The following is a 57,671-nucleotide window of genomic DNA, read 5'->3' as shown; positions in this document are numbered from 1 at the left end:
CGTGAACTGATCGACGGCTTCCTGACCCAGTTGGCAACGGAACTGATCCTCCTCAAAGGAGAGGGCCGAAAGATGCTGATCCACGGCCATGTGGGTTGCGGAAAATCGACGCTCCTCAACTGCCTGGAGGTGCGGCCGGACCTGAAAGAGCATTTTCTTATCGTGCCTCTCTTTATCAAGGAGGTATCCAACCCCGATGACATCGAGGCGATCGACATCATGATCGGGGCCATGACAGCCGCTATGGACAAGGCTTTCGCCCGAGGGATTCATTTGGACGAATCCGCCCTTGAAGGAGCGATTGGACTCTACAAGGAGCTGAGGGGGCTTCTAAAGACAGAAATCACCCGAGAGGAGGGTCGCGGAGGCGACATAAAGGCGGACGCCGGGATATCCCTCCCGTCCATGCTCCAATGGCTCAAGGCCGGGTTTCAAGCCAACTATCGTGTCAGCTTCGAGAACAGAAAAAAGGTTCGCGAGACCTTTGAACCAAAGATGGGCCAACTCATCGAACGAATCAATGAAACCATGACGGCCATTGAAACCCGGATCGGTCATGACGTACGCTTACTGTTCCTGGTCCATGACACGGATAAACCCCGAATCGATAAAGCCCTTCACCTCTTTGAAGACCAGGGATACCACCTGAGCCGGCTCAATGCCATGGCCCTTTTCGTAGTGGATAAGGCCGTCGCCTGTTCGGGCCGCTTTTCCGCCATTACCACGCGATTGGGCGCAGCCAGGCCCTTTCCTGCGTTCAAGCTCGTTGAACCGAATGGCAATTTCTCGGAGGCAACGAAGAGAAACCGCGAGCTGCTGACGGCGTTGATCAGGCGCAGGTTGCCGGAGCCATGCATTACGAAGGAAGCACTGGGCCGGGTCGTGGAACTGGGCAGCGGGCATTTCCGGGAAACCCTGCGCATCGCCCGCGAATCCGTGTTCAAAGCACTGCTGCGGGAAAGCTCCACCAGGGTGGAAGTCTCCGATGTGGACTATGCCGCCATCGAACGGGCCAACGAATTCAATCCCACACAGCAGCAGTGGGACGTCCTTAAGGAAGTGCTTCAGAATCCTTACTGGCGTCCGGCCGAGGCAAAAGACACCTACGACAGCCCCGACTCCCCGGTGCTGCAACTCCTCAACGGTGTTGCCCTGATGGAATATACCAACGCGGAGGACAAGTGGCTGAGACCTCACAGCGTGCTGATCGAGCGGATCACGAGAAGGAAATAGAGCTTTCACTTCGGACGATCCGTCGGCTCGATGAACTGGCGAAACGGCTGGAGCTCAGCGGCAACCGAGGCGGCATTTTCCTCGTTTCCCTTCCATCCTTGACCTATGCCGAGGATTTCTGGCGCGAAATCACCAATAGACTGAGCCCGGCCTGGCGCTCATTGTTGACTGACCTAGCCGCCGGTCCCGATGTGTTGAGCGGATTGCCGTGGCCGGAGTCCGAAAAGATCGAAGGACCGCGCCTCGTAGGAATCCTCCCGCCACCGCCCCGCGAAGAGGACCTCCGGCAGTCGCTGCTGACGGGACTGAACGTGAGGCGGGAGGCTGTGTTTGAGAAACGAATCTGTCTGATCCTCTTTCTCGACCCCGAGCTGGAGAGAGACCTTGGTGTTCGGGCCAAGGACTTCCACTCGATGCGAAGCGCACTCCTGCGCATGGAGATAAATCCGGAAGCCATAGACCGATCTCGTCCTTCCGCCGTGGAGCGCTTGAAGAAAGAGGTGTCGCGTCTGCAGCAGGAGGTGGAGAGCGCCAAGCGACACGGATCGAAGGAATTAGCGTCGGAGTTGATGTCGGCTCTTGGTGACAAACTCGTTTTGATCGGTGACCTCGATCAGGCCCTCGGCACCTACAATGACGCCCTCCGGGTCAGTAGGGAGATCGGCGACCGCAAGGGCGAAGCGGACGTACTAAACGATATTTCACAAGTTTGTAAAGTTAGGGGCGAATACGACTCGGCCCTGAGTTACCTTGAGGAGTCTTTGTCCATCCGAAAGAAGATTGGTGACCGCGAAGGCGAAGGGACCATCCTGAACAATATTTCTCAAATCTACAAAGTCCACGGCGAATACGACACGGCCCTGGATTACCTCCGACAATCTCTGGCCATTAGTAGGGAGATCGGCGACCGACAAGGCGAGGGCGCCACCCTGAACAATATTTCCCAAGTCTATGATGCGAGAGGCGAATACGACACGGCCGTGGAGTATCTCGAACAAGCTTTAGCCATACAACGGGCCATCGGCGACCGCAAGGGCGAAGGGACCACCCTGAACAATATGGCTACCACCTTCTTGTCGAGAGGCGAATACGACACGGCCCTGGATTACCTCCGACAATCTCTGACCATCAGTAGGGAGATCGGCGACCGACAAGGCGAGGGCGTCACCCTGAACAATATGGCTACCACCCTCTTGGCGAGAGGCGAATACGACACGGCCCAGGATTACCTCCGACAATCTCTGGCCATTAGAAGGGAGATCGGCGACCGCTCCGCCACGGAACCGCGTCAGCCGTAGTACTTTGAAAGAGGGTTTGCCCGGCCCCATCAAAGCCGGGTTTCAAGAGTTTCCCCCCGGCGAATGCGCTCTCACCAACAGAAGGAGTCCCGCACCATGAAACGTCTGCTGCAAATCATCCTGGTTCTCGCTATTGCATCGGTGATCGCCTGCGCGGCCGGCCGCCACATCAGACATGGAAACGAGCAGTTTGCGGCGAAAGATTATGAGGCGGCGGTAAAGGAGTATGAACAGGCCCTGGCGATAGAGTCCGAGCTTGCGAATGACGACGTGTTCCAGGAGCGGCTCAGGAAGGCCCGCGTCGAAGTTCTCTATAAGGAGGGAAAGGATCTAGGAAAGCGGCTACAATGGGATGAAGCCATCAGGCGGTACACCCGGTGTCTCGAACTGGACCGGAGTCATGCGCAGGCAAAGGAAGCACTCGCCGAGGCGCGTAAAGAATCTTCGAAAGTACACCTGCAGGCTGGGCTGAGCCTGGCGAGCAACGGGAAGCTCTATGAGGCCGTCGATGAATTGACCCTGTCGGTCGAGCTGGATCCTGACAATAGAGCCGCCCAGGACGCGTTGGACATCGCTCTGAAGGCAAAGGAGGAAAACGAGCGAAAAGCCGAAGAGCAATACAGGACGGGTATGTCCCACTTTCAGCAAAAGGACTGGAACAAATCCTTAGAGGAATTTCGAGCGTGCGTAGAAACCAACCCGGGCCATGTGCTTGCCAGATCCAAGGCCAGAGAGGCCCAGGACCGGATCGATTCCGCCAAGGTGTTGTACGACAGGGGGATGGAATTCTTCGGGCGGAAAGATTGGGATCCGGCAACGGATCAATTCGAAGCGGCGATCAGAGTCAGTCCATTTTTTCAGGAGCCCCGAAAGCGAATCGAGGAGGCCGCCGAAAGCAAAAAACAAGCGGAGTTGTTTTCCCTGAACGGAGACGCCTATTTCGAAGAGAAACGCTGGGATGAAGCCATTGGAGTCTACAGAAAGGCCCTGGACGTTGATCCCAACCACGCTCTTTCAAAGAACAGGCTGGCAAAAGCACTGGTCGAGGCGGCCGCGAAACACAGTTCCGACGGCCTGGCCTCTTTGAACGAGGGCGATGCGGGAAGAGCCGTGGCGGAATTCACTTCGGCCCTCGAGTGCGCGCCCGATTTTTCTGTTGCCAGAGAAGGATTAGCCGGCATTTTCTACCGGCAGGGCTCGGATTTCGAAACCGCCGGCAAACCGGGCAATGCGCTGATCGAATTCAGGAAAGCATTGCTCATGGACCCGGACTACGCCAATGCTCGACAAAAAGCAGCCGCCATCGAGCAACTGATAGCCAAGCGCACCGCTTACAAGGTGGCGCTGCTTCCCTTCTCGAACCGCTCGAAAGATTGCGCCGTCGCCGAGAATTTGAGCGATAGACTTCTGGACTCGCTCGTAAGGCGCGGCATGGAGCATATAGAAATTTTGGAAAGACGAACGTTGAATAACATCCTAGAAAAACAGCGTCTGAGTATGAATAATTTGGCGGATCCGGATGGGGCGCTACCCGCCGGCGGAATTCAAGCCGTGGGTGCGATCATCAGGGGGCAGGTCTCTTCCTTCCGGATATATTTCCAGGAATCGATCACCTCAACGTCGCAAAAATATCAATCCGGCGCCAGGCAAGTCAAAAACTACACCTACTACGATGCACAACAGGACGTCTGGGACCTGCAGGACAAGGTGAGTCGCGAAAGGGACTACGTCTCGCGCTACAGGGCTGAATACAATGACGCCCAAAGCAAAGCCTACAGCGCCCAAAAGACATACAATGATTTTAGCCGCTCATTTGACGTGGAGTGGTGCAGGAGTTACGCACATAGCAAAGAGTCTTCAAAATATAGAAACTGTGGTGACGTACTCGCTACATTGGGAACGCTTAAATCGGACATGGACGGCAGCAGGAGAGGCATTGACGATATAAAGAGCCGATTGAGCATGCGAGAAAGACAGTTGGAGGTTTTGGAACGCAAGTTGCGATCCGCTCAAAACAGATTTCTGTACACGGACGCATACATAGACGTGCCGGTATATAGCCTATGGCACTACCGCATTCACCAGGTTACGAAGCTTTGTTCCCTTTCCGTAACCTGCCAAGCCGTTGACGTCCCGACCGGAAGCATTCTGTTTTCAAATACGGCAGGCAGGACCGCGGAAGATGGAGATGATTACGTGGATAACCCTAATCCTTCGGCGGGAGTGCATGGCAACCCGCTGAACCTGAAGTCCGATACGGAATTAACCAACCAGGTCGTCGATGGCGTGGTTGGGGAGATTGCGGATCACATCGCTGTTTCGCTTGAAACCTACGGAGATACGTATTTCAGATTGGGCAACGAGGCTGCCGGAAACGGCCATACCCTAGACGCCGTCGAGCAATACGTGAACTTTCTCTACTGTTGTCCGAAATGCGACCCTTCCCGCAGAACGGAAGCCATGGACTTCATAAAGAAGGCCAGAAGCTATAGTTGTAATGACATCGAGGCGTCGGACTGCGAAGGATATTGGGGCTTCCATACAAAGGATGCAGAATCCCAAAAAGATTCGGCGGAGGAAATGTAACAGGCGATGAGGACGGAAAGTCCCCAGGCCCTCCAATGTCCGAGCTCGGACCATTGAATTTTACCGGATCCCTGTGCGTTGGTGCGGAATGACGCGGCTGAAATCGCGACGCAGTCTCATTCGACGAGACGAAGTGGGAATAACGGTTTCCAGGACCGCCTTGCAGAAGGGAGGGTGAGTGCGCCCCGCCGGCGATTTCAAAAGTTGTAAGTATTGACTGGGGGAAAACTTTTGAAAAAGTTTTCCCCCAGTACCCTCCTTTCAAAACGTTTAAGGCAGGCGCCGCCCTGCGGGAGGCGCCCAGGTGGTAATTGCTCTGTGGGGGAAGTCTCTGACACGGCGCTTTGGGTCGCCTTTTTCGTCCGTGGAGACTGCATCCGCCCTCCCGGGTCTTTCCGGCGTGAGCCGGAATGACCCTTGTTCAAGAGTCTTGGGAGGGGTTTGGTCCCGCCGCGGCGGGATTCTTGAGAAGGGTTCCCCAAGCACCCCCTGAACAGGTACCAAAAGTTTTCCCCCCGTAAATGATTACAATCTCTTGACCCGGTCTCAGCCTCCGACTATGTTCGGAACCGAGTTCATTGTCTGATCGGAGGAGTCGGAGATGCCGTTGGACCGGGAATTCCAGGGGTTTTCACCTCAAGCCGTTGATTTCTATGTCGAACTGACCCGTAACAACAACAAGGGTTGGTTTGAGAGTCACAAGGACACGTTCGAGACGCATGTTTTGGCGCCGGCCCGGGCGTTCGTCGTGGGAATGGGCGAACGTCTGAGGAACATCGCCCCGGGAATCCACGCCGATCCGAGAGTTAACCGCTCGTTGTTCCGGATCCAGCGCGACATCCGATTCAGCCCGGACAAATCGCCCTACAAGACCCATCTGGGCATCTGGATGTGGGAAGGCGAAGGACCCCGGATGGAGCGTCCCGGCTTCTATTTTCATCTCGAGCCGCCGTTCCTCATGCTTGCGGCCGGCATGCGTGAATTTTCGAAGCCGGTTCTGGAAGCCTATCGTTCCGCCGCAGTGGACCGTGAATGGGGCGCGGCCCTGAAAGACGCCATCGAGTCGGTTACTTCGAAGGGCTCGTATATAGTCGGCGAAAGGCATTACAAGAAAGTTCCCAGAGGATTCGATCCCCATCATGCCAATGCGGAATTGCTCCTGCACAACGGCCTTACGGTGCGCACCGAATCCCCCATTCCACCGGAGTTCTATTCGGAAGAGCTTCTGGACTATTGCTTTGTCCGATTTGTCGAAATGAAGCCCGTACACGAATGGCTTTTCCGGCTCCTCGAACGCATGGACGCATAACGCACGCAGCAAGCGGCATTGACCGTAGACGAGAAACCTGTTTGCCGATGGGAATGCCATGATCCGTAAGATCCGAAAACGCCTTACCGATGAGCCCTATCCCTACATCCTGGATTCGAAACCCGGTTTCTTTCTGGGATGGCTGCTCTACAAACTCTTCAGTCGGGTCAAGTATCGTCCGGAAATGCGCGAAAAACTCCGGAAGATCGGCAGAGAGGGCGTTATTGTATATACCATCAAGTATAGGGGCGCCCTCGACTATTTGCTTTACCACTATCGCTTTCTGGGGGATCGGATACCCACCCCAAGGATTGCTTTTGACCTGAACATGTTCCTGTGGTTGCCTTTACGGCGCGCTTTCGGCATCGCCAGGTATTACATCGGGAGTTTCCTGAGAGGTCGGAAACCGGATGATCCCTATACGTCGGGATTTTTTCGGGAAGAGGTCAAGCGGGGGACTACCTCTTTATTGTTCTTGGTGGATGAAAAAGGGTTTTCCAGGCGATTCATGCACTCCATGGAACATCCTATCGTGATGCTCATGGAAATCCAGAAAGAGCTGGACCGCCCGATTTTCCTCGTTCCGCTCACTTACGTATATGAACTCAAACCGGAAAAGCAGAAGCTCTCTCTCCTGGACCTTTTTTTCGGCAGCAAGGACAATCCCGGAACCCTTCGCAAGGTCGTCCTGTTTTTCCGATACTTCCGTCGAGCCTTTATTGACGTGGGGCCGTTTGTAAACCTCCGGGAGCATCTGCCTCGGGACTGGAGCCCGGAGACGGTTCGCGAGGCCGGCCGCGACCTGTGCGACAAACTGCTCGATCACATCGATCGGCAGAGGAGAGTGGTACTGGGACCTCAGCTCAAGACCCGCCAGCAGTTTCGCGAACTGGTGCTGGACGATTCGGAAATGAGACAGGACTTGGAAATTGCGGCGGCCGAACAAAGCAAATCCGTCAAGAACATCCACAAACAGGCTGCAGCCTATTTTGACGAAATCGCAGCCAACTACAACGCCGTATATGTACACCTGTGGGATTACGTGCTGACGTTCATTTTCGAACGTATCTTCGACGGCGTCGAGGTGGACACGGAAGGCCTTTCCAAGGTGCGTGAAGCGGCCCGCCGCGGCACCATGATCTATGTACCGTGCCACCGCAGCCACATCGATTACCTGGTGCTCAACTACATCTTGTTCAAACATCAATTGCACACTCCTCGAATCGCAGCGGGAAAGAATCTTTCCTTCTGGCCCATGGGCTACATCTTTCGCAATTCAGGCGCGTTCTTTCTGAGACGGACCTTTCGCAACATGCCTTTGTACGAAAAGGTGTTCACCAAGTATGTGCAGACGCTGATCGAATACCAATACCCCCTCGAATTCTTCATAGAAGGTGGCCGGAGCCGCAGCGGGAAGATGATCATGCCGAAATTCGGACTCCTTTCCATAGCACTGGACAGCCTTGCGAAAGAGCGGTGCGAAGATCTGATGTTCGTGCCGGCTCACATCGGGTATGACCAGATTATGGAAGAACAGTACTATGTCAAAGAGTTGGGAGGCACGGAAAAGAAGAAGGAGAGTCTGCTCCAGGTTATCAAGGCCCGCAAATTTCTGCGGAAAAGATACGGGACCGTGTACATCCGATTCGCCGAACCCATTTCGGCAAGAAATTATTTCTCGCAACAATCTCCGGAAGTCTTTGAAGATCCTGACTTGAAGCGGGAAGCTTACCGCCGATTCTCCTTTCACCTGATCCACTCGATCAACAACGTAACCACCGTGACGCCCCTCTCGTTGGTGGTCACTGTCATATTGGCTATCCCGTACCGCGGGTTCTCCTGTGTCGAGATTTCCGAGATCGCGCGTATGTACGTGGATTATCTGTCGCATATCGGCGCCCCGCTTCAGGAAAGCGTCCTCGATCCGGCCAAATGTGTTCGAACGGTTCTTTCGATGCTCGAGGAACGAGGCAAGATAAATTACCTCGAGGGAGAAGATCCGGGGGACGAGGAGTTCTACCTGATCGATGACGATAAACGCATTTCGTTGGAATACTACAAGAACAACGCGATACATCACTTCGTTCCCGCTGCCTTTCTTTCTCTCTCGTTGCTGTCCAAGGAATCTCTGACCGCGTCGAAGGCGGAACTGGACGCGGATGTGGCGTTTTTGGGAGAGACACTTCAATTCGAATTCATCCTGGACAAGAAAGGTCTCTCTCCCGACGCCATGGAGGATCTTGCCCATTTCTTCGAAAGCCGCGGGTTTGTGGAATTTAAGGACGGCGGGCTTTCGGTTACCCCCAAGGGACTGAGAAAACTGCCTCTGTTTTCGGACCTCGTGTGTAACGTTTTGGAATCGCTTTGGATCGCCCTTGGCGCCCTTTGGACATTCAAGGGATCGTCGTTCACCAAAAAGGACATCCTCGCCAGGATGAAATCCAAAGGCACCCGTTTTCTTAAACGGGGAGGGATACAACACGCCAGCGCCCTGTCCGCACTGGCTTTCGAGAATGCTCTGAAATTGTTCGAACACTGGGGCATCCTTGAAGTGGATCGGTCTTTCGGGGAAGACGTCTTGACGGTGACCGGCGAGCGAGGCGAATGGCAGGAAACGGAGAAGCGTGTCAAGGATTTTTGTCATGCGCGCTCCCTGATGCGCGGAGCGTAATCATTCAGGGGATTTCCCGGGAAACCCTATTGAAAAAGGTACCCCCACACCCCTTCTAAACCTATTTGGCGGGGTTGCGCCGCCTTCGCGTCGCAACGAGTGTTATGGATCCCCGAAGTCGCCGGAGTTCAACAGGAGCTGATGTATGTCCCGGAGCCTTGCGTATACTTCCGTGGTTTTCGCCGGCGGCGGCAACCGCTGCATCTGGCAGGCGGGATTCTGGGAAGTCGTTGCTCCGGCCCTTCAACTCGAACCCAAGGTCGTAGCCGGGGCCAGCGCCGGAGCACATACAGCCTGCGTGATATTCGCCGGCCGCTCCGAATTCAGCAAAGCGTATCTCAATCAGATCACGACGGACAATCGTTCGAACTTCCGGTTTTCTAATCTGACGAAGGGAAAACGGCCTTTCCCTCACTACGATATGTATCGCCGGTCCATTCTGACCATCTTCGACGAGGAGGCTTTCAGCAGGCTGAAAAGAGGACCCGAAATACGGGTGCTCCTGGCATGCCCGCCTCGTTGGGCCGGCAGCCTTGGAGGGGTCATGCTCGGTTTTCTCAGTTACGCTTTCGAGAAGCGGATCACCGCTCCTTTACATCCGAAGCTCCCCGCCGCCCTGGGATTTCGGCCTGAAATCGTTCCGGTGAGCACATGCCGCAATCCGGAAGAACTCGCCGATCTCATCCTGGCTTCGTCGTGTACGCCCCCTGTATTGCCGCCGATGCGAAGGAACGGTCGGCCGGTTCTCGACGGAGGGCTTGTGGACAACGTTCCGGTCGTGGCCATAAACCCATGGGAATTGCCGACATTGGTTCTACTGACCAGACGTTATGCTCCAGCCAAGTTACACGGATATCACGGACGAACCTACGTGCAACCCTCAGAACCCGTACCCGTTTCCAAATGGGATTACACCGATCCCGAAGGATTGGAAATCACCTACGACCTGGGCCGGAGGGACGGCGAACGTTTCCTTATCGATCCCCGGTATTCCTATCGATAGTATGCTGCACGGAAACGCGCTACCGGAGTTCTCGATCCGTGCGGGAGCCGCATGGATCCCGCGGAGGCATCAATACCCCATCGAGTCTGGACATTCTTCGGCCCATAGTTATATTTAAATTTTATCCGGTGATTCGGAGGATTTCAACGAGTTTTTGGCATCAAGCGACCGGTAAGGTTCGAGTCGACTCCGGACCGGTATTCATGCTGCAACCATCAGGATCGAGGCTATGTTGGGACTGGAAATGGGTTCAGTGAGGTCTCTGTTGACCTTGTTCGGTTATGGTCTGTTTCTTGGTTTTGAACTTCTAATTCCATACCGAAAACCCTCAGTGTCCAAAACCGGACGCTGGGTGAACAATCTGACGTTAACGCTTCTCAACAGTGTCGTGATGTACCTCCTGTTCGCCGCCCTCATCGTTCACACCGCTCAGTACGTCACCGACAACCGGCTTGGCGTGCTGAACCTGGCGGATATCCCTCGATGGACGAAGATAGTGATTACCGTCCTCATCATGGATTTCGTGATATACGTTTGGCACTTGTTGAACCATGAAGCGCCCTTTTTCTGGCGATTTCACAGAGTGCATCATTCCGACCTGAACATGGACGTATCCACATCCACGAGGTTCCACATCGGGGAATTAGCCATGTCCGCGGTTATCAAGATTTCGTTGATCCTTTTCTTGGGGGCCGAACTGATCGCCGTCATCGTTTTTGAAACTCTGCTCGTGTTCTGCGCGCAGTTCTGTCACAGCAGCCTTAGAGTCCCTCCCCGGCTCGACAGCCTGCTCTGGATACTGTTCGTGCCTCCTTCCATGCATCGGATCCATCACTCGGTCGTTATAAAGGAACGGAACACCAACTACGGCACCATCTTGTCAGTCTGGGACCGCTGGCTCGGCACATTGCGGAAAGACGTCGATCAGGCAGAGATCCGTATCGGAGTCGGCGCGTACAACAATCCCGAGGAAGTTGCATTGGGGCGGCTTTTGATCATGCCGTTTACCAGGTCCGTTTTGTAACCAACCGGACGCACATTTCACTGGAGGTGCATTTCCAAATGCGATTAAGAGACCTGCTCGAGCCCGTACGTACGATCGGACCCCACGAGGCAAAGGCCTACATGCAAGAACACAAAGAGGGAACCTACCTGCTGCTGGACGTGCGCGAAACAGGAGAATACGAGCAGGAACACCTGCCGGGAGCAAAGCTTGTACCGCTTTCCCAATTGTCGGATTCCCTCCATCAGTTGGATCCCGAAAAGCCCACGATCATCTACTGAGCTGTGGGAGGTCGCAGCCGGGTTGCTGCACAGACTCTCACCGGCCAGGGCTTCCGTGAAGTATACAACCTGAAAGGGGGTATCAAAGGCTGGAACGGAGAGAAGGCGCGGGGGGCTGAGGAGTTGGGTATGGATCTCCTGCAAGGTGATTTCTCACCGCAGGGCATCTTTCGGATCGCGGCCACCATGGAGAGGGGTCTACGGAGCTTCTACCTGCTTTTTGCGGAAGCTGCCGGGGATCGGGAACTGATCGGACTCTGTTCGATGCTTGCCGAAATCGAGACCAGGCATCTGGAATCACTGAAGAAGCTGGCCTCCGAAGTCGGCTCCTCCATCGACGTATCGGGCGAGAACGAGACACCCGAGGTATTGGAGGGCGGCTACAACATACGAGCGTTTTTGGAGGAGGTCAAACCTCGGATCGAGACGGTTCCGGATGCTCTGGGGGTTGCCATCATGTTGGAAGCTCAAGCGTTGGACCTGTATATGCGTTTTGCTTATGAAACCGAGAAGGACGGTTCAAAAGAAATCTTGTACTCCATAGCGGAGGAGGAAAAGAGCCATCTCAAGAGCTTGGGGCGGCTTATGGATGAAAAGGTTCGAACATGACGGATAAACTTACGTTGAACATCAGAGGAATGACTTGCGCCGCGTGCGTGCGACGCGTGGAACGCGGACTGCAGGACATGGAAGGCGTTGCCGAGGCTGTCGTGAATTTTGCCACGGAGCAGGCTACGGTCGAATACGATCCAAAGGTATTAGACACGGAAGCGATCAGCCGAAGAGTGCACGACCTGGGATACGACGTGGTGGACACGCCGGATACATCCGGTGACGTTGAGCCCACTACGGTGTCGGTCGGCGGTATGACTTGCGCCGCCTGTGTTCGAAGGGTTGAGCTGGCGTTGAAGGAAATCCCGGGTGTGGAAGACGTGGCCGTGAATCTGGCAACGGCCCGGGCCACTTTGATGCACCGTGCAAACTGGTCCGGAGTTGAAGCAGTAGCAAAAACGATTACCGACACGGGGTACGAGTTTCTGGGCGTGCTGGGAGAAACCCTCGAGGACCCCGTGGAAAAGGCCCGGGCCAAAGAGATCGGTGAACTCAAACGTAAGTTCATTGCCGGCGCGATTTTGAGCGTGATCATCCATGCGGGCTCCATGCAACACTGGTTCCCGTTTCTGAACTCGATCCCCCGTCAAATGATGCTGGTGATCCTCTTCGTGCTCAGCACTCCCGCAGTATTCTGGGTTGGAAGCCGATTCTTCCGGGGCGCTCTGAAAGCCGCCAAGCAAAAAACCACGGACATGAACACGCTGGTGGCCGTGGGGGCGCTTTCCGCCTATGTCTATTCAACCGTGGCCACGTTCTTTCCCGTTCTTTTCTCGAAAGCCGGCATCTTTCCTCATGTGTACTTCGACGGCGCCTCGATGATCGTCACCCTGATCCTCTTAGGACGCCTGCTCGAGGCCAGGGCCAAAGGGAAAACCTCGCGCGCCATCAAGCGTCTCATGGAGCTGAAACCAAGAACTGCCCGGGTCATTCGTGACGGGAAGGAGATGGATCTGCCCATCGAGGCCGTAGTCAAAGGCGACCGGATCGTGGTCCGTCCCGGAGAAAAAATCTCCACGGATGGAACCGTGGTGTCCGGTTCCTCGTCCGTGGACGAATCCATGCTTACGGGTGAAAGTATTCCGGTTTCCAAAAGATCGGGGGACACCGTATTTGCCGCCACTTTGAACAAGAGTGGAACCTTTGTTTTCGAGGCGACCCGGGTCGGAGCCGAGACCGCGCTGGCCCAGATCATCCGCCTGGTCGAGGAGGCTCAGGGATCCAAAGCCCCCATTCAACGGTTGGCGGACAAAGTGGCTTCCGTATTCGTACCGGTGGTGTTCGGTCTTGCCATAATCACCTTTGCTGTCTGGTTTTTGTCCGCTTCCGATTTCACCCTCGCTTTACTCAATTTTGTCTCGGTTCTGATCATCGCGTGTCCGTGCGCCATGGGACTGGCCACGCCCACGGCCGTCATGGTGGGAACCGGTCTGGGGGCGGAAAGCGGTATCCTGATCAAGGGCGGAGAAAGCCTGGAAAAAGCCTACAAATTGACTACCGTGGTTTTCGACAAGACGGGAACATTGACCCGGGGGGAACCCGTCGTGACGGACATAGCCGCCGTTGAAGGGGAAGACCCGCAGAATGTCCTGGCTATAGCAGGGTCGGTGGAAGCCGTGTCGGAACATCCCCTGGGGCAGGCCATTGTCGAGGAAAGCCGCAAGCGCGGAATTCCCACGGTTGCCATTGAGGATTTCGAAGCCATCTCCGGTCTGGGCGCAAAGGCCCTGGTGAACGGCAGATCCGTTCTGTTGGGCAATTTGAAGCTGATGCAGAGCAATGGTGTAGCCTTGAACGGCATGGAGAGCCGGAACCTCTCCTACGCGGACCAAGGGAAAACGTCGGTTTTTGTGGCCCGGGACGGCGAAGTGGTCGGTCTGATCGCCCTGTCCGACGTTCCGAAGGACACCGCGGCGGAAACGGCTTCCATGTTGAAAGACATGGGTCTGAAGATGGCCATGATCACGGGCGACCACCAGAAGACCGCGCTTGCGGTCGGCCGGGCATTGGGCATCGATCACGTTCTGGCCGAGGTCCTGCCCGCGGACAAAGCCGACAAGATTCGTGAACTTCAGGCCCAAGGTGAAATCGTGGCCATGGTCGGCGACGGTATCAACGACGCTCCGGCCCTGTCGGCCGCGGACATAGGTATCGCCATAGGAGCAGGCACCGACGTGGCCATCGAGGCCAGCGACATCACACTCATTCAGAACGATCTCCGCCTTGTTCCCAGGGCCATCGATCTGTCGCACCAGACCATACGTATCATCAGACAGAACCTGTTCTGGGCGTTTTTCTACAACAGTCTCGGCATTCCCATCGCTGCAGGAGCCCTGTACCCGAGGTTCGGCATCCTGTTGAATCCGGTATTCGCCGCAGCGGCCATGGCCATGAGTTCCGTCTGCGTGGTGAGCAATTCGCTCAGGCTGCGAAGGGTGTGGAAAAGAAAACTCGCATCGCACAACTAGGACCTGGTAGACTGTCGATGAAATTCCACGCCGGGGCGTTTTCATTCGGTCGCCGGCCTCGAGTGGGAAGGGCTCGTTTCAATTCCACGTTAAACGAACGGTCGGTATTCCGATGAGGATTTTGATTACCGGAGCCTGCGGTCAACTGGGAACGGACCTCTCTGAAGTCATCGGGAGAAGTGACCAGGTCTGGGCCTTGGGTCGCAACGAATTCGATCTGACAAGACCGGAACAGATCGGGGATGTGCTGGCGTCCATCAAACCCGACGTCGTCGTGAACTGCTCGGCGTACACCAATGTGGACGATTGTCAGAATCGGCCCGCCATTTGCCGGGACATAAACGAGCAGGGAACGGGCCGTCTGGCTCGGAGCGCGGAATCCCTCGGCTGCAGGCTCATTCACATCTCGACCGATTACGTGTTTGACGGCCGGAGAGCCGTTCCCGAGCCTTACACCGAAGACGACGTTCCGTCGCCGATCTCCGTGTATGGGGAGAGCAAGCTCAGGGGGGAGCAACTGGTGCAGGCCTATTGCACCCGATTTGCGATCCTGCGTACAGCCTGGTTGTACGGCATACACGGCCGTAACTTTCTGAAGACCATTTTAAGGCTTGCTCTGCAGCATTCCGAGAATTCCATCAAGGTCGTGGATGACCAACACGGGTCCCCAACCTGGAGCCGCACCCTGGCCCGGCAAATCCGGGCCGTCATCGAAAACGGCGCCGAGGGGGTGTTTCACGCTACGGCCGAGGGGCACTGTACATGGTACGAACTGACACGAGCGTTTCTCGATCGTATGGGTGTCCGCACTCGAGTCGCGCCGTGCACCACGGCCGAGTTTCCCCGACCCGCTCCGCGACCCGCCAATTCCATCCTCGAGAACCGGCGTCTGAAAGCGCTCGATATCCATATGATGAGATCGTGGGAAACGGATCTGGCGGATTTTGTGGAGCGTTATTCCGACCGGCTGCTGAGCGAAGCCCAAGCCGAACTCCAAAGGCAATGAATCACTGAGGAGACATGTGCTATGAAACGGCCGGAGCTGCCTATTTTGCCGGTTTCGTTGCTTATCCTATTCATGTTCTTATCTGTACCCGTATATGAGGCCAGGGGAGAAGTCTACAAGTACCTGGACGATGAAGGCCAGATTCATTTCACCGACGACCTCACCACCATACCCGAGAAGTATTGGGACGAAGTTCAAACCCTAAAGGTTTCTCGGAAGGAGCCGGCCGAGCGGACCCCTGCATCGGCGCCGGAGTTGCCAGGTCCACCTTCCACTGCCGTGGATATAGACGAATTCGGCCACGTGTATCTTCAGGTGGAGGCCCGATATCGTAGCCGATCCGAAACGTTCCGGTTTATGCTCGACACCGGCTCTTCCATGAGTTCACTTACCGCACATGCCGCCGATATGCTGGGAGTCATATACGCAGAAGGTGAAACGTCCACCGTGGTGGCGGATGGGAGGGTTGTTTCGAACGGATGGGTCACGCTCGATAAGATGCAAGTCGGTCCCTTCGTGCTCGAAAACAAACCGGTGCTGATTCATGGCTCCGATCCGCGACAGGAACTCCCGTACGAAGGTCTCTTGGGGCAGGATTTGTTGAGCAAGGTGGAGTATCGGTTGGATCGTGAGAACAAGCAGATCCAATGGTTGAAAACCGACTTTTGACGATTTCAGCTCCGGTTGGAACTTTCCAAAAGGCGGAAGTTCAGTCTACGACCACGGCCAGGAACGCTTCCAAACACTCCGGATCGAATTGCGATCCGGACACTCGCTCTATCTCTGCTATGGCCTCCCCCCGCTCCATAGCCTTGCGGTAGGTTCGATCCGTGGTCATCGCGTCATATGCGTCGGCTAACGCCATGATGCGGGCGCCCAGGCAGATTTCATCACCCTTTAGTCCGTCCGGATAGCCCGTCCCATCGATGCGCTCGTGGTGCTGACGAATGATACCCCTCGCCTCCGTAAGAAAGTCGGCTTCCCGGATCATCTTCTCGCCGATGACGGGGTGCTGACGAATTTGCTCGAACTCCTCGGCTGTCAACCGTCCGGGTTTGGTCAAAACGCTTCCGGGTACGCCGATTTTGCCCACGTCGTGCAACGCCCCTGCGAAACGTAAAATCCTCAGTTCATCCTCGGGTAGTCCCAAATGTTCCGCCACTCGAACGGAAAGCTCCGCCACACGCTCCGAATGGCCGCGCGTATACGGATCCTTGGCCTCGATCGCCATGGCCAGGGCCCGTATGGTTGCCAGGTAACTCTCTTCAAGACGGCGCTCGTACAATTGATTGTTGACGGCTACGGTGGCGGAATCGGCAATGTAGGATAAAATCTCCGCTTCTTTTTCCGTAAACGGCGCTCCGTCTTTTTTTTCGCAAATGTGTATGACACCCAGTCTGGATCGTGCGCCCATAAGCGCGGCCTGCATAAAGGGGGCGTTAACCAGGCCCTCGAAACTTTCTAGAATTTCCGAAGCCTCCTTGGAGCTTCCCTCGTTAATAATCCGGACCCCTCCAGTATGAAAGAGCCCTGAGCACGCTCCGTTGCCCGCCGGAATCCGGAGGTTTTTTACTTCATCAACGGCTATCCCCCGACTTGTTGCTATTTCAAAATGCGTCCCATCTTTATCCAGTAGCATCACGAGGACCCGATTCGACGGTATAAACTCTGAGATCGACTCCAAGATGCTCTCGAGAATCAGATTCATGGAATCCAGGCTGTTCAAGCGGTTGGCCAGGTCGAACATGGACCGGATGATTCGAGTCTGCTCCGCCACCATCTGCTTGAGTTCTTCGTGATACCGCTGTTTCTCTTCCTCGAGGAGCCTGTTGCGTATGAGCACGCGTTTATAATCAATCGCCTTTTCCACCGCCAAAAAAAGCGCGTCGCTATGAACCGGTTTAGTAAGGTAATCGAATGCGCCTCTTTTCATGACCTCAACGGCGGTTTCCAAGTCAATAAAACCGGTCAGCATGATCACAGGGGTGATCGGATCCGATTGACGGAGTTTTCCAATCATTTCAAGTCCATCCATTTCCGGCATCTTGATGTCGCACAGGACCGCGTCAAAGGGCTTTTCCCTCAAGATGTTTAGGGCCTTGGCGCCGTTCTCGGCTTCCGAAGTTTCATAACCCAGACTGCCGAGCCGTAGGTTCAGCACCTTACGGATGCCCGCCTCGTCGTCAACAATCAGTACCCTGCCAGTCATTCCGGTGTTACCTCTATCACGCGCAAATCGCTTCGCGCCTTATCGAGTATGTCTGCGTTTGAATTTGGTTCGAAGGCAGTCTTAAGGATAGTATCCTAAGACTATATTTCTGCATCGGCACACATCGCAAATAGTTTATGAATTATTTTGTAAACAACATGGAAATGAAAGAGACGCGTTGGTTGTGCGCCTTGTTCGACAAGGTAAGCCTCCGAATTAGGGAGTAAAAAAAGGTTTTCGCACATGTAAGCCCTACTGAAACCTTCCGGGTCTTTTTCGGCAAGGACGCCGGCGCTTCACTTCGTACGAGTTTGGTCAAGGAGGGGTCGCGGACATCCGCATTTCCACTAGACGTTACGAACGGGCATCAGGTTGCAGCGGCATCCGACATGCATTTTTAGCTGGTTCAGCAGGTCGTACTCGTGTCCGTAAAAAACCCGGCCGTCGTGCTTTGCACATTCGGAACACACTTTTTCATCATGAGACGCTTCCCACTTCAAGGCCGGCAGGTTGGAGCGCCCGGCGTCATAGATTACCCTTCTCCACACGGCGCGCTTCTCGATCTCGAGTTGTCGCGCCGCCTCCTTGGTCAAAGCGCCCCCGTAGGGAAGCTCGGAGAACCAGTTCCCGTTCCGAAGGATCAGGTCGTCGATTTCGGTCTCGGCGTTCCTCACGAAGGCCGAAAAAGGGATCGGTGCGTTTTCTCCTTCCTTCGTCTGCGTTCCCGGCCTTTATGGCCAGGCCCGTGCCATCAAAGGCAATGACTTTCTTCACCCGCTGCCTGAGAAGATCCAGAGAGGAGGGTATGTCCGGGTACACGCCTTTGCCGATGGCGACCGTGAAAGGAGGCAACTGTCCCAGGTTTGTAATGACCACGGTATCCTTGCCGCACTTTTTCGCAGCTCTGAGGGTTTCCGACGGCTCGAAACCCACAAGCGCGTCCGCCTCGCCGTCCGAAATGATCGTACTCTCGACGTCTCCGAAAAGAACGGCCGATTCCACAACGCCCCCCCTCTGAGCCATACCGTGAATCTCGCTCATCCGCACCGGAACGTTGGCGGCAAGAGCCGCTTCCCCCAGCACGCGGGAAGCCAATAGATTACCCTGGCCGCCCACGGCCACTATGATCAATCTGATTGGATCCATTCTAACCTCCTAGGCCGTCTTGACCGGCAATATGGCATTTTCCGGACATATCTGGGCGCATACCGCACAACCGATGCACACGTTCTCGTTTATCTTGACGCGGTCGTCTTCGAGATAGAACGCCGGGCACCCCAGGTCGTTAATGCAGACCCTGTGATTCGCGCACTTGGCCTCCGCCACGTGAAAAGACCGCGTTTTTTTCGCGTCCGGCAGCACTTTGGCGTAGAGAGGGCAGATTTCTCGAGAAATGATGACGGACACCCCTTTAAACTCGACGGCTTCCTTGACGGCTTCCTGAGTCTTCTTGAGTTTCAACGGTTCGACTACGGTTACGTGTTTTACGCCAAGGCCTCGGACCACGGTTTCAATATCCACGGTGGAGTACCCTTCGAAACCGAGCGGCCTCAAATCCACTCCGGGGTGGGGTTGGTGACCGGTCATGGCGGTTGTGCCGTTATCCAGTATGACCAGGGTAAAATTGTGGTTGTGGTGCACCGCGCTCACCAGACCGGGTAATCCCGAATGAAAAAACGTCGAGTCTCCGATGAAAGCCACCACCTTTCTCCCCGTGGCTCGGGCAAAGCCCGCCGCCGTGCCTACGCTGGATCCCATGCAGATGAGGAAATCGGCCATGGAGAGCGGGGGAAGGAGGCCCAATGTGTAGCATCCGATGTCCGTGGGATAGATGGCGTCGTCTCCCAGGACTTTTCGGACGGAGTAGAAAGTGGCCCGGTGGGGGCATCCCGCGCAAAGGTTCGGCGGCCGCTGGGGAATTTCGGGCAAACCGGCGGCGCTGATGGATTCGGACATGGGTTCGCTCAGACCGAAGAAACGAGCCACATTCCGACGCACGAGAGCCGGATCGAACTCAAACAGGCGGGAAAACAGTTCGTCGCCTTTGCCCCGGATCGAAATCGTGCAGCCGGCTTCTTGAGCCGCGGCTTTGACACTTTCCTCCATGTACGGCTCGCCTTCTTCCACCACGAGAACACGCTCGCACCCTTTGAGAAACTCCTGGACCAGGCCGTTGGGAAAAGGATGGGAAAACCCGACGCGCAATACTTTCGTTCTTTCTGAAATACCCAGTTCCTTCACCGCGTCTTGTACATAGTTATAACTGACACCGTTGCACGCAATGCCCCACTTGCCGTCCCCCGAAATCCGGTTCCATGGTGACCTGTTGGCGGTCGCCAATGCCTTGTCGTAGTTCTGCAAAAGCAGCTTATGGAGGTTTCTGGAAACCGCGGGCACGGTAACATAGCGAAACGGGTTCTTTTCAAAGTCGCCCCGGGTTTCCCGTCGGCGAATATTGCCCAGTTCCACGACAAACGACGAATGATTGATCCGCGTCGTGGTGCGCAGTATGACCGGCTCCTTCAGTTCTTCCGACAGATCGAAAGCGTACTTCACCATCTCCTTGGCTTCATCGCCCGTGGAAGGCTCGAGGATGGGCAGTCCGGAGAGCTTTCCGTAGTAGCGGTTGTCCTGTTCGTTCTGGCTGGAAAACATGAAGGGATCATCCGCGCAGACGATCACGAGACCCCCTCGAACTCCTACATAGGCGAGAGTCATCAGCGCATCGGCCGCTACGTTCATGCCCACATGTTTCATGACGGCCATGGAGCGAAGGCCGCAGACCGCCGCGCCCGCGGCGATTTCCAAGGCTACTTTTTCGTTGGTGGAATACTCGAAGTACAGATCCGTTTCGTGGGAAATCCGAAACAGATATTCGCTGATCTCGGAAGAAGGCGTGCCCGGATACGTTGCTCCGAAGGCCACGCCGGCTTCTATAGCTCCCCGGGCAATAGCCTCGTTGCCCAACATGAGCATCTTCTCCCCTGGAGAATCGGTCAAAAGCTTGTGCATACACTACCTCTCTTTGGCTGACCATTCCATGGTCCACACTCGGCCGCAAGCCCCTCCATGAGGGCGCCTCGAGCCCCTTTCATAAATCAAATCCGATGGGTCGCCCTCCCGGGGCATCATCGCTTGACAGGATCTACCTCTCGTCGATCACGCGTTTGGCTTTCCCCTCGCTCCGGGGGATGCTGTTCATCGGAACAATGGATATGGGCACCGTGATGCCAATGACTTGAAGTATTCGATCCGATATCAAGTCCGCTAATTTTTGCACGGATTCCTTGCCCGCTTCATAAACGACCCGTTTGGCTTCGGCTTCAACCAGCATGACGTCCAGGTAGCCCTTTTTCCGCACCCGAATCTGATAGTGGGGCTCCATGTCCTTGAACTCCATGATCACGCTCTCCACCTGGGAAGGGAATACATTGACCCCGCTGATGATGAGCATGTCGTCATCCCGGCCGGTTATTTTGTCCATGGTGATCAGGGTCCGACCGCAGTCGCATTTCGTACGAACCAGCCTGGTAATGTCTTTCGTCCGGTACCGTATCAGGGGCATGGCGCGTCTCTGGAGAGCCGTGAAAACCAGCTCGCCGGTTTCGCCCATCGGCAGCGGCTGGAGCGTTTCGGGGTCGATGACCTCCGGATAACAATGATCTTCGTTGATATGCAGGTTGCGGGCTTCGCATGAAAAGGCGACGCCGGGGCCCATCATTTCGGTCAACCCGTACGCTTCATGCGCAATGATTCCCATGCGTTTTTCGATTTCGTCGCGCATTTTCGGTGTCCAGGGTTCCGCGCCGAAACAACCCACTCGGAGCGGCAACGATTTCATGTCGACGCCCATCTTTTCCGCTTTCTCCGCAATAGTCAGCGCGTATGTCGGCGTAGAGAACAGCACGTTGCTCCCGAAATCCTGCATAATCACAATCTGTCGTTCCGTCAGACCGCTCGAAGTCGGAACAATCGCGCACCCGATTAATTCCGCGCCCAAATGAAACCCGAGCCCCCCGGTGAAAAGCCCATAGCCGTAAGCATTCTGGCACAGGTCATCTTCTCGGACGCCATGCGAATACAGTGTGCGCGCCATGCAGTTGGCCCACTGATTACGGTCTTCCCGACTGTACGGCCCTGTAATGGGTTTTCCGGTCGTTCCCGAAGAAGCGTGGATACGGACGAGATCCTTCATGGGTAGGGCGCATAGCCCAAACGGATAATTATCTCTCAAGTCATTCTTGATCGAAAAAGGAAATCGGGCAAGATCCTCGAGCTTTCCCACCGACGTGGGCTTCAATCCCGCATGATCAAAGGTTTTTCTGTAGAACGGCACCTTTTCGTAAACCCAGGCCAGCGTCTCTTTGAGCTTCGCCAGTTGAAACTTGGCCATTTCCTCGTAAGGCATGGTTTCGAACTTTTCATCCCAGAACTTGGACATGTCTAACCTCCTTGGAATGCGGGTGTTGTCTCTCCGGGTGACCCCAAGCAGTCCGCGTGGCTTTGCGGCGCACCTGCGCGTTCTCTAAAAATGCGGGCCGCGCGCAGGTCAAGACCCGTGGTTATCCTGTGCCGGCGAACAATATAGCCATATAATAGCCATAAATTAGCTATTTTTGAACCTACCGTAAGCCTAACCGCTTGTCAACGTTTATACTGTCAATTTACGCGCCGGCCAACATCTTTTCTAAACATGCAATGGTCGCTCCCGTATGTCGAAGAGTCACTTCGGAGCAGGCGAATGAGGTTGTGTCGCAATCTCGGAAACGTCATTCCGGACGAACGCAGTGAGATCCGGAATCCAGAAAAATTCAATTGGTCCAGTCGATTCCGGATTCCGCCCAGCTCCCCGTTGTACGGGGCTTGGCCGGGATGACGAATTTTGGCGCAGCATCGAGTGCCGGAGCCGTTTTCATATCGTTTTCACGGCGTCCGTCATTACAGCCAGCACCGGAAATCCCCCGTGATCCAGGAGAACCGTGCTGCGCGGGTTCAGATGGAGGGCCTGCGCGGCCCTCCATCCGGGGACGAGTATCAGCACACGCCATCCGCCATAATCGGCCCGGATCTTTCTCCCGATTTCCCTGTACAGTTTCGCCGGATCCGACCCCGTGGACACACGCTTACCATAAGGCGGATTTATCGCCAACACGCCGGAATCAAATGGAGCCTTGGTTTGAAAAAAATCGGCCGTCTCGAACGCAACCCGGTGTTCAATTCCGGTGCGCCGGAAGTTTTCCTCCGCCGCTCGAATGGCGTCAGGATCGCGATCCCGACCGAGTAACCGAAGCGGAGGCGCGTTCCGTTCGGATTTTGCCGCCTCTCTCAGCAGGTATTCCCACGATTTCGGGCGAAAACAGGGCCAACGCGTAAACGCAAAATCCCGACGGAGTCCGGGGGCCCGGTTGTGTCCCATGAGGGCCGCCTCGATGGGGAACGCTCCCGAACCGCACATGGGGTCCAACAGAGGCTCTTCACGGCGCCAACCCATCAGCAACAGTAAGCCGGCCGCCATGGTTTCACGAATCGGCGCATGATGGACATCCTTACGATACCCCCTGAAATGCAAAGGCGGTCCGGACATGTCCAGACTCAACAGGCACTGGTTCCCCTCCATCCTCACGTATACTTCCTGCACTTCGGGAAGCCGTTCGGAAGGGCCTTCAGGTTCCACGAGCATCGGTCTTTTCAGTCCTAGCTCGTTGAAGCGGGCTTGAATCCCGTCCAGGATCGCCTTCTCCACTCTTTCCGTGTGGCCGGCGCGGGAATATCGAACCACGGTTCTGAACGACAGCAGGGCGCCCGGCGCCAGGAGTGTTTCCCAGTACATCTTTCGGCTTTTCGAAAAAATCTCCTCGTACGCTCCGGCTCGAAAGCGGTCCACCCGCATAAGTACGCGACCGGCCGATCTAAGCCATAGATTCGCCGAATAGCCTGCTTCGAGCCGGCCGGCAAACGCCACTCCACCGCGTATGACGGTCAGAACTTTGGAATCCAGAGCGGACAGCTCCGCGCGGCAGGCGGCCTCGAGACCCGGCGCGCATACGGCCAGGAAGTCGTGGTCTCGACTCCAAACATGGCGTTTCGCCCTCCGCTCGATGGATAATTCGGTCATCTCGTTGTTCACGGGGGAAACCTTCCGCAGCCCCGTACTCCCTTTCAGAACTCTTGTAACCGGCGCCGACCGGCGGAAGACGCCTACCCCGATTCGTAGCGGCAGGGCATGCCGTGCCTCCATACCTCAATCTCGGTTGGCGGTAGCCTCTCAGACGGTCGCGGGAGGTCCGGAAACCGCTTCCAAACCACCTGTCTTCCGGCTTGATTTCCGTACCGTCGCTCCGGCGATCCGAACGTTAGCCGGTTTCCTCGGACGTCGAATGGTTCTCGGGAATCCACATCTTCACCGCGGGCAGAAAAGCGTACGCCGGAAACGCCAGCAAAAAAGTAAAGGCGAAATAGAGGCCGTATCCCATTTCCGTGGTGGCCCAGCCGCTCAATGCGCCCGAAAGAGATCTTGCCAGGCCGAATAACGCGCTTAATAGCGCGTATTGAGTGGCGGCCATCTCCTTACGGCAAATGCTCATCAGGAACGCCAGGAACGAGGCGGTACCGAGACCCCCGCAAAATGATTCTATGAGAGAAGCGGCGTACACGCCCCAATGCCCTGTAAACGGCATTTGGGCCACAACCGCATACCCCAAATTGCTCACAGCCTGCCAGAGCCCAAGGACCCAAAGACCCCGGAAAATTCCCTTCCGGGTCGTGTACACGCCTCCTGCCAGCGCCCCCAGAACCGCGGCCACAATGCCGAACGTTCCAGTGATCAAGCCGATCTCCGTACTTGACAGCCCCCTGTCCACCCAGAAAGGCCGGACCATGGGTCCCATGGCCATATCGCCCAGTTTGAAGCAGAGCACGAAGGCGAGCACGGCCAATGCCTTGGGCCGCGTAAGGAAATCCTTGAACGGCTTCTTGACCGCCTCTGTGATGGTTGACGCGGGGACGTCTCCCACGTAAGGCATTCTGAGCACGCATACGGCGCACAAAACCATGATCGCCGCGGAACCGGCAAACACCCAATTCCATCCGATCCATCCCCCCAACGCAACCATGGCTCCACCGGACAAAATGAGGGCCGCGCGATAGGACGACACCCGGACTCCGTTGGCGGCGCCCATCTCTCTTATGGAAAGCAGCCGAATCGTGTAGGCGTCCACTGCGATGTCCTGAGTGGCCGAAAACGCGGCCAGCATCATGATGCATGCCCACAACAGGAAGGACGGTTCCGACGATTTCACTAACGCGAGGCTTACCATCAGACCGGCGATCCCGAGTTCAGCCACCCAGATCCAGTTACGAACGCGTCCCCAATAGTCCACGAGCGGGGCCCACAAAAACTTCAAGGACCAGGGCAATGTGGCCAGACTCAACAATCCGATGTCTTTGAGCGATACGCCCGAGAACCGGAAATACACGGGCAGGATATCCATGACCGTGCCGAAAGGAAATCCCTCCGCAAAATACAATACTCCCACGAGCACGAGTTTAAAGCGCGAGGTCACGACTTGGGTCCTTTCAAGTGCGCCCGGCCTCCGCTCAGGAATCGTCTCAGATCATCACGCGTATTGATATTGAAGAAGGATTCCAGCGCCGGATCCGCTTCCTCCACCTCCTTGCGATCCACATAGCGAACCCGGACCTCGGGAAAAAAGCGAATGACCTGGCGAAATCCGCTCGTAATCACGGATTCGACGGCCTTCAGGCACCGCTTCGAATATACGGCATGGAGCGCTTCGAGCCAGCCATCGATTCGAGGCACCACCACGTCATATTCGTGACGTAAACCCACCAGGAGGCGAACCAATCGGGGATTCAATTCCGGCATGTCGCAAGCCACCACAAAGGCGTACGGCTCTTGAATGGTCTTCAAGGCCGTGTGAATTCCTCCAAGGGGCCCGAGGCCTTTTACCATATCCTCGACCGCGGGCAGACCCAGGAACGAAAAGACGTGTGGTTCATTGGTCACGATGAGACAGCTGTCAAACAACGTATCCAACGTCCGAACGACCCGTTCGATCAGTGTTTCACCCTTGACCACGGCCAGAGCCTTGTTCTCGCCGAACCGGCTGCTCCGCCCGCCGGCGAGGATCACGCCGGCGACATCGTGGTGCTTCTCATTCGGAATGCGTTCCTCGTTCGGCATTACCACCACCGGTATCATCGTTTAGAGTCAAGAGCACGAATACCACCTTCCGCAAAAGCTCATTCCGTGCCGCTTCCCATTCTTCCGGAAAGGATCCGGGTAGGCCGGCCACAAAGACACGCCTTTCTTCAGCTATCCGCCGGCTCCGTTGTGCGAATGCATTGCGTCAACACCAGAGACACCAGACTCAGCACTGCGCCGCCAATGAACGGAATCCTGTAATCCACCATCCAAAGAGCCCCGCCCACGGCGGGGATGACCACCGCAGCCACGTGATTGATCGTGAAACCGACAGCCATGGTTGGGGCCACGTCCCTTGGATCTCCGATCTTCTGAAAGTACGACCGGATGGCGATGGCAAAATTGAACAGGACGAAATCGAGGACGTACATAACGGCCGCCACAACCCTGCTTTCGGTATATGCATAAGTCAGAAAAATGCCGATCAGGCCGGCGTACTCGAGGGACAGCACTTTTCGTTCGCCGAAACGATTGATGGCCTTCCCGATCAGCGGGCTCGCAAAGTAATTGATTACATTGTTGATAATGAATAGAACGGTCACTTCCTGCACCGTAAAGTTGAATTTCTTGACCAGCAGGAAGACCCCAAAGGCGATAAAAACCTGTCTACGGGCTCCCCCCAAGAACGTCAGCGAATAGAAAAGCCAGTAGTCGCGTCGGAAAACCATTTTTTTGCGCTGGGGAGGGAGCGACCGGTCCGCAGGATCCTGACAGAGGCAAAACATCCCGCCCAGCAAGATAACGCCACCCAAAACCATATACATTTCGCCGTAATCCAGCCAGTTGGCCAACACCAGGATCACCAGGCCGACACCGATGTTGGCCGCGGATGCGATGCCACGTAACTTCCCGAATATTATAGGAGATTTCGCTACGCTGAAATACTGGAGCGTCAAAGACTGATTCACGGTCTCGTAGTAATGAAATCCAAAGGACATGATGAGCGTAGTGACCACGAGGCCGAAATAGCTTGGAAGCAATCCCGTCGACGCAACTCCCAAGCCCAGAATGAGAACCGAGAGCGCCGCAAGCCTGTGTTCCTTGACCAGCAGCAGCAGATAAACTACCAGCAGGGAGAGGAAACCCGGTACCTCCCTCAACGACTGGATCATGCCCATCTGCTGACCGTCCAGGTGAACCACGTCCACGGCGAAGTTGTTGATCAGGGTCTGCCACCCCTGCAAGCCTGTAGCTGAAAGGATCGTAAGCACCAGCAGAAAGCGATACATTTCCCCATATTCCGCCGCGCCTTTCGAACCAAATCTCATGGGAGCAGGTCCAACATGTCGATGCATGCGCGATCACGGATCATGAGGGCCGCTCGTCGAGTTTCGGCATATGTCCGGCGCTTCGGGGATGGAGTACATCGGGCAGTTCACCTCCGGAGCGGAAGATCCGCACTCGTTCCACGAACTGCTGCATGGCGTCACGCATAAAGCGATTGCTGAATGTACTAGAATGGGGCGTAATCACCACTCGGGGATGAAATCTCAACGGATTGTCGTCCGGCGTGGGTTCCTCGCGAAGCACATCGAGACCGGCCCAGGCCACGGTTCCCTGATCCAAGCCGCGGATCAAAGCGGCTTCGTCTACCGTCTTGCCCCGGCCAAGGTTGATGAACAGGCAGCCGGGTCCCATGACGGGAAAGAGACGGTCGTCGAAAAAAGCCTCCGTGGCCGGGCTATAAGGAAGTAGGTTCACTACCACCGCCGCACCGGGAAGCACCGTTCCGAGGTCACCGACCGGACACCAGGTGAGACCGTCGACTGCTTCGGAAGGGATGCGCCTTCGAACCCCGATGCACCGAAGACCCAACTCGCGAAATCTACGCACCACATGCAAGCCGATAGAGCCGCATCCCACAATGACCGCTGTGCGGCCTTCCAGGTCCACGGTTTGGTTCACCATCTCGTCTCTCCACCAGCCGTTCTCCTTTTGCCTGCTCCGGCTGTAGAAAAGACCTCTCGAAAACGCCAGGACCAGCGCCACCGCCTGCACGGCCATGGGAATGCCGTGATATCCGGAAGATAGCGTCACTCGTATCCCCGAAGCGGCCAGGGCGGGAGAATCGATGTAATCCGAGCCCGCCGCGGGGGTATGAAGCCATTTCATTCTGGAAGCGTTGGGAATCCATTTGGAAGGGAAAATCCAGCCGCAGTATATTTCCGCCGCTGCAAGAGCCTCGGAAAAGCCCTCCTGCGCATGACTCTTGAAAACGATCTGTTCATCGGGCAGCGCAAGGCGCACGGTTTCCTGTAAATCATCGTTCAGCGCGAAAAAACGGATCGGATGCGCCAGGTTCATCAGTATGGAAGGGAGCATGAGATTCGGCCTCCGGGCGACACGGGCGGACGCTATCACCTGAAGCGAAGTTATTTCGCTTCTCCGAGCACGTCGACGTTTTCGAGTTCGTAAATATACAGCAACACTCCGCAAATGCTGAATATGATCGGACCATAAAGGATCCCGAGAATTCCGAAAACCTGAAGTCCGCCCATTACCGACAGGAAAATGAGCAGTGTCGGGATACCCCCTTTACGCCCTAGAAGTTTGGGTCGCACGATGTTGTCCACCACGGACCCAAGAAGAATGTTCCATATCAGAAAGAAGACGAGCATGCCATATCTGCCTTGAATCGCCAGATAGACGGATATGGGAGTCCAAACCAGGGCCGTGCCCACAATGGGAATCATAGAACTTATACCGCTGACCGCTCCCCAGAAAAAGCCTTGGTAGCCCGCAATTGCGGATGCCACACCAACCACGAGGCCCTGCAGCAGAGCGGTAATGAAGTTCCCGAGCACCGTCGAGCGGCTCACGGTGGCAATGCGCTGGAGCACTTTGTCTTTATTGTCCGCGGACATGGGGATGCTGTGAAGACCCCGGTCCAGCATGCTCCGGCCCTCTTTGAAAAGGAAGAACATGATGAACACCATCAGAAAAAACTGGATCAACAGCGACGTCACATTGCCGATGATGGACGTCAGGTTTCTCAGGAGCACTTCTCCCATGGTTTTCGAGAACTGGACGATGCTTCCCTGAATATCCAGCTTGTCGACGTCCACGTACGGTAGGTATTTCTCGAGAAGCAGCTGCAACTTGCCGAGCACGGCCAAGTGCGAATAATCCCCCAATCCTCCTTCTTTCACCCAGGCGACGATGCCGTTGAAAAGCAAAACGCCCTGTTGAGCCATTGCAACAACCAGCAGCACCAGCGGCACAAGCACTCCCAACACGATAACGATGCACGTACACAGGGAAGCCAGGGAAGGAAATCTATTCTTGAATGTACTCAGGATACGCAGATGGAGGGGATGGAAGAGTATGGTAAGCACGATCGCAATGATCAACGTGTGCAGAAACGGGCTGAGTAATAAATAGGCCAGGTACAGCGCCAGGGTCAACGCCGCGTAGAGAAAATAACGACTCAAATTGGAGGAGGCCTGGGATGGAAACGTGTTCATTTGAGATCCTTTACTGTCTTGAGTCTATTTGGTACCGCATCCCCTCCCGGACGCCGTCACCTCCGGCGAAATTCGTTTACGGCGGAAACGGCGCGTGCTCGATACAACCCACCCCTGGAACATCGTCGGCTCAGCGAAACGCCCTATGCGAACATGGCGGTCAACGCGTCGGCCACGGCCAAACCCCGCCGCGATGACCGATATCCTGTTTCCGTTCGTACCAGAAACCCGTCGTTTGTTAATCGGTTCAGAAGTTGTTCGTCCTTTCCGGCAACAAGCGTTTCCGGACCTGGCTTCAGAGTCTCCGGACGAAGTCCGAAACGCGTGCGAAAACCGAAAAAGAGCCGCTCCAACCGGAGCGCCTCCCGATCCAGGATTTCAGAACCTTCGACAGGGCTTTCTCCGCTCGATAACCGATCCAGATATCGGTTCAGATTCCGATAATTCCAACGGCGGCTGCGCCCGTCGAAAGAATGAGCCGAAGGACCCAACCCCAGATAGGGGACATGGGACCAGTATTTCTCGTTATGTCTCGAGCGAAATTGGGCTTCACGGGCGAAATTGGACACTTCATACTGCTCGTACCCAGCCCTAGCCAATCGTTCCCCGGTCTCCCAGAAAAATGAAAACGCCTCGCTTTCGCCGATGGGCGTGAGTCGCTCTTTTTCCTTCAGTACATGCAGTCTGGTTCCAGGTTCATAGGTCAACTGGTAACAGGATATGTGCTCCGGTTGAAATTCAAGGGCCCTGTCCAGATCTTCTCGCCATTGGTTCAGGTCCTGGCCCGGAACGCCAAAGATCAGATCCAGACCGAGTTGCTTCACACCCGCCTCACGCGCCAGTTTCAGTGCATTGAAACCGGTGATCCCGTCATGCCGGCGTCCGAGGAATTCGAGGAGCGGATTTTGAAAGGACTGCACTCCCACGATGATCCGGTTCACTCCCAGTTCTCCGGAGGCCCGCAGCAAATCGACGGATACATCGCACGGATTCGCTTCCATCGTGATTTCCGAGTCGGAAAGAAACGAAAAGCGTCTAAGGAGACCGGATAGCAGTCGTTCGAGCAGGGGAATGGGCAATAGACTGGCCGTGCCGCCGCCGAGATACAGACTGTCCCACTGAGGCCGGAGATTGGAGTGTGAATCCGCCTCCTGAAGCACGGCCTCGACATATTCGGTCATGCGCCCCAGTTGAGTGGTGGATGCGAAGTCACAGTAAATGCACTTCTTCCTGCAAAAGGGCACATGGACGTACAATCCGGGGAGTTGGGAACAAGGCTCTATGCCGTTTGCTTCGCCCAATTTCAGTCCCGATCGGTCTTGAGGACTGAGACAAACGCGCTCTGGGGGACCACCACCTGCCCGATCATTTTCATCCGCTTTTTCCCGGCCTTCTGTTTTTCGAGCAGCTTGCGTTTCCTCGTTACGTCGCCCCCGTAGCACTTGGCCGTAACGTCTTTGCGGAAAGGGCTGATCGTGGATCGTGCGATGACTTGACCGCCTATGGCCCCCTGGATGGCAACCTTAAACATATGTCGTGGAATTTCCTCTTTCAGTTTGTCGCAGGCCTGCTTGGCCCGGATCCGGGCCCGATCCCGGTGGACGATATGGGTAAGGGCGTCCACGCGCTCTCCATTCACCAGGATGTCCACTTTAACGAGGTCGCTCGATCGGTAGTCCAGAAGCTCATAGTCAAAAGACCCGTAGCCCTGGGTAACGGTCTTGAGTTTGTCGTAAAAATCATAAATCACTTCGGCGAGAGGCAGATCGGCCGTCAATTCGATCCGGCCGGTCACCGGATAGTGGTGGCGCAGATTGACGCCTCGACGTTCCCGGCACAAGGTCATTACCACGCCCATGTATCGTTCCGGCATCAAGATCGTGGCTTTGATAAAGGGCTCGAACGACTCGTCGATGTCCGCCGGATCCGGGTACAGCGCAGGATTGTCTATGGTGATCAGTTCCTTGCTCTTGATTCGGAACTGGTATCGCACGCTTGGAAATGTCATAATCAATGACTGATTGAATTCTCTTTCCAGTCTTTCCTGAACCACCTCCAGATGAAGCAGTCCCAGAAAACCGCACCGGAAGCCCAGTCCCAACGCCACCGACGAGTCTTTCTGATACGTGAAGGCGGCGTCGTTCAACTGATATCTTTCGAGAGCGTCGCTCAGGTCTTGGTATTCGTCCGAAGCCACCGGGTAAAGGGAGGAGAAGACCATGGGCTTGGCCTCCCGAAATCCCGCCAGAGGCTTGTCGCATGGGCGTTCGGCCAGAGTGACGGTATCGCCCGTCCGCGTATCTCCTACGCTCTTAATGCCGGCAATGATGTAACCGACTTCGCCTGCGGTCAGATTCTTTGTAGGTTCCCGGTCGAGTCGAAAAAACCCGACTTCTTCCACGCGATAGTTCTTTTTTGTGCTGAAGAGGCGGATCGTATCACCCGCCTTCACCTCACCTTCCATGATCCGGGCGTGAATGATGGAGCCACGAAACGAGTCGTACTGGGCATCGAAAATCAGGGCCGACAGCGGGTTGTCAGGGTCTCCTTTTGGAGCGGGAATTCGAGACACAATCGCTTCCAGAACAGCCTCGATACCGATGCCTTCCTTGGCCGAACAGAGGATTACCCCGGCGGAATCCAAACCGAGCTCCATTTCGATCTCTTCCATGACCCGATCCGGTTGAGCTGAAGGAAGGTCGATCTTGTTGATGACCGGGATGACGACCAGATCCAACTCCAGCGCAAGATACAAATTCCCCAGTGTTTGCGCTTCCACTCCCTGGGAAGCGTCGACCAACAGCAAGACGCCTTCACATGACGCTAAAGCACGGGACACTTCATAACTGAAGTCCACGTGCCCGGGGGTGTCGATCAGGTTCAATTCATATTGCTTTCCATCTTTGGATTGATACGGCAGCGTTACCGCCTGGCTCTTAATGGTAATGCCGCGTTCACGTTCGATGTCCATACTGTCCAGGATCTGGTCTCGAAACGAGCGATCGTCCACAATTCCGGTGAGCTGAATCATGCGATCGGCCAGGGTGGATTTTCCATGATCTATGTGTGCAATAATACTGAAGTTTCGGATGTACTTCATTATGTATACCAGGATTTCCTTCCAGATGTTGCTCGGATTCTCCGAGCCGTGGACGTCCCGGATCGGAATACGGTTTTATTCCTCTCGATCCCGAAAAAAGGCGCGACGTCCCGAAAACCGTTGACAACCGAGGTCTGATGAAATATCAGACGAGTGTTTAGCAATAGAGGCCTAAGACATAGTCGATAATCAAGCGGGAATCAAGTCATGCCCAACGTGGCGGTCATCGGCACCCAATGGGGTGACGAAGGTAAAGGCAAAATCGTAGATCTGCTGACCGGACATGCCGATCTGATCGTTCGCTTTCAGGGAGGCAACAATGCAGGTCATACCCTTCTGGTTCAAAACGAGAAGTATATTCTTCATCTGGTTCCATCCGGCATTTTGTACCCGGAAAAGCTGTGCCTCATCGGTAACGGCGTAGTCGTGGATCCCTATGTGCTCAGGAACGAGATTTCGGGACTGCGCAAGCGGGGCATCGAGGTGACTCCGTCACGCCTCAGGGTAAGCGCACGGGCGCATATGATCATGCCCTACCACAAGGCCCTGGACCTGGCCCGGGAGGAAGCCCGGGGTCCGGTGAAGATCGGAACCACCGGCCGCGGCATCGGTCCGTGCTATGAGGACAAAGTGGGGCGCCGCGGCATCCGCTTTATCGATTTCATCGATCCACAAGGATTTATGGAACGGTATCTGGCCAACCTTTCCGAAAAGGAAAAGTACTTACGCTACGTTCTGGGATCGGATTTGCCTCTGGAAGCCGAAGGCGAACGGGAAACCCTGATCGAACTGAGTCGTGAGTTGGCGTCGTACGCGTCCAATGTTTCCGTCGAGATTCAGAAAGCCGTGGATTCCGGCTGTAGCGTGCTTTTCGAAGGGGCCCAGGGAACGCAACTCGATATCGATCACGGAACCTATCCATTTGTCACCTCTTCCAACCCGGTGGCCGGTTCGGTCTGCTCGGGCGCCGGTGTAGGCCCCAGGATCCTGGACTGTGTCCTGGGGGTCGTCAAGGCCTACGCCACGCGCGTGGGCGCCGGCGTGTTCCCGACCGAACTGCAAGACGACACCGGAGCGTACCTCCAGGAAAAAGGGGCCGAATTCGGGTCCACAACAGGCCGAAAGCGACGCTGCGGCTGGCAGGACATGGTAGTGCTCCGCGAGGCGGTGCGCCTGAACAGCCTAAGCGGCTTGGCCATCACCAAGCTGGACGTGTTGAGCGGTCTGGACACCATCCGCATCTGCACGGGTTATGAAAACGATGAAGGTTTCCAGAAAGCCATGCCGCCCAGTCTCGAACAGCTCGAGAAGTGCAGGCCCATCTATGAGGATCTTCCCGGCTGGAGCGAGCCCATTGGCGAAACCCGCTCTTTTGCGGAACTACCCCTTAATGCCCGGAATTACCTGCGCCGGATCGAAGAGCTGTCCGGCGTTCCCATAGACCTGATCTCCGTCGGTCCCTCCAGAGAGCAAACCATCACCGAACGGAATCCCTTTGATTGCGGCCATAGGACATAAATCTCCGAGAGTTGGGGGCATCTCAAGTAGCAGATGCCCCGAGCATTTTTCAGAAGGCCGTATATCTGACTTATCGTTTGCCGTTGATACCTATCCGGTGACACTGTTGACGCAGGCGGGCCGCCCGACCGGATTCCTTCCCGTCTCGATCGTAGAGCCCACACCACCATCAACATCTTTCCCTGAAATAGCCGTATTGACCTCGTTCATGGGATTGACGAAACCGGGACGCTCTGCTAAATGGGTACGAAAATAACACAAGGCGGATGCCCATGGAGACCAAGAAAATTAGCAGGAAGCAGTTGCTGAAGGAACCGGACGAATTTATCTCCCTTTCCACGAGAGCCGTCAATTACATAACAGCCAATCCCAAGAAGGTGACGAACCTTTCCATTGCGGTCCTGGGAGTGCTTGTTCTGGCGGTCGTCGGCTTCTTTTTCTTCAAACATCAGGCCCAATCCAATCGACTGGAATTCAACCAGGTCCTTGGCCAGGCAAACGCCGAAGAAGACACGAACAAGAAAATCGAAATCCTTAAGGGATATCTGGATACCCATTCCGGCTCCGAAAGGGGGGCCCTCGTCGCAGCGGAATTGGGAGGCGCGTACTTCAAAGCCGGGAACTACGAATCGGCGGCTGTAACGCTGGAAAGGGCCTTGAAAGGGCTCGAATCGTACCCCAAATCCCGAATAGCGGTACGCCTTGCCCTGGCGCAAAGCTATGAAGCTCTAAACCAATACGCCCAGGGAGTGGAACTGCTTCTGAAAAACGAGAAGGAGCAGGGAGACTTTCTGAAAGAAGAAAATACCCTCGTTCTCGCCAGGTTGTACAGGGGGGCGGGAGATGTCGAAAAAGCCCGCGCAATGTATGAAGCGTTTCTGAAGACCTATCCGCAATCCGCTTCAAAGGAACTGGCTGAGTCGCTATTGAGACAGTTGGGAACCGAGGGTGGCGGTCCGGCGCCGTCTACCTCGACGCCCGGTTGAAATCATGTACGCATCGCTTTCGGCGGTCGCCCACGCTGAAACCGATGCGCTCAGGCATCGGTTGATCCCGTTTCGTTTTTGAGTTTCGGTCTGTTCAACAATAAGGTGCTCCAACCTCCTTTTCTGAGATGTTCCAACAGGTTGAGGCCGCGATCCTGAACAAGGCGCTTGAGGGCGTGATCTGTTTCAAACCCGGCCAAACCGGATAGGATGAGATGACCTCCCGAAACCAGCCGCTTTCCTAACGTTACACCGAAGATCGCCGCAGCGCCCGGATCCAGATTGGCCAGGATGAGGTCGTAACTCCCCAGGACATCCTGCAGGTCTCCGCGGAAGATGGTTACCACGTCCTGAACGTTGTTCCACCCGACGTTTCTGCGGGCGGTGGCCGCTGCCGTTTTTTCAACTTCGACGCCCAACACCGTCCGGGCCCCGAGCAACGAAGCGGCAATGGACAGAATGCCGGAACCGCAGCCCGCGTCCAGAACACGGGCCGGGCGACCCCCTTCAAAGAAGGATTCCATCAGACCGAGGCAACCTCGTGTTGTGGGGTGGCGACCCGAGCCGAATCCCGGACCGGGTCCCAGGTAAATCGTATCCTCCTGACGCCGGAGACCCGCGTCTTCTTTCACGTGCGCCACCCTAAGCCGCTTTCCTTCCCAAATCGGAATGGCCGATGCGGATGACGCCGGGAGCTTTTCACATGATGAGGCGCACACGGTATTCGATCAGGCGGCGGTTGCTGAAACCGTTTCTTATTTCCGGTCATTCCCGCGAATGGCGGAAACCCACACCTCGGGTTTTCAGACCTGTTAGGTCTTCCGGAACAGGAGATGTGCAACATCGGACACCGCGTTCGGGCAGTGGGCTATGTGGAGCGCAGAGCAACGGGTGAGGGCGATTTGTCGCGAGGGGAACCTTAGATTGAACCTCCAGGTGTACGGCTGCTTATTTCTTTAGATTTAAGCATAACATACCCCATACACCCTGGCAACACCCCGGCAAGCGACGTCTTGTGCCAAAAACCGCAGAAATGAGAATTGGAAGAGACTTCAGAGGGCTTTGCGGTCCTCACTTTCCAGACACGACCGGATTCCGGATTCCAGATTGTAAAACACCCTGTCCCATCGATATCTCTCCCTTGCCAGTGTTCTCGAACGATCCCTTATCGAGGTCCAGGTTCTTTCATTTTGAAGCAACTCGCAGGTGTCCGCCGCCATGTTGTCCGCCGTATCGGAAACGAAGAGATGCTCCCCATCTTCCACGCCGAGTCCCTCCGCGCCCACGGCCGTAGTGACCACGGGAACGCCTCGGTACATGGCGTCTATGATCTTTACCTTCATGCCGGCTCCGAATCTCAGAGGCGCCACAAACACACGGCATCGCGAGTAGTAGGGTTCAAGATCTTCAACAAATCCCGTTAAACGGATATCTTTCCTGTCACGAACGAGATTTCGCAGTCTTGCTCCCGGCTCCCGTCCCACCACGAAAAACGTCAGATCCGGATGCCGGGCTTTGAGCGTATCCCAGACTTGGGATATGAACCAGGTCAAACCATCCAGGTTGGGCTCCCATGCCGGCGTTCCTACGAAAAGGAGGGCCTTTTCCGTGGCGTGAAAGTCGATATCGGGAAGATCCAGATGTTCCTCGTTCCCCAGGTGGTATGTTTCGATAAACTTATCTCGGGGTATTCCGAGTCCCGCAAGACTTTGGATATCGTTGGGCGCCGCAAAAATGGCGCAGGACGTTTTGCAGCAGTCCCTTTCCGCGTTTTTGATTCTTCTCGCCTCGATCAGAAGGATCATCTTTTTTAGCACGTTCTTTTCGACTTCGCAGAAGCGGGACCAGATCACATACTCCGCGTTGTGCTCGTGCAGAAGTACCGGACGAGGGCAATCTCGAGGCGCATAGGGAAACATGAGGCTGGAATCCAGCAGCAGCGCATCGTAGTTTTCGGCAACCTGACGCACATGTTTTTTGAGCGACGGAGAATAATTCCGATAATAGGAAAGAGGCAATCCGTGGAGATAGCTCAACAGCAGATTCCACACGTTTCTTTTTCTGTCGAGGACCTCGCCGTGGAAGTGGGACAATCTGATTTTCGAGGTAAACTCGTCCACGTGGGTCGGATCTGCTTCCGCCAGCACGGTGACGATCCCCAGATCGTGGTGTTCCGAAAGGTACTCCACCACCTTCCACCGCTTTATGGCTCCGCCGCTCGTGGGAGGATACGGCAATCTGTTGGAAAGAAAGAGGATCTTTTTCAAGAATGCTTCCCGAAATGGACGAACCGGCGGGATTCGAATTCATCCATAGGTTGAAACAAAGAGGGTTCGGCCGCAGGACCGCAAGAAGAGCCTATTCACTCGGCGCCTCGCGGCCCATCCGTTCCGATACCCCTTGAGGTCCGGGAGGACCGTCCTTCTCGTAGGAGACGATCCGTTATCGAATTTCGCGCGCGTGGTCTCCTGTTCCGTCACGCCTGCGCATCCAGGCCCGTGCTTTCTTCACGATTCGATGTATAGCAGAACCCGGATCTCACCCCAAGGCTTTTTCGATCCAATCCACTCGGGGCCTAGCCGATCCTTCGGCAAGAGATCAAAGTCGTGCATGCGCCTTGCATCGGGACGCTGCAAGGGCTCTCAACTGATGGATACTGAGTTGGAGTCTCGCGGGAAATACATGGTTGACCCCATTTAGCCCTTCTTTCCTCTCAATTACATTGAGTTCATCCCGGCGGGGATTCGGATGATTCCCCTAGCTCCTTGGCGAATAGTGTAAAATCAGATCCATCTTTTCTTCTTGGGGCATGCGGAGGTAATCCTCGCCATGGCTAATGGTTACCCGGGAATGCGAGACTGCTGCGAAGAAGGCGCTCGGTGTTCGAAATCGCCATTACTTTGATATCATTAGTGTTAATTGTGGTTATGGAAGATTTCATGTATCATTCGGGGTAGGGAAGAACTTCAGGATGGAACAACCCCGCGATCCGCCCAAAAAGATAGATACTGAAGAGCACGACAGGACGAAAGGAACCCGAACATGACAAAGGACATGACACCACTCACTCAACGACCGGCTTGGAAAGCCTTGGAAGCCCACTATCGGCAAGCTCGGGAATTGCATCTCCGGGAACTCTTTGCGGACGATCCCGGCCGCGGCGAGCGGATGACGGCCGAGGCCGCGGGTCTCTACCTGGATTACTCCAAGAATCGCATCACCAACGAAACCCTCGATCTACTCCTGCAACTGGCCGAGGAATCCGGCCTGAGAACGCGAACGGACGCCATGTTCCGGGGAGAAGAGATCAACCTCACGGAGAAACGGGCGGCCCTGCACATAGCGCTGCGGGCACCTGGGGGAGCCATCATGGTGGACGGCGAGAACGTGACGCCCCGGGTCCATGCGGTGCTAGAGAAGATGGCCAAATTCTCCGACAGGGTTCGGAGCGGCGCCTGGTTGGGCCATTCCGGCAAGCGAATTCGGAATGTCGTCAATATCGGCATCGGGGGCTCGGACCTGGGGCCGGTCATGGCTTACGAAGCGCTCAAGTACTATAGCGAGCGCGCCATGACGTTCCGATTCGTCTCGAACATCGATGGCGCCGACTTCGCGGAGGCGGTCCAGGATCTGGATCCGTCGGAAACTCTCTTCATCGTCTCTTCCAAGACGTTCACCACGCTCGAGACCATGACCAACGCCCACACGGCCCGCAACTGGTCCGTGGCGGGCTTAGGGGGCGACGAGGCATCCGTTTCCAAGCACTTTGTGGCGGTTTCGACAAACGCCGAGGGCGTGTCGAAATTCGGGATCGACACCGCCAACATGTTCGAATTCTGGGACTGGGTCGGCGGCCGCTACTCCATGGATTCGGCCATCGGTCTGTCCACCATGCTGGCCATCGGCCCGGCCCATTTTCGAGCCATGTTGGACGGATTCCATCAGATGGACGAACATTTCCGCACCGCCCCCTTCGCCGAAAACTTGCCGGTGCTCATGGGCCTTTTGGCCGTATGGTACAACAACTTCTTCGGGGCCGAGACCGTCGCGGTCCTGCCGTACGAGCAGTATCTAAAGCGGTTCCCAGCCTATCTGCAGCAACTCGCCATGGAGAGCAACGGCAAACACGTCACTCTGGAGGGGGCCGAGGTCGACTACCAAACCGGCCCGATCTACTGGGGGGAGCCGGGGACCAACGGCCAGCACTCGTTCTACCAGTTGATCCATCAAGGCACCAAGTTGATTCCGTGCGACTTCATCGCCTTTGCCCAGCCGCTCAACCCCTTGGGGCGGCACCACGACATGCTCCTGGCTAACGTCTTTGCCCAGGCCGAGGCGCTGGCTTTCGGCAAAACGCAGGAGGAGGCGAGAGCCGAGGGCATGCCCGACCGGCTCGTACCCCACCGGGTCTTTCGGGGCAACCGCCCCTCCAACATGATCCTCGCCGAGCGCCTCACTCCGGAAACGCTTGGCAAACTCGTCGCACTCTACGAGCACAGCGTTTTTACTCAGGGAATCATCTGGAACATCAACTCGTTCGACCAGTGGGGGGTCGAGTTGGGCAAGGCCCTGGCGCAGCGCATTATACCGGAACTCGAGAGCCGGGAGGAACCCCGGCTTGGCCATGATCGTTCGACAAACGCCCTGATCCGGGGCTCGGGACCGTGAAGGGGGCGGGCCTGTAATTCGGGATCCCTGATCGCCGCCTGCAACGTCTTGAGCCGGCGACGAGCTCGCTCTCTCTCACCGGCGGGACGCCTCCCCGGGGAAGACATCCGCGTTCTCCACTTCCTCGATCCGCCCGTTCTTGAGCACCACGATTCGATCGCAAAACTTGAGCATATTCGATCGGTGCGCGGCGACGATTACCGTCTTTTCCCCTTGCAGGGCGTGGATCGAGGCCGCGAGATCGAGTTCGGTCCGGCTGTCGAGCGCGGATGAGGGCTCATCAAATATCAGAATCTCCGGATCCCGGTAGAGGGCCCGGGCAATAGCCACACGCTGTCTTTCGCCGCCCGAGAATCGTATTCCTCGTTCTCCCACCACGGTGTCCAGACCATCGGGGAGCTTTGAAACCAGACTTTCGAGCCTTGCGAGTCGAATCGACGAGGCCATCTTACCCTCGTCCACTTCATGGTCGGGAACGCCAAAGGCGATGTTCCTTCTGAGGGTATCGTCGAAGAGGTAGATATGCTGGGGAACATACCCTATTTTTCGATGCCAAGCCTGCAGGTGTTCCCTGATATCGTTTCCGTCGACGAGAATGCGTCCTCCGGTGGGTGCAAGGAGTCCCAGCACCAGATCGATGAGGGTGCTTTTACCGACTCCCGTTTCACCCGCAATGCCTAAAGACGTTCCCTGTTGGACGGTCAGACTGATATCCTGAAGGATCTTCTCCCCTCTGGCTTCATAGCCGTAGCTCACCTTTTCGATCACGACTGAAGCCTCGAAATTCAGATGTCCGGGCCGATCCGGCGCCCGATCCTCATTCGTGCTCCGGAATTCTTCCTGGTCTTTCCAGAGCAATTCGACCGCCTTGCTGCCCAACCTGATGTTGTTCAAGTGCATGGTGACGCGATTGAATGATGGAATAGCCCGAAATCCGGCATAGGCAAACAGGGCGAGCACCGGCATCAGTTCCCGGCTGCTATCCGCCTCGTCAAATGTGAACAACACCATCACCAGAGGAATGGCGACGAATACGGTTTCTATGACAAAACGAGGGGAGGAATTGAGCGTTTCGTGCCACCTCCTCACGCGCGCGAGGGTCTTCTGAAGAGTGGCGAACATCTGTTTCCAGGGACCCGCCCGGCCCATCACCTTCACCTCCTTGATACTCCCGAACGTTTGCTGCAGGAGCCGGGTCGCGTCCTTTCTCAACTCTTGTTCCTGGGCTCCGAGCGCGAAAAACATGCGGTGTGTAGCCAGCAGAAGAATTCCCAGAAGAAGGGAGAGTAGGGCTACCGAAACGATCGTTATCAGAGGAGAAGCGGCGACAAGCACGGCAATGATGCCCAAGAGGACCAGAATTTCCGAACCAAGCGCAACAGCCGACGCCAATACCAGGCGAACGGCTTCCTGGATGCTCCTGAGAGCCATGTCTATGAGATCCGCGGAATTCCGTCGAAGATGAAACGAGTAAGGCGCATCGAGATACCCGCTATACATCCTGCTGGATAACTTTGCCACGGTGTTGTTCGATAAACTGCATCTCAGGTAAACGGACAGGAATACAAAGCCGTTTTTAATGAGGTAAAAGAGAACGACCATGACGGCAAACGAGAGAATGATGCTCCTATTCCGCTCTATGGACATGGCGGAGTAAATTCTCCCAACAACGGGGATATGGAACACTTCATCAGGACTATTCAATATCTTGATGAGGAAAAACAGCGCGCCGGCGCCCATGCTCTCGAAGAGCGCTTCGAAGAAGGAAAACGGAATGAGACTTGCCCAATGCCAACGGACCCGGCGAGGGAGCATCCGAAATATCCTTTTGACCACCTTCAGCATGTCTCGCTTCCGCCAACCAGTGTTCTTACGATGCAGTCGAGCCGCTCTCCAAACCTATGACGGGAGAAACTCGACGCGACCCTTTTTTCGCCTTCAACCCCCATTCGTTTGCGTTTATCCGGATGTTCCACAAGCTGGGCCAGGGCGTCTCCAAAAGGTTCCGGTTCCGGATCGCAGAGGAAACCGGTGACCCCATCCCGCACGATTTCCTTGGGCCCGCCCCGGTTTACCGCAATGACCGGTTTCCCGCCGGCCATGGCTTCGATGATGCCGATTCCGAAATGCTCGTTACAGCTCGTATAGACCAGACACAGGCACTCCTTGAGCAGATTTCTCCTTTCGTCATCGGAAATGGAGAAGAGAAACCTCACATGGTCCCACAGATGCATCTCTCTGGTTTTCTCCTCCAGAGAACGTACGGCTTGCCTGCATTCGGAAAGACGCCCGTCAAAGCCTCCGGCAAAAACGAGTGTCAGCCCTCTAAAGGTTTCATAAGGGATCTTTTCTCTCAAGCTTCCCATGGCATCGAGGGCCAAACCGAGATTCTTATCCTTCGCGTACCTGTTCAAAGAAAGAATGATGGATTCCTCCCGCAGGTCGGTTTTTCCGTCCGTCTCCGAAGATTGGAATTCGGCCGGATCGACGCCGGGATAGAGCACGGAAACCGCCGAGCGGCAAAGCCGGGGAAAGGTCTCTCTGAAAACAGATTCAGTGAAAGAGCTGTTGACCAGGATGAGATCGGCCGACCGCAAACCGAACTCCTCCAGGCGATCTATGGGGGCCCGGTAAAACCGGTACCATCTTGCCCTTTCCGGAGTGAGGAGTTTGTCCGGATAGTGACAGTAATAGATCACCTTTGACTTGGCCATTCGTCGTACGAGAGGGATAATATGGGGAACAAGATCGCAGAACACCACGTCGAAGGATGCGTGCATACCCATAACCATGGCGGCAAAGGCTGTTCGCGCTATGGAGCAGGGAGCGCGGAAATGGGACTTCACGTCGTTGGGAATGACGGAATCCACCACCTTTATGTCCAGATGTTCCTTCCTGATGTCCTCGAAGCATCGGTCCGGATCGTAATGAGTGGTGAAAATGGTGACATTATGCCCTCTTTTCCTCAGTTCCAGAGCCGCGTCGACGACCAGACGCTCGGCGCCTCCAATGCCGAGATCCGGGTGTAGAAAGGCCACCTTGGTCATGGTCTTCCAGGAAGAGAGGGATCCATCAGTCGATTCCCCTCGCGAGTTTGATGATTTCGCCGTAAGCCCTTTCCGTTGCGTCCGATCTCCCGATAGCACGGATACTTACACTCAACTCGGAAAGCAGTTGACGGTCATGGACCGTGTCGATCATGCAATCAACCAAGCGGCGCTTTGCCTCCGTATCGGACATAACCAGACAAGCTCCGCTTTCCAGAAGCGCCATGGCGTTGCTGGTCTGATGGTCTTCCGTCGCCTCTACTGAAGGGATCACAATGGCCGGTTTTCCCAATGCCGCCAATTCAGCGATGCTCACCGCACCCGCGGCGGAAACCACGAGATCGGCAACACAATAGGCGCTATCCATACGATCCGTATAGGGTATGAGCTTGCAGTTCGGAAATGGTTTCTTCCTAAGAATTTCTCTCACAGCTTCCATGTGATGGAAGCCGGTCTGCCAGAGCACTTGCACGTTATTCGCCGATAATCGGGAAAGGTTCCGGGAAATCAATCCGTTTATGGTCTCGGATCCGAGGCTGCCGCCGGTTATGAGAATCGTTCGAAGATCGGGATTCAGCCCGAATAACCGGCAGGCTTCCCTTTTGTCTCCGTTAGGATGGAGAACGGAGTCTCTCACCGGAATTCCCGTGTTGATCACTTTCTTTTCAGGGAAGTGGTTTCCGGCGGAGGCGAAGGCGATCAACACCCGATCGACGCTGTGTTTCAAAAGCCGGTTCGTCAATCCCGGCAGTGAATTGGGCTCGATGATGAGACTGGGAATCCTCATGAGACTCGCTGTCAGCAGGAACGGTCCGCTGGAATACCCTCCCGTTCCCACTACCACGTCAGGGTCACAAGATCGCAGGATCCCGAACGATTTGGCCATGCATCGGACGAGCTGGAAGATCAACGAGGCGTTTCTTATGCGATGTCGCCTGTTGTACGGACGGATCTTATAGGTGCGGATCGGATATTTAGCACCGATGATGGGCACCATATCGAGCCTCCCTTCAGCGCCGACAAAGGTCAACTTGTTTTCCGGACCGTCCTCCATGATCCGATCCGCAATCGCATCCGCAATATAGATGTGTCCGCCGGTGTCGCCAAGACCAATGGCCACGCTGATCGGCCGTGTTTTATTACTCATTGCTCGCTTCTCTGCAGCCCGGGGTCATTGATCATACCCTAACGTTCTGTTCAACCGAAAGATTCTGGCAAAGGGAAAGCCTTCTTCAATCAGTGTAAAATGGGGCTCAAAACGCTCCGGTTTTTCTATGAGCATCTGAACCATCAGCGAATCATAGATGGTCTTGTCCATCATAAGGACGGTCTTGGAGATTTCGTTACATAGGACGAACAAGCGGTCTTTCCTTCCGGGCCAGGCATAGCGCCGCCGGCCCTGTTCGCCTAACAGTTCGATCGCCTGAATCCTATAGATCCTGTCCTTCACGCGTAGTTCGCCGTTTTCGAGGTCGTAGTCGATAACACCACCCATCAGGGCATAGCAGGTTCCCGGATGCGATCCCCCTGTTGCCAAATCCCATGTTCCAAAACGGCTTATGGCGCCCGCTACCGCCAGGCCTTCCCACGAAAGCGCCAGATACTGGTCCTGAAATGTCCCGGCGGCCGGGAGGGAAATCGTGCGGATCGCCCGAAGAAGGTTCTTTTCATCTCCGGTCTCCATCCTATTGAATACCACGTCAAAAGGGTTCCGGTACAGGGGCGGATGCGCCTTCTGATCTTCCATAGGCTCTGATTCCTCCTGCCGGACTGCGGCGAAGCTCATGACTTCATAGGCATCCGAGACCGAGTTCGTGGTAAAAACAAAGGCAAGGGGAAGGACGTACTCACTGTTGTTTCTCGTTCCGTCGGCAAAGGCGCTTCTTTCCGCGTAGTAGCGGGCTGCATGACCCAAATCCCACCAGGTCCACAATTGGGCGTTCCGGGATGTTTTGTTCTTCAAGTTCAACAGAGCCCGCGTAACTTCCTTCGAGAGAAAAGGATGAGGACTGTTCTCGAACATCGATATTCCGGCATGTACGAGCAATCCCGCCACGAGCAGCATCAAGAAAACGCGTCTCCAAGCGGCCGGCAGTTTCAAATCTCGCATCGCCAGGGTAAGACCGCACCCCAGCCCTATGCCGGAAAGGGCGGCTCCGTACATAGAAAACCGGGAGCCCAGTTTCATGCTGGCCAATCCGAGGACAAAAAGGGGCGCAAAGACCAGCGCGGCGGGTCTGCGAATCAGGAGATACAGACATCCTGCCATACCCATGGCCAGTAAAACCACGCTCCCGTCGATATAATAAGAAACCAGTATATAATTGATCGCTAAGGCTTCGTTCACGGTTGCCGTGACATTGGGGAGCTTGAGCGCCCCCTCCCCCCAATTTACGGGAGATCCATATCTAAGCAGATGCCATCGCATGTTCCAGAACGCCTGCGGTACGTCCGCATAAAGAACAATGCAGCAGGCTAAGAACGCGAGGACGACGATGCCTACCCATTTCTTTTCAAAATAAGCGGGGCGCCATACGGCCAGAGCTACCAGGGGGCCGGAAAAAAGGACGGAGTTCACTCCCGGTTGGGCTGTCAGGAACACCGCGCACAAACCCGCCGCTAAGACGAGGCGCTTCTCATTGCCTCCAAACAGTAGCGCAGGGAAAAATGCGCATGCGATTATACTGAACGCTATGGGTTCGCCGCTCGGATAGAAGGTGATATAGACCTTTGCGATAAGACCTATAACAACGGCGCTGAGGAAGAACTTCCAGTGAACGGCCTTTCTTCCCCGGCCCCAAGGTGGACGGAGAGTGGATTCGAGCCACGCAACAAGAAGGAGCGCGAGACAAAGGGGTAAGAACAGGGTCAGGGTGTCCGTATCCAGAAATCCGATGCGGGTTCGGAAAAGAAAACCAAGGGAAATCCCTGTGAGAACCCCGGAAGCGATGGCGGCCTCGTTCCATCCCCACCAGAGGGCCAGAAGACAAATCGGTACGGCCGCCAACGGAGCCAATAGAGCCGGCAACCAGAATCCGATGTTCCCGACCTTCCAGCCGCTTATGTCATGAATCCAACGGACGAGGTTAGGAAGGAAATCCCCGGTATATTGATTGAGGCCTTTGGCGCCTGCAAGCCATGCATAGCTGTCGCTGCCGGCCTGTATCATTTCTCCGTCTATCTGAAATGCGGGTTCTTGCCATTGAAGGATATCGAATCCCCTCAAGCCGGCGCAGACAAGAAACGCTAAAATGGGATAGATGATCCAAGCGCAGCGTGTTACTCCTGCCCATCCCGTTTCCGAAGCGGGTTGTCTATTCCCTATTGTTTCTTCACGTGGGATCATGTTTCTTCTCTGGAGCCACACGAAGCTTTATCGTCTATCCGCCCGCTTTCGAAGTTGAATGGGGCATCCTTCCTTTTTCAGGCGAATATTCAGAGCGCCGCTTGCCTTTCGGAAGATAAACCACCGGACGTATTGTAATCGACGATTCGAACCGGATCAAACATGGCAACGGCAGAGCCGACGAAAAGATCGCACATGGGTGAGTCCCTCGCGGGCCAATTGCTATTGTATCCTATAGTTCATGCGGACTCGAAAACGGATTTTTCACGAAGATCCGCCCAATCGCACCGGACAGGATCTCAAACGGGCCGGTTCGAAAACAAGAGCGCGGACGTCGTAAACGGAAATGACAAGCCCGAAGGACATTACCTCATCTGTAATGGCGCTCCTCACCACATTACCTCGCACTGCAGGGGAAAAAGGCTGGAAAAAAAAGCTTGAAATTCTCAAAACTATTGAAGTACACTTAGTTGGTGGGTAAAGTGAAGTATACTTAATTCATGTGCAAAGAGAGGTATACTTAATTTATGTGTAAAGAAAAGTACAGATCGCTCGTTATTGTCGTCGTTTTTGCACTGAGTTTTGTCCTGGTATATGGCGTGCTGCCGGTTTTGAGCGCTTCTACGGACAAAAGTGTGCAACCGACGGGCGCGTCGGATGTGCTTTCCAATGGCGCATCTTCCGAAGTCAACCTGACCACCATGCAGATCAACAGCACGGTGACTGAAAGAAGGGAGGTCGTTCCCACCCTAAACGAGTGGGGCGCCGCTATCCTGGGCCTGCTTATGGCCTGCGCCGTTGTTATCGTGTTCCGCCGGCATCACCGTCGGTCCTAAGTCGCCATCCTTATAGTCCGGCTGGACACAGGATAAGGGCCTGCAAAGGCCCTTTCGCGTTACTTCGCATTGCCCGGAATCTCTTGGAAACGAGTTTGAAGCCCGCCCCTGCAGCGCGATCCCGCCCCATGCCTCCGAACACCGGCAACCCTTGACCCCGGTCCATACAGGAAGAGCGGTGAAGGCTCGCTGTATTTCAGCATGGTTTTGACATTAAACAGCCGCCGCACGCGGCAGAGAACCTTCGCCGCCGCTTTCGATCGAGTCCAGCCCCGCCCGCAGCCCTTCAATGAACAGACGGGCTTGTTCGAACAGGTCGGGACTGTCGAGGTGGCGCTCCATGACGCGGACCAACGCGCTACCCACCACCACCCCATCGGCCGCATGACCGGCGTCGCGAACCTGTTCGGGACGGCTGATGCCGAATCCTACCACCACGGGCAGATCCGTTTTTGACTTGATATGACGAACGTTACCATGAATTTCCGTCAAGTTGAGGGCGTTTTCCGTTCCGGTCACACCGGTCAGGGAAATGTAATAGACAAAACCTCCGGCCTTTCCACAGATGCGCTCGATACGGTCCGGACCGCTGGTAGGCGCGGCCAGCAGAATGGAATGCAAACCCGCTGTTTGAAAAGGGTCTTTCAACGCGGCCAGCTGCTCCAACGGCAGGTCCACGACCAGAAGCCCGTCCGCCCCGGCGCGGGCGGCGTCTCGACAGAACGGCTCGACGCCATAGGCCAGAATCGGATTGAAGTAGCCCATCAAGACAACAGGGATCTCCGTGCGGCTTCGGACGGTTTCCAGAATGCGAAACAGTTTTTTCGTTGTGTACCCCGCCCCGAGAGCGCGGCCCGCCGCACGCTGTATCGCCGGTCCGTCGGCAATGGGGTCGGAAAACGGCATGCCCAGTTCCACCAGATCCGCACCTGCGGCTTCCAGCTCGAGCACCATGCGTGAAGTCGTCTCCTCGCCTCCGTCGCCGGAAACGACGAAAGGAATCAGGGCTTTTCGATTGTCCTTTTTCAGCCTTTGGAATGTGCGATCGATCCGATTCATTTCTTCACCTCCGGGTCTTCGAGCTTCAGCTCGCGCATGAACGTGGCCATGTCCTTGTCGCCTCGCCCGGAGAGACATAACACGACAATGCTGCCCGGTTCCAGGCGCTCTTCGTTACGATAAAGCCACGCCAATGCATGGGCGCTTTCCAGGGCGGGAATAATACCTTCTTCCTGCGCGAGGCGTCGGGCTGCCTCCACGGCTTCCCCATCTTTAATCGTGGCGTAGTGAACCCGGCCGCTCTCGAACAGATAGCCGTGCTCCGGCCCGACACCGGGATAGTCCAGTCCGGCGGATATGCTGTGCGCGTTTCGAATCTGACCTTCCGCGTCCTGCAACACATAGCTCATGCAGCCGTGCAAAACCCCCAGCCTCCCGCCGTTGAGGGATGCCGCGTGAAGCTTGGTATCCAGTCCGAGACCTCCGGCCTCCACTCCCACCATACGCACGTTCTCATCTCTCAGAAAGGGGTAAAACATGCCGATGGCGTTGCTTCCACCGCCCACGCAGGCAATCAGAAGATCCGGGAGACGTCCCTCGTTTTCATACACCTGCCGCCGGGTCTCTTCACCGATGACCTGCTGGAACTGCCTCACGATCATGGGATAGGGATGAGGTCCCGCCGCGGTTCCAACCACGTAATGCGTATCCCGCACGCAAGACGCCCAGTACCGCATGGCCTCGTTCATGGCCTCCTTGAGTGTGCACGTTCCCGACTCGACAGGCGCCACTTCCGCACCCAGCATCCGCATACGGGCGACGTTCAGGGATTGACGCTTCATGTCCTCCGTTCCCATGAACACCCGGCATTCCATGCCGAACAGGGCGGCCACCGTGGCCGTGGCAACGCCGTGCTGACCCGCCCCCGTTTCCGCGATGATACGCTTTCGGCCCATGAATCGCGCCAAAAGGGCCTGGCCGATCGTGTTGTTGATTTTGTGCGCCCCGGTGTGTAACAGGTCTTCCCTTTTGAGATACACCACCGCTCCGGGGGTCCTGCCGGAAAGATTTTGCGTTTTCGTTAACGGCGTTTCTCTTCCTGCATAGGTCTTGAGTTGTCGCTGGAACTCTTTCTGAAACTCAGAATCCTGTTGAGCTTCCAGAAACGCCCTCTCCAAATCCTGCAAGGCCGGCATCAGCGTTTCGGGCACGTATTGGCCGCCGAAGACGCCGTATCGGCCTATATTCGGTTCTGTTGCATGCATGGGTTTTCCTTATGGTTGTCTGTTCCTGGTTTGCGCCCCAAGGACAGGGAACGTGCTGAAAACCTTGACTTCCGTCCTTCGTTTCCGCCGGCGAGAATTAAATGCGACCGTTGCCATTGCCGTTCTTCATCGAGGCTTCCCGCGCGGCCTGAATGAACTGAGCCATTCGGACGTGGTCCTTCTTCCCCGGCTTCTCTTCGACTCCGCTGGAAACATCCACCGCGTAGGGCCGAACGCATTGGATGGCTTTCCCCACGTTTTCCGGTGTCAAACCGCCGGCCAGCACCAGGTTGAACCGCTTGGAAAGACCTTCAAGCTGTTGCCAGGGAGCCTGAACTCCGCTGCCACCCCAGAGATCCGGATGATACCCGTCCACGAGGATCGCGTGTATCCCGCTGTAAGCATCCAGTGGTTCAAGATCCGAAGCGTTTCGCATCCGACAAGCTTTGAAAATCCGAACGTTCGAGAAGGAACGACAATATTCGGGGGATTCGTCACCATGGAGCTGAAGCACATCCAGCCCGCATCCCTTTCGAATCATGTCCACTACCTTCCAATCCATGTTGACGAACACGCCTACTTTCCAAACGAAAGGGGGCACGCGTTTGCAGATTTCCATGGCTTCCGCAGGAGGAACATACCTCGGGCTTCGGGGGTAAAACACAAAGCCCAGAGCATCCGCTCCCGCCTCCACAGCAGCTTCGGCGTCTTCCAAACAAGTAATCCCGCAAATCTTGATTCGCGCCATTTTGCTCTACCTCTTTCTTAAGAGATTCATCAGGGCTTCACCCGGATCCGGGGCCGACATCAGCGCCGTGCCGATGAGGAAGGCTTGTACCCCTGCGGAACGGCACCGCTCCAAATCCTCATGCGTTCGGAAGCCGCTTTCAGCCACCACTGTACACTCCGGCGGCATCCGGGGCGCCAGGTCGAGTGTCGTGCCGAGATCCACCGTGAACGTGTTCAGACACCGGTTATTGATGCCGATAAGCGCGGCGCCCGCCCGGACGGCCCGATCCGATTCCTCCTGATCGCGTATTTCCACCAAAGCCGCCATGTGAAGGTCGTTCCCCAGTTGTATCAAGGTCCGCAACTGTTCCGTGGTGCAAGCCGCGGCTATGAGGAGGAACGCGTCCGCGCCGGCGGCCCTGGACTCGTACACCTGATAGGGATCCACAATAAAATCTTTTCGCAATACGGGAAGCTGAATATGGCTGCGGATCTCCCGCAAATCGTCCAGACTGCCGGCGAAATAATGGGGTTCGGTCAATACGGAAACAGCCGCCGCCCCGTGGTCTTCGTACATGCGGGCCGTTGCCGCCGGCTGTGCTTGCTTGCGGAGCACACCGGCGGAAGGCGAGGATCTCTTGAATTCCGCGATCACGGCGGGTGTTCGATTTTTGATGGCCCGCATGAAATCACGGGGAGGCCCTGCCTCGAAGGCTTCATCCTTTATCCGATCGAGCGGAATCTCCTGCTTGATCGCTTCCAGATCCGACGCTCTCCGATCCAGAATCTCCGCCAGAATGGAGCTTTTTCTTCTTTCTTGAGGGTGTGCGTGGACAATCATGACACGTTTCCTTCAACTGTTGGACATTTCAACGAGAGCTTCCAGCTTCTCTCGCGCCGAACCCGCGTCTATGCTTCGCGAGGCCGCTTCCACACCATCCTTCAGATCGGCGACTTTGCCCGCCACGACCAGAGCCGCTGCCGCGTTCAGCACGGTCACGTCCCGCCGGGGCCCCGATTCACCTTTGAGAATCCCCCGAATGATGCGCGCATTCTCCACCGCGTCGCCCCCTTTGAGGTCATCGGGCCGGGCCAATCGGTCCACGTAAGGTTCCGGATCCAAATTGTAGGTTCGGATGACGCCATCTTTGAGTTCACAAACGCGCGTTGGACCTGTGACCGAAATTTCGTCCAGCCCGTCGAGTCCGTGAACCACCATGGCATGCCGGCTGCCGAGGTCCGCCAGCACCCGGGCAAAGGTTTCGGTCAGCGTCGGGTGAAACACGCCCAGCAGTTGGGCCGAGGCGCCGGCAGGGTTGGACAAAGGGCCAAGGAGGTTGAAGAGCGTCCGGATACCCATCTCTTTTCTGGGGCCGATGGCGTGTTTCATGGCCGGATGCAGTTTGGGTGCAAACAGGAATCCAATGCCGATTTCGGATACGCATTCTTCCACTAGATCGGGCTCGGCATCGAGATTTACCCCCAATTCCGCCAGCACGTCCGCGCTGCCGCACAAACTGGAAACGGACCGGTTGCCGTGCTTGGCAACAACGGCTCCCGCGCCCGCCGCCACAATAGCTGCGGCTGTGGATATGTTGAACGTGTTTTTCCCGTCCCCCCCGGTCCCGCAGGTATCCACCACCGTATTCGCACGGCAGTCCAGCCGAACGGCCTTCTGTCTCATGATCCGGGCCGCGGCCGCGACTTCCGCCGACGTCTCTCCCTTGACACGCAGGCCCATCAGGAACGCCCCGATCTGAGCCGATGTCGCCTTCCCTTCCATGATGCTTTCCATGGACCGTTCCATTTGCGAGGGCAACAGGTTCTGTCCCTCGGCCAATAGCGCAATAGCTTCCTTCATCGTATCCATTCAGGCCTCCTTAAGCGGCTCGGGAAGTTTGGCGATTCCCGCATCGATCCACCAGGGTGAGAAAGTTTCTCAGCAAACGCTTGCCGCTCTGTGTGAGTACGGATTCCGGATGAAATTGAACCCCCTCGATGGGAAGCTCCCGATGCCGTACTCCCATGATCTCCCCGTGCTCGGACCGGCAGCTCACCTCGAGACACTCGGGCAGCGAGTCCTCCTCTGCGATCAACGAATGATAGCGCCCGCCCGAAAACGGATTCCGAATGCCCTGGTACAGGGTTTTGCCGTCATGAGACATGCTCGACGTCTTGCCGTGCATGATGCGTTCACTGCGCACCACGCGCCCCCCAAGACTCTGCACGATGGCTTGATGACCAAGGCAAACTCCCAGTATGGGGATCGAACCGCCTACGGCCTTGAGCAGCTCCAGCGTGATTCCGGCGCTATCCGGATTACCAGGACCGGGAGAAATCACAATGGCCTCCGGTTCCATGCTCAGGATCTCGTCAGGACGGATCCGGTCGTTCCGCGCAACGTTCACCTCGCGCCCCAGGGCGCCCATGTACTGAAACAGGTTGTAGGTAAACGAATCGTAGTTATCCAATAAGAAGATCATGGGTATGCCTCCTATAGTCTGAGCCCGTTAATCGCCATTTCCACGGCCCTCTCCATGGCGCGTCCTTTGTGAACCGTTTCCATAGCCTCGTTTTGCGGAACCGAATCGAATACGATGCCTGCTCCCGCGCGCCAGGAAATCCGGCCGTTGGATTGGACCAGGGTGCGTATGGTGATGCAAAGGTCCATTTCGCCATCAAAACCGATGTATCCTACAGCTCCCCCGTAAGGCCCCCTGGGGCCGGATTCCATTTCGTGGATGATCTCCATGGCCCGCACCTTGGGAGCCCCGGTCAGGGTGCCTGCTGGGAACGTGGCTGCAATCACGTCATAACAATCTTTCCCTTTTTCCAGTTCCGCCGTTACGTTGGACACCAGATGCATCACGTGGGAGTATCGCTCGATGGTCATGTATTCCGTTACCTGCACCGTGCCGATCTGCGCCACCCGGCCCAGATCGTTGCGGGCCAGATCCACCAGCATCACATGTTCGGCCTTCTCCTTGGGATCGTTCAGAAGTTCGTCGGCAAGGCGCTGATCTTCATGCTCGTCGCCGCCCCGGGGCCTGGTGCCCGCAATGGGACGCACCGTAGCCGTATTGCGCTCCTTGCGGACCATGACTTCCGGAGAAGAACCGATGAGATTCACCTGGGGCGTTCTTAAAAGGAAGAGATACGGGGAAGGGTTCACGTAACGGAGAGCGCGATAGAGGTCCGCCGTATCCGCCACGTTGGGAAGGGAAAATTCGCGTGAAATGACCACCTGGATCGCCTCGCCCGCGCGAATGTATTCCTGGACCGCCTGAACTTGAGCCTCGAATGTCTGATCTTCCGGTTCGACTCTTACGAAAGGCCGGTCCAGTTTTTCCGGGGCGGTCGTGCTTACGGGATTTTCGATCTCCTTCATCAAGGCCTCGATGCGCGCCAGGCTGTCTTCGTAAACCCGGATCGGATCGCTGTTGTCGTCCAGGTACGCATTGACCACCACTTTCATGGTGTGCTTGACGTTGTCGAACACGATCAGGTCTTTTACGAGCAACAGGTACGCCAAGGGCGATTTTATCGCTTCAGCTTTGAGCGAAGGCATCCGTTCAAGAAAATGAATGAGTTCGTACGAAAAGTACCCCACCAGGCCGCTGGAAAATCGGGGAATGCCTTCCACTTCCGCCGGCCGGAAACCACGGGTCTGCTCGCGCAGAAGCGCCAGGGGATCAGCGCCAACCGGAACCCGCCGGGAGTCCTCTTTGATGCGGATGGATGCTTCGTTGGGATAGAGCACGATCTCTCCTTCAGGTTCGAGGCCTAAGATGCTGTACCGCCCCCATCGTTCCCCGCCTTCCACACTTTCCAGAAGGAATCGGACCTTGTCTCCCAGTTTGTAGAGCAGTCCCACCGGCGTGTCCCGATCCGCCAGAATTTCCCGATACACGGGAATGACATTGGCCTTTCCCGCCCATTCCAAAAACCGATCTCTATCCAACTTTCGACCTCCTCAAATGAAAAAACGCGGACGGCTCGTCGGCCACCCGCGTTTCTTAAAACAAAAGGGCGGCCCCTTGGAGGGGACCGCCCGATATTTTTTCAGCATTCAAACGTTACCGGCAAACCCCTCCTATGTAGCAGGGCCACCACCAGTTGTTCAAATTGTGCAGCATGTTGGTCATCATAAATAAATTCCTTACAGTGAATAACGCACCATATCCGCTGACCGGAGGCTTGTCAAGAATATTCGTTCGGGGGGTTTGATTTCCGGGCGGGTTTGAGGTTGAATAACAATTTGGCGCGCCTCCAATCGTTTCCGCCGGGAATGGGCGGTCCCGGCGTGTCCGGCCCCGGTCCATGGAAGAATGGTTGACGAATGCGGCGAATCGGGTTATAATGCTTTGTAATATTCTGCAATATACCCAACCGGGAAGGAATCGAGCACCATGACCGAACCGACCATCCAATATAACGGCCGCCCATCACGTACCTGTATCGCGTCTGACCGTGCGGACGACATCGGTCTTTTTTCGAAAGCCGTTCAAACTCCCGCCAAAAAGATCGGCTCCAAGGATTCGCCCATCGTACTGCGCAGCCGGCTCGTGCATCTGCGGATGCAACTGCTTTCTCCGGCGAAGGGCCTCGGGGCCGCGGACGTTCAGCCGCCGACGCGTCTGACCCTGAACCTGTTCGATGACACCATCGTTACGGCCGTACTCGAACGGTTGGAAGCCGGATTCGCGGGTTTGGCCTGGATCGGGAGGCTGGAGGGGATTTCCGGAAGCGAGGTAACCCTCGTATACAGCGAAATCAGCCTCTCCGGCAGCGTCACGTTTGACAATGCTTCTTTTCAGATCCGTCCGATAGACGAATCCCTGTACGTCATCCGGGAAATCGATCCGGCTCTTGCCCGAACGCCGGCCGGATGCGTGGGCACGGTGCTTTCCAATGAAGAAGAGGTGTTCAATCTGGTCAACCAGGAACGGGCGGCCAACAGCCTGAGCGGGTTGAACTGCGACGACCGCCTGGTGTCCGCCGCCCGGAATCATTCCGAGGACATGGCCGAAAACGACTACTTCGACCACACCAGCCTCGACGGTCGCGCATTTTCCGTACGCATCACCGAGGCAGGCTACATCTGGAACTACGCGGGAGAAAACATCGCGGCCGGATACAGCACGCCCCAGACCGTCATGAACGGGTGGATGAACAGCTCGGGCCACCGGGCCAACATTCTCGAGCCCAATTTCTGCGACCTGGGGGTAGGATACGCCTACGGCGAATCGAGCACCTATGGACACTACTGGACCCAGGACTTCGGACGGCAGATGGGTGTCTCTACGTGCGACGATACGCCGCCGCCGCCTCCTCCCCCGTCGGACCCCGTGGTTTCGGGCACCATATCCACGGCCGCCGGAGCCCCCGTGCCGGGAGTGCTCGTGACGTTCAGCAATGGCGGCGGCACAGTGACGACCAACGTCGTCGGGTTTTACAGCCGCACCGTGCCTTACAACTGGTCCGGCGCCGTGACTCCGTCCAGGAGCGGCTATACGTTCAATCCGGTTAATCTGAGTTACCAGAACCTGACCTCGAACCGATCCAACCAGAATTTTCAGGCCCAAGTGATTCCCCCGCCGGATCCTGTGGTTTCAGGCGCCATATCCACAGCCGCCGGAGCTCCCGTTGCGGGAGTACTCGTCACCTTCAGCAATGGCGCAGGCACGGCAACCACGGACGCCTCCGGGTTTTACAGCCGAATGGTGCCTTACAACTGGTCCGGGGCCGCGACTCCGTCCAAAGACGGCTATACCTTCGACCCGAACTCCCTGAGCTTTGTGAACCTGACCTCGAACCGATCAAACCAGAACTTCCAGGCCCAATCCATCCCGAGCCTAGACGCCCGCCTGCTGATGATTTTGTCTGAACTGCTGTTGGGCGAATAGATGCAAAACTCCGGCGCCGAGGGGACCCCTTTGCAAAGGGTTCCCCTCGGGCTCCCCTCCTAAACTCCTTGAGCTTGTTTTGGTCGCTCTGCGCCCAAAACATCCATTGCTTCGAAATCGTTTGAACACCGGATGTGACGGGGAAAATCGGTTTACAATCGGACCGTTTCTGGTCTATTTTGTCCTTATTTCTATAGAGTTGCCCGCAAGCGGCATTCACCGCGCAGTCACAAAAGCCGATCCGTCTTCTGTAGCCACATAACCTGTACTTTTGAGATTAAGAATCGCAAGCCATGGATATAAACGAGCTTCTTCAAAAGCGACAAACGGACATCCTGCGCGTGCCGGGCGGACAGCGACGTGGGCTTTCCGGTCAAAATGGATGAGGACCGCGGTCTGCTCGATTTGAGCGCCCTCCTTCTGGACTTGGGTGATCTGTTGGGCCGAAACGTCGACGTGGTCTCGGAAGACGGCCTTTACCGGCTCCTGTAAAGCAGAATTCCGAGAGAGGCCACGCCGTTATGAAAGGGGAATAGTTGACTCGCCCAGTCGAATTGACAAACCAATCTATGACTACTCAGCGGAGACCAATAGGGAGAAAGAGCAATGATCGAGAGAGTTGAGCTCACGAATTTTACTGCCTTCAAGAAACTGGATATGCGGATTTCTCCGGGGGTGAATGTTCTCATCGGGCCAAATGGAACGGGTAAAACACATCTCCTGAAAATCCTCTATTCGGTCCTCGCCGCTCACAAAGAAGACAAGCGGGTTTCGGACAAGATCGCGGCGGTTTTCTTGCCCAAAGACAAAAGAATCGGCCGCCTAGTCACACGCACAAGAGGCAGTTCAGCTGCAAAAGTCAAAATATATAGGAATGATAAGCTGCTCAGTCTGAGCTTCTCTAATCACACAAAGGATACCGTACGCTGGAACAAAGGATGGAAGGGAGAATCGATTGCAAAATCCGTATATATACCTGTGAAAGAGATGTTGGCTAACGCGCCTGGGTTCTTATCTCTGTATAAAGCGCACGATATCCATTTCGAAGAGGTATATGCTGACATCCTATATAATGCATACGTCCCTCCACTGAGAGGCCCGATGGGAAGAAAGCGAAAACGACTATTAGAGATGATCCAAAAAGTAATTGAAGGAAAGATTATACAAAAGGACGAGCAGTTTTTCTTGAAAAACAGGGAAGGTGAGCTTGAATTTACACTTTTGGCTGAAGGAATGAGGAAGCTTGGGCTTCTATGGCTACTAATTCAGAATGGAACGCTACTAGATGGATCAGTCTTATTCTGGGACCAACCGGAAGCCAATCTTAATCCAAAGCTGTTCGGGATACTGATAAGTATTCTGTTGGAGCTTCACAGACTCGATATCCAAGTCTTCCTGGCCACTCACGACTATGTGATCCTTAAAGAACTTGATTTACGAAAAAAGGAGACGGACGACGTAGCGTTTCACTCGTTATATCATGACACGGAAACTGGGAACATTCAGTGTCATAGTGCCAACAGGTATCTGGACATACACCCGAATGCCATCGCCGAAGCTTTCGCCGGGTTGTATGATCGAGAGGTAAAACGCAGTTTGGGAGGTCCCGCACAATGACCATACTCACAGAGGGCAATCTCCTACTCGAATTACCTGATAGCGCAATCGCGAGAAGGTTCGACGAAGGTGCCACTCATGGCCTGTCCCATTGCATGAAAGCGGTTGACTTCATCGTTGAACTCGATGATCGATTATTGTTTATTGAAATCAAACAGGAGTTTCAGAGATAAGCCTTCGCGATACGGAAATTAATAATAGTTTCAATCGGTTACATAATATGTACCCGTAGAACCTACCTTGTTACCCCTCTCTACATGACCTAACTGCCTTATTTTTGTTATCAT

Annotated in this window: 44 protein-coding genes and 1 pseudogene (1 of these 45 running past the window's edge); 19 read left to right on the top strand and 26 right to left on the bottom strand. The window is 55.6% G+C overall.

Annotation, left to right across the window (positions count from 1 at the left end):
- The 12 genes from HY788_02525 to HY788_02470 form a co-directional block, all read left to right on the top strand.
- Positions 1-1,233 carry the 3' portion of a hypothetical protein gene (locus tag HY788_02525; protein ID MBI4773051.1) on the top strand. The gene continues 90 nt to the left of window position 1, outside the view, so 1,233 of the gene's 1,323 nt are visible here — the last part of the coding sequence; its start codon lies beyond the left edge, outside the window; the stop codon is at positions 1,231-1,233.
- Positions 1,234-1,646: 413 nt separating this feature from the next.
- Positions 1,647-2,531, top strand: a complete 885-nt coding sequence (locus HY788_02520; GenBank protein MBI4773050.1) for a tetratricopeptide repeat protein — start codon at positions 1,647-1,649, stop codon at positions 2,529-2,531.
- Positions 2,532-2,627: 96 nt separating this feature from the next.
- Positions 2,628-5,117, top strand: coding sequence for a tetratricopeptide repeat protein (locus HY788_02515; GenBank protein ID MBI4773049.1), 2,490 nt, complete (start codon positions 2,628-2,630; stop codon positions 5,115-5,117).
- Positions 5,118-5,718: 601 nt separating this feature from the next.
- Entirely contained in the window at positions 5,719-6,426 is a 708-nt protein-coding gene (locus HY788_02510; GenBank protein ID MBI4773048.1) for a DUF2461 domain-containing protein, read from the top strand.
- A gap of 58 nt (positions 6,427-6,484) precedes the next feature.
- Complete coding sequence (locus HY788_02505; GenBank protein MBI4773047.1) at positions 6,485-9,097, top strand: 1-acyl-sn-glycerol-3-phosphate acyltransferase; 2,613 nt, start codon at positions 6,485-6,487, stop codon at positions 9,095-9,097.
- Between the two features lie 145 nt (positions 9,098-9,242).
- On the top strand, positions 9,243-10,100 hold the full coding sequence (locus HY788_02500; GenBank protein ID MBI4773046.1) for a patatin-like phospholipase family protein: 858 nt from the start codon (positions 9,243-9,245) through the stop codon (positions 10,098-10,100).
- Between the two features lie 229 nt (positions 10,101-10,329).
- Positions 10,330-11,124 (top strand): sterol desaturase family protein, encoded by a 795-nt coding sequence (locus tag HY788_02495; protein ID MBI4773045.1) that lies wholly within the window; start codon positions 10,330-10,332, stop codon positions 11,122-11,124.
- A gap of 38 nt (positions 11,125-11,162) precedes the next feature.
- Positions 11,163-11,384: a rhodanese-like domain-containing protein gene (locus HY788_02490; GenBank protein MBI4773044.1), complete on the top strand. Its 222-nt coding sequence runs from the start codon at positions 11,163-11,165 to the stop codon at positions 11,382-11,384.
- 129 nt (positions 11,385-11,513) lie between these two features.
- Positions 11,514-11,993, top strand: a complete 480-nt coding sequence (locus HY788_02485; GenBank protein MBI4773043.1) for a ferritin family protein — start codon at positions 11,514-11,516, stop codon at positions 11,991-11,993.
- Complete coding sequence (cadA, locus tag HY788_02480; GenBank protein MBI4773042.1) at positions 11,990-14,464, top strand: cadmium-translocating P-type ATPase; 2,475 nt, start codon at positions 11,990-11,992, stop codon at positions 14,462-14,464. The genes HY788_02485 and cadA overlap by 4 nt, the downstream gene beginning before the upstream one ends.
- Positions 14,465-14,576: 112 nt before the next feature.
- Entirely contained in the window at positions 14,577-15,470 is an 894-nt protein-coding gene (gene rfbD / locus HY788_02475) for a dTDP-4-dehydrorhamnose reductase (GenBank protein ID MBI4773041.1), read from the top strand.
- 21 nt (positions 15,471-15,491) lie between these two features.
- Positions 15,492-16,139 carry an aspartyl protease family protein gene (locus tag HY788_02470; GenBank protein ID MBI4773040.1) on the top strand — a complete coding sequence of 216 codons (648 nt, stop codon included), beginning with the start codon at positions 15,492-15,494 and terminating at the stop codon, positions 16,137-16,139.
- Positions 16,140-16,179: 40 nt separating this feature from the next.
- On the opposite strand, the gene HY788_02465 is transcribed toward HY788_02470, so the two are convergent.
- The 13 genes from HY788_02465 to lepA all read right to left on the bottom strand — a co-directional run bounded on the left by HY788_02465 (position 16,180) and on the right by lepA (position 32,467).
- Positions 16,180-17,679, bottom strand: a complete 1,500-nt coding sequence (locus tag HY788_02465; protein ID MBI4773039.1) for a response regulator — start codon at positions 17,677-17,679, stop codon at positions 16,180-16,182.
- A gap of 347 nt (positions 17,680-18,026) precedes the next feature.
- Entirely contained in the window at positions 18,027-18,227 is a 201-nt protein-coding gene (locus HY788_02460; protein MBI4773038.1) for a hypothetical protein, read from the bottom strand.
- Positions 18,205-18,825 carry an indolepyruvate oxidoreductase subunit beta gene (locus HY788_02455; protein ID MBI4773037.1) on the bottom strand — a complete coding sequence of 207 codons (621 nt, stop codon included), beginning with the start codon at positions 18,823-18,825 and terminating at the stop codon, positions 18,205-18,207. The genes HY788_02460 and HY788_02455 overlap by 23 nt, the downstream gene beginning before the upstream one ends.
- A 9-nt stretch (positions 18,826-18,834) precedes the next feature.
- Entirely contained in the window at positions 18,835-20,691 is a 1,857-nt protein-coding gene (gene iorA, locus HY788_02450) for an indolepyruvate ferredoxin oxidoreductase subunit alpha (GenBank protein MBI4773036.1), read from the bottom strand.
- A gap of 133 nt (positions 20,692-20,824) precedes the next feature.
- Positions 20,825-22,120, bottom strand: a complete 1,296-nt coding sequence (locus HY788_02445) for a phenylacetate--CoA ligase (GenBank protein ID MBI4773035.1) — start codon at positions 22,118-22,120, stop codon at positions 20,825-20,827.
- A 471-nt stretch (positions 22,121-22,591) separates the two neighbouring features.
- Entirely contained in the window at positions 22,592-23,917 is a 1,326-nt protein-coding gene (locus tag HY788_02440; GenBank protein ID MBI4773034.1) for a hypothetical protein, read from the bottom strand.
- Positions 23,918-24,032: 115 nt separating this feature from the next.
- Complete coding sequence (locus HY788_02435; protein ID MBI4773033.1) at positions 24,033-25,241, bottom strand: MFS transporter; 1,209 nt, start codon at positions 25,239-25,241, stop codon at positions 24,033-24,035.
- Positions 25,238-25,882 carry a molybdenum cofactor guanylyltransferase gene (locus HY788_02430; protein ID MBI4773032.1) on the bottom strand — a complete coding sequence of 215 codons (645 nt, stop codon included), beginning with the start codon at positions 25,880-25,882 and terminating at the stop codon, positions 25,238-25,240. Before HY788_02430 ends, HY788_02435 begins: the two co-directional genes overlap by 4 nt.
- Positions 25,883-26,010: 128 nt before the next feature.
- A complete protein-coding gene (locus tag HY788_02425; protein MBI4773031.1) occupies positions 26,011-27,198 on the bottom strand; it encodes an MFS transporter in 1,188 nt (395 codons plus the stop codon).
- Between the two features lie 13 nt (positions 27,199-27,211).
- Positions 27,212-28,225, bottom strand: coding sequence for a D-2-hydroxyacid dehydrogenase (locus HY788_02420; GenBank protein ID MBI4773030.1), 1,014 nt, complete (start codon positions 28,223-28,225; stop codon positions 27,212-27,214).
- 50 nt (positions 28,226-28,275) lie between these two features.
- A complete protein-coding gene (locus HY788_02415) occupies positions 28,276-29,367 on the bottom strand; it encodes an AI-2E family transporter (GenBank protein MBI4773029.1) in 1,092 nt (363 codons plus the stop codon).
- 143 nt (positions 29,368-29,510) lie between these two features.
- Positions 29,511-30,668 carry a radical SAM family heme chaperone HemW gene (hemW, locus tag HY788_02410; GenBank protein ID MBI4773028.1) on the bottom strand — a complete coding sequence of 386 codons (1,158 nt, stop codon included), beginning with the start codon at positions 30,666-30,668 and terminating at the stop codon, positions 29,511-29,513.
- 2 nt (positions 30,669-30,670) lie between these two features.
- A complete protein-coding gene (lepA, locus tag HY788_02405; protein ID MBI4773027.1) occupies positions 30,671-32,467 on the bottom strand; it encodes an elongation factor 4 in 1,797 nt (598 codons plus the stop codon).
- A gap of 207 nt (positions 32,468-32,674) precedes the next feature.
- On the opposite strand from lepA, the gene HY788_02400 reads away from it, so the two are divergent.
- A complete protein-coding gene (locus HY788_02400; GenBank protein MBI4773026.1) occupies positions 32,675-33,985 on the top strand; it encodes an adenylosuccinate synthase in 1,311 nt (436 codons plus the stop codon).
- A gap of 272 nt (positions 33,986-34,257) precedes the next feature.
- Positions 34,258-34,971, top strand: coding sequence for a tetratricopeptide repeat protein (locus tag HY788_02395; protein MBI4773025.1), 714 nt, complete (start codon positions 34,258-34,260; stop codon positions 34,969-34,971).
- A gap of 50 nt (positions 34,972-35,021) precedes the next feature.
- Here the strand turns inward: HY788_02395 and HY788_02390 are convergent, their stop codons facing one another.
- Both HY788_02390 and HY788_02385 read right to left on the bottom strand, forming a co-directional pair.
- Entirely contained in the window at positions 35,022-35,603 is a 582-nt protein-coding gene (locus HY788_02390) for a 50S ribosomal protein L11 methyltransferase (GenBank protein MBI4773024.1), read from the bottom strand.
- Between the two features lie 420 nt (positions 35,604-36,023).
- Entirely contained in the window at positions 36,024-37,238 is a 1,215-nt protein-coding gene (locus HY788_02385) for a glycosyltransferase (GenBank protein MBI4773023.1), read from the bottom strand.
- Positions 37,239-38,013: 775 nt separating this feature from the next.
- Between HY788_02385 and pgi the strand changes: the two genes are divergently transcribed.
- The gene (pgi, locus tag HY788_02380; GenBank protein ID MBI4773022.1) at positions 38,014-39,639 is read left to right on the top strand and encodes a glucose-6-phosphate isomerase; all 1,626 of its coding nucleotides are present in this window, start codon (positions 38,014-38,016) and stop codon (positions 39,637-39,639) included.
- Positions 39,640-39,714: 75 nt separating this feature from the next.
- Here pgi and HY788_02375 read toward each other — a convergent pair whose 3' ends face one another.
- From HY788_02375 to HY788_02360, 4 genes are read right to left on the bottom strand one after another with little or no spacing between them, the layout of a single operon-like run.
- Positions 39,715-41,484, bottom strand: coding sequence for an ABC transporter ATP-binding protein (locus tag HY788_02375; GenBank protein ID MBI4773021.1), 1,770 nt, complete (start codon positions 41,482-41,484; stop codon positions 39,715-39,717).
- Complete coding sequence (locus tag HY788_02370; protein ID MBI4773020.1) at positions 41,478-42,686, bottom strand: glycosyltransferase; 1,209 nt, start codon at positions 42,684-42,686, stop codon at positions 41,478-41,480. Before HY788_02370 ends, HY788_02375 begins: the two co-directional genes overlap by 7 nt.
- 25 nt (positions 42,687-42,711) lie before the next feature.
- Entirely contained in the window at positions 42,712-43,833 is a 1,122-nt protein-coding gene (locus tag HY788_02365; GenBank protein MBI4773019.1) for a UDP-N-acetylglucosamine--N-acetylmuramyl-(pentapeptide) pyrophosphoryl-undecaprenol N-acetylglucosamine transferase, read from the bottom strand.
- A 24-nt stretch (positions 43,834-43,857) separates the two neighbouring features.
- The gene (locus HY788_02360; protein ID MBI4773018.1) at positions 43,858-46,032 is read right to left on the bottom strand and encodes a hypothetical protein; all 2,175 of its coding nucleotides are present in this window, start codon (positions 46,030-46,032) and stop codon (positions 43,858-43,860) included.
- Between the two features lie 527 nt (positions 46,033-46,559).
- Here HY788_02360 and HY788_02355 point away from each other — a divergent pair.
- Complete coding sequence (locus HY788_02355) at positions 46,560-46,868, top strand: IPTL-CTERM sorting domain-containing protein (protein ID MBI4773017.1); 309 nt, start codon at positions 46,560-46,562, stop codon at positions 46,866-46,868.
- 213 nt (positions 46,869-47,081) lie between these two features.
- Here HY788_02355 and HY788_02350 read toward each other — a convergent pair whose 3' ends face one another.
- From HY788_02350 to HY788_02320, 7 genes are all read right to left on the bottom strand, one after another.
- Positions 47,082-47,927 carry a tryptophan synthase subunit alpha gene (locus HY788_02350; protein ID MBI4773016.1) on the bottom strand — a complete coding sequence of 282 codons (846 nt, stop codon included), beginning with the start codon at positions 47,925-47,927 and terminating at the stop codon, positions 47,082-47,084.
- Positions 47,924-49,132: a tryptophan synthase subunit beta gene (gene trpB, locus HY788_02345; protein ID MBI4773015.1), complete on the bottom strand. Its 1,209-nt coding sequence runs from the start codon at positions 49,130-49,132 to the stop codon at positions 47,924-47,926. The genes HY788_02350 and trpB overlap by 4 nt, the downstream gene beginning before the upstream one ends.
- 97 nt (positions 49,133-49,229) lie before the next feature.
- Positions 49,230-49,880, bottom strand: a complete 651-nt coding sequence (locus HY788_02340) for a phosphoribosylanthranilate isomerase (GenBank protein ID MBI4773014.1) — start codon at positions 49,878-49,880, stop codon at positions 49,230-49,232.
- Positions 49,881-49,886: 6 nt separating this feature from the next.
- A complete protein-coding gene (trpC, locus tag HY788_02335) occupies positions 49,887-50,702 on the bottom strand; it encodes an indole-3-glycerol phosphate synthase TrpC (protein MBI4773013.1) in 816 nt (271 codons plus the stop codon).
- A gap of 12 nt (positions 50,703-50,714) precedes the next feature.
- Positions 50,715-51,722 (bottom strand): anthranilate phosphoribosyltransferase, encoded by a 1,008-nt coding sequence (gene trpD / locus HY788_02330; protein ID MBI4773012.1) that lies wholly within the window; start codon positions 51,720-51,722, stop codon positions 50,715-50,717.
- 19 nt (positions 51,723-51,741) lie between these two features.
- Positions 51,742-52,344 carry an aminodeoxychorismate/anthranilate synthase component II gene (locus HY788_02325; protein ID MBI4773011.1) on the bottom strand — a complete coding sequence of 201 codons (603 nt, stop codon included), beginning with the start codon at positions 52,342-52,344 and terminating at the stop codon, positions 51,742-51,744.
- An 11-nt stretch (positions 52,345-52,355) separates the two neighbouring features.
- Positions 52,356-53,822, bottom strand: coding sequence for a chorismate-binding protein (locus HY788_02320; protein MBI4773010.1), 1,467 nt, complete (start codon positions 53,820-53,822; stop codon positions 52,356-52,358).
- Between the two features lie 616 nt (positions 53,823-54,438).
- On the opposite strand from HY788_02320, the gene HY788_02315 reads away from it, so the two are divergent.
- The 3 genes and pseudogenes from HY788_02315 to HY788_02305 all read left to right on the top strand — a co-directional run bounded on the left by HY788_02315 (position 54,439) and on the right by HY788_02305 (position 57,384).
- Positions 54,439-55,767 (top strand): hypothetical protein, encoded by a 1,329-nt coding sequence (locus HY788_02315; protein ID MBI4773009.1) that lies wholly within the window; start codon positions 54,439-54,441, stop codon positions 55,765-55,767.
- 293 nt (positions 55,768-56,060) lie between these two features.
- Positions 56,061-56,259 (top strand): annotated as a pseudogene (locus HY788_02310) (hypothetical protein).
- A gap of 114 nt (positions 56,260-56,373) precedes the next feature.
- The gene (locus HY788_02305) at positions 56,374-57,384 is read left to right on the top strand and encodes an AAA family ATPase (protein MBI4773008.1); all 1,011 of its coding nucleotides are present in this window, start codon (positions 56,374-56,376) and stop codon (positions 57,382-57,384) included.
- Positions 57,385-57,671: the final 287 nt, after the last annotated feature.

The sequence above is a fragment of the Deltaproteobacteria bacterium genome (genome assembly GCA_016208165.1).
Classification (GTDB): Bacteria; Desulfobacterota; Desulfarculia; order JACQYL01; family JACQYL01; genus JACQYL01.
Note: the sequence above shows the minus strand (reverse complement) of the source record. Positions and strands in the feature narration are given on the sequence as shown.

Coding starts and splice junctions, on each gene's coding strand:
- HY788_02420 (MBI4773030.1), bottom strand. CDS start 28,225: ATGCTCCCTTCCATACTGATGAACCTGGCGCATCCGATCCGTTTTTTC.
- HY788_02455 (MBI4773037.1), bottom strand. CDS start 18,825: ATGGATCCAATCAGATTGATCATAGTGGCCGTGGGCGGCCAGGGTAAT.
- HY788_02360 (MBI4773018.1), bottom strand. CDS start 46,032: ATGATCCCACGTGAAGAAACAATAGGGAATAGACAACCCGCTTCGGAA.
- HY788_02340 (MBI4773014.1), bottom strand. CDS start 49,880: ATGGCGCGAATCAAGATTTGCGGGATTACTTGTTTGGAAGACGCCGAA.
- HY788_02430 (MBI4773032.1), bottom strand. CDS start 25,882: ATGCCGAACGAGGAACGCATTCCGAATGAGAAGCACCACGATGTCGCC.
- HY788_02375 (MBI4773021.1), bottom strand. CDS start 41,484: ATGCTGAAGGTGGTCAAAAGGATATTTCGGATGCTCCCTCGCCGGGTC.
- HY788_02355 (MBI4773017.1), top strand. CDS start 46,560: ATGTGTAAAGAAAAGTACAGATCGCTCGTTATTGTCGTCGTTTTTGCA.
- HY788_02445 (MBI4773035.1), bottom strand. CDS start 22,120: ATGTCCAAGTTCTGGGATGAAAAGTTCGAAACCATGCCTTACGAGGAA.
- HY788_02515 (MBI4773049.1), top strand. CDS start 2,628: ATGAAACGTCTGCTGCAAATCATCCTGGTTCTCGCTATTGCATCGGTG.
- HY788_02350 (MBI4773016.1), bottom strand. CDS start 47,927: ATGAATCGGATCGATCGCACATTCCAAAGGCTGAAAAAGGACAATCGA.
- HY788_02415 (MBI4773029.1), bottom strand. CDS start 29,367: ATGAACACGTTTCCATCCCAGGCCTCCTCCAATTTGAGTCGTTATTTT.
- rfbD (MBI4773041.1), top strand. CDS start 14,577: ATGAGGATTTTGATTACCGGAGCCTGCGGTCAACTGGGAACGGACCTC.
- HY788_02510 (MBI4773048.1), top strand. CDS start 5,719: ATGCCGTTGGACCGGGAATTCCAGGGGTTTTCACCTCAAGCCGTTGAT.
- iorA (MBI4773036.1), bottom strand. CDS start 20,691: ATGCACAAGCTTTTGACCGATTCTCCAGGGGAGAAGATGCTCATGTTG.
- HY788_02500 (MBI4773046.1), top strand. CDS start 9,243: ATGTCCCGGAGCCTTGCGTATACTTCCGTGGTTTTCGCCGGCGGCGGC.
- HY788_02470 (MBI4773040.1), top strand. CDS start 15,492: ATGAAACGGCCGGAGCTGCCTATTTTGCCGGTTTCGTTGCTTATCCTA.
- trpB (MBI4773015.1), bottom strand. CDS start 49,132: ATGCATGCAACAGAACCGAATATAGGCCGATACGGCGTCTTCGGCGGC.
- HY788_02495 (MBI4773045.1), top strand. CDS start 10,330: ATGTTGGGACTGGAAATGGGTTCAGTGAGGTCTCTGTTGACCTTGTTC.
- HY788_02440 (MBI4773034.1), bottom strand. CDS start 23,917: ATGGAGGCACGGCATGCCCTGCCGCTACGAATCGGGGTAGGCGTCTTC.
- HY788_02425 (MBI4773031.1), bottom strand. CDS start 27,198: ATGCATCGACATGTTGGACCTGCTCCCATGAGATTTGGTTCGAAAGGC.
- trpD (MBI4773012.1), bottom strand. CDS start 51,722: ATGAAGGAAGCTATTGCGCTATTGGCCGAGGGACAGAACCTGTTGCCC.
- HY788_02505 (MBI4773047.1), top strand. CDS start 6,485: ATGATCCGTAAGATCCGAAAACGCCTTACCGATGAGCCCTATCCCTAC.
- HY788_02325 (MBI4773011.1), bottom strand. CDS start 52,344: ATGATCTTCTTATTGGATAACTACGATTCGTTTACCTACAACCTGTTT.
- HY788_02490 (MBI4773044.1), top strand. CDS start 11,163: ATGCGATTAAGAGACCTGCTCGAGCCCGTACGTACGATCGGACCCCAC.
- HY788_02465 (MBI4773039.1), bottom strand. CDS start 17,679: ATGACTGGCAGGGTACTGATTGTTGACGACGAGGCGGGCATCCGTAAG.
- HY788_02400 (MBI4773026.1), top strand. CDS start 32,675: ATGCCCAACGTGGCGGTCATCGGCACCCAATGGGGTGACGAAGGTAAA.
- trpC (MBI4773013.1), bottom strand. CDS start 50,702: ATGATTGTCCACGCACACCCTCAAGAAAGAAGAAAAAGCTCCATTCTG.
- pgi (MBI4773022.1), top strand. CDS start 38,014: ATGACAAAGGACATGACACCACTCACTCAACGACCGGCTTGGAAAGCC.
- lepA (MBI4773027.1), bottom strand. CDS start 32,467: ATGAAGTACATCCGAAACTTCAGTATTATTGCACACATAGATCATGGA.
- HY788_02485 (MBI4773043.1), top strand. CDS start 11,514: ATGGATCTCCTGCAAGGTGATTTCTCACCGCAGGGCATCTTTCGGATC.
- HY788_02365 (MBI4773019.1), bottom strand. CDS start 43,833: ATGAGTAATAAAACACGGCCGATCAGCGTGGCCATTGGTCTTGGCGAC.
- HY788_02370 (MBI4773020.1), bottom strand. CDS start 42,686: ATGACCAAGGTGGCCTTTCTACACCCGGATCTCGGCATTGGAGGCGCC.
- HY788_02395 (MBI4773025.1), top strand. CDS start 34,258: ATGGAGACCAAGAAAATTAGCAGGAAGCAGTTGCTGAAGGAACCGGAC.
- cadA (MBI4773042.1), top strand. CDS start 11,990: ATGACGGATAAACTTACGTTGAACATCAGAGGAATGACTTGCGCCGCG.
- HY788_02305 (MBI4773008.1), top strand. CDS start 56,374: ATGATCGAGAGAGTTGAGCTCACGAATTTTACTGCCTTCAAGAAACTG.
- HY788_02520 (MBI4773050.1), top strand. CDS start 1,647: ATGCGAAGCGCACTCCTGCGCATGGAGATAAATCCGGAAGCCATAGAC.
- HY788_02315 (MBI4773009.1), top strand. CDS start 54,439: ATGCAACTGCTTTCTCCGGCGAAGGGCCTCGGGGCCGCGGACGTTCAG.